The organism is Streptomyces sp. RFCAC02 (genome assembly GCF_004193175.1).
Lineage (GTDB): Bacteria > Actinomycetota > Actinomycetes > Streptomycetales > Streptomycetaceae > Streptomyces.
The window spans coordinates 5885559-5943229 of the sequence record NZ_SAUH01000001.1 but is presented as its reverse complement, the minus strand read 5'-3'; the positions used below and the strand labels follow the sequence as shown (position 1 = coordinate 5943229).

46 protein-coding genes and 1 pseudogene (2 of these 47 cut by a window edge) are annotated in these 57671 nt (G+C 73.1%); 20 read left to right on the top strand and 27 right to left on the bottom strand.

Annotation, left to right across the window (positions count from 1 at the left end):
- Together EMA09_RS27295 and EMA09_RS27290 are read left to right on the top strand one after the other, a co-directional pair.
- Positions 1–6672, top strand: partial view of a polymorphic toxin-type HINT domain-containing protein gene (locus EMA09_RS27295; RefSeq protein WP_129843618.1) — the 3' portion only. Its footprint begins 45 nt before the window's first position; the window shows 6672 of its 6717 coding nt (coding positions 46–6717); its start codon lies beyond the left edge, outside the window; it ends in the stop codon at positions 6670–6672.
- A complete protein-coding gene (locus tag EMA09_RS27290) occupies positions 6665–7153 on the top strand; it encodes a hypothetical protein (RefSeq protein WP_129843617.1) in 489 nt (162 codons plus the stop codon). The genes EMA09_RS27295 and EMA09_RS27290 overlap by 8 nt, the downstream gene beginning before the upstream one ends.
- An 82-nt stretch (positions 7154–7235) precedes the next feature.
- Here the strand turns inward: EMA09_RS27290 and EMA09_RS29375 are convergent, their stop codons facing one another.
- Positions 7236–7370, bottom strand: a complete 135-nt coding sequence (locus EMA09_RS29375) for a hypothetical protein (protein ID WP_276324209.1) — start codon at positions 7368–7370, stop codon at positions 7236–7238.
- Positions 7371–7969: 599 nt separating this feature from the next.
- Between EMA09_RS29375 and EMA09_RS27285 the strand changes: the two genes are divergently transcribed.
- Positions 7970–8548: a hypothetical protein gene (locus EMA09_RS27285; RefSeq protein WP_129843616.1), complete on the top strand. Its 579-nt coding sequence runs from the start codon at positions 7970–7972 to the stop codon at positions 8546–8548.
- Positions 8549–9047: 499 nt separating this feature from the next.
- On the opposite strand, the gene EMA09_RS27280 is transcribed toward EMA09_RS27285, so the two are convergent.
- The 4 genes and pseudogenes from EMA09_RS27280 to EMA09_RS27265 all read right to left on the bottom strand — a co-directional run bounded on the left by EMA09_RS27280 (position 9048) and on the right by EMA09_RS27265 (position 11511).
- The gene (locus EMA09_RS27280; RefSeq protein ID WP_129843615.1) at positions 9048–9635 is read right to left on the bottom strand and encodes a DNA starvation/stationary phase protection protein; all 588 of its coding nucleotides are present in this window, start codon (positions 9633–9635) and stop codon (positions 9048–9050) included.
- 149 nt (positions 9636–9784) lie between these two features.
- Positions 9785–10303 (bottom strand): annotated as a pseudogene (locus tag EMA09_RS27275) (GNAT family N-acetyltransferase); the annotation flags it as partial.
- A complete protein-coding gene (locus EMA09_RS27270) occupies positions 10300–10563 on the bottom strand; it encodes a GlsB/YeaQ/YmgE family stress response membrane protein (RefSeq protein ID WP_129844336.1) in 264 nt (87 codons plus the stop codon). The gene EMA09_RS27270 and the pseudogene EMA09_RS27275, both read right to left, overlap by 4 nt.
- A 78-nt stretch (positions 10564–10641) precedes the next feature.
- Positions 10642–11511 carry an MOSC N-terminal beta barrel domain-containing protein gene (locus tag EMA09_RS27265; protein WP_129843613.1) on the bottom strand — a complete coding sequence of 290 codons (870 nt, stop codon included), beginning with the start codon at positions 11509–11511 and terminating at the stop codon, positions 10642–10644.
- 40 nt (positions 11512–11551) lie between these two features.
- On the opposite strand from EMA09_RS27265, the gene EMA09_RS27260 reads away from it, so the two are divergent.
- The 5 genes from EMA09_RS27260 (at position 11552) to EMA09_RS27240 (ending at position 16081) form a co-directional block, all read left to right on the top strand.
- The gene (locus EMA09_RS27260; protein WP_129843612.1) at positions 11552–12328 is read left to right on the top strand and encodes an SGNH/GDSL hydrolase family protein; all 777 of its coding nucleotides are present in this window, start codon (positions 11552–11554) and stop codon (positions 12326–12328) included.
- Between the two features lie 18 nt (positions 12329–12346).
- Positions 12347–13777, top strand: coding sequence for an adenylosuccinate lyase (gene purB / locus EMA09_RS27255; RefSeq protein ID WP_129843611.1), 1431 nt, complete (start codon positions 12347–12349; stop codon positions 13775–13777).
- An 83-nt stretch (positions 13778–13860) separates the two neighbouring features.
- Positions 13861–14319, top strand: coding sequence for a TIGR03618 family F420-dependent PPOX class oxidoreductase (locus tag EMA09_RS27250; RefSeq protein WP_129843610.1), 459 nt, complete (start codon positions 13861–13863; stop codon positions 14317–14319).
- Positions 14320–14413: 94 nt separating this feature from the next.
- Positions 14414–15190: an SDR family oxidoreductase gene (locus EMA09_RS27245; protein WP_129843609.1), complete on the top strand. Its 777-nt coding sequence runs from the start codon at positions 14414–14416 to the stop codon at positions 15188–15190.
- 90 nt (positions 15191–15280) lie between these two features.
- Entirely contained in the window at positions 15281–16081 is an 801-nt protein-coding gene (locus tag EMA09_RS27240) for an alpha/beta hydrolase (protein ID WP_129843608.1), read from the top strand.
- Between the two features lie 60 nt (positions 16082–16141).
- On the opposite strand, the gene sigJ is transcribed toward EMA09_RS27240, so the two are convergent.
- Positions 16142–17080, bottom strand: a complete 939-nt coding sequence (sigJ, locus tag EMA09_RS27235; protein ID WP_129843607.1) for an RNA polymerase sigma factor SigJ — start codon at positions 17078–17080, stop codon at positions 16142–16144.
- Positions 17081–17217: 137 nt separating this feature from the next.
- Between sigJ and EMA09_RS27230 the strand changes: the two genes are divergently transcribed.
- Positions 17218–17853, top strand: coding sequence for a GNAT family N-acetyltransferase (locus EMA09_RS27230; protein ID WP_129843606.1), 636 nt, complete (start codon positions 17218–17220; stop codon positions 17851–17853).
- A gap of 59 nt (positions 17854–17912) precedes the next feature.
- Positions 17913–19601 (top strand): DUF885 domain-containing protein, encoded by a 1689-nt coding sequence (locus EMA09_RS27225; RefSeq protein ID WP_129843605.1) that lies wholly within the window; start codon positions 17913–17915, stop codon positions 19599–19601.
- 45 nt (positions 19602–19646) lie between these two features.
- On the opposite strand, the gene EMA09_RS27220 is transcribed toward EMA09_RS27225, so the two are convergent.
- The 6 genes from EMA09_RS27220 to EMA09_RS27195 all read right to left on the bottom strand — a co-directional run bounded on the left by EMA09_RS27220 (position 19647) and on the right by EMA09_RS27195 (position 28602).
- Positions 19647–20492 (bottom strand): SDR family oxidoreductase, encoded by an 846-nt coding sequence (locus EMA09_RS27220; RefSeq protein WP_129843604.1) that lies wholly within the window; start codon positions 20490–20492, stop codon positions 19647–19649.
- A gap of 46 nt (positions 20493–20538) precedes the next feature.
- The gene (locus EMA09_RS27215) at positions 20539–23550 is read right to left on the bottom strand and encodes an SMC family ATPase (RefSeq protein ID WP_129843603.1); all 3012 of its coding nucleotides are present in this window, start codon (positions 23548–23550) and stop codon (positions 20539–20541) included.
- Entirely contained in the window at positions 23547–24701 is a 1155-nt protein-coding gene (locus tag EMA09_RS27210; protein ID WP_129843602.1) for an exonuclease SbcCD subunit D, read from the bottom strand. The genes EMA09_RS27215 and EMA09_RS27210 overlap by 4 nt, the downstream gene beginning before the upstream one ends.
- A gap of 145 nt (positions 24702–24846) precedes the next feature.
- Entirely contained in the window at positions 24847–26688 is a 1842-nt protein-coding gene (locus EMA09_RS28740; RefSeq protein WP_240796595.1) for a serine/threonine-protein kinase, read from the bottom strand.
- Between the two features lie 129 nt (positions 26689–26817).
- The gene (locus EMA09_RS27200; protein ID WP_129843601.1) at positions 26818–27291 is read right to left on the bottom strand and encodes a hemerythrin domain-containing protein; all 474 of its coding nucleotides are present in this window, start codon (positions 27289–27291) and stop codon (positions 26818–26820) included.
- A 51-nt stretch (positions 27292–27342) separates the two neighbouring features.
- Positions 27343–28602 (bottom strand): MFS transporter, encoded by a 1260-nt coding sequence (locus EMA09_RS27195; protein ID WP_129843600.1) that lies wholly within the window; start codon positions 28600–28602, stop codon positions 27343–27345.
- A 264-nt stretch (positions 28603–28866) separates the two neighbouring features.
- Here EMA09_RS27195 and EMA09_RS27190 point away from each other — a divergent pair, with 264 nt between their 5' ends.
- Entirely contained in the window at positions 28867–29289 is a 423-nt protein-coding gene (locus EMA09_RS27190) for a pyridoxamine 5'-phosphate oxidase family protein (RefSeq protein WP_129843599.1), read from the top strand.
- A 10-nt stretch (positions 29290–29299) separates the two neighbouring features.
- Here EMA09_RS27190 and EMA09_RS27185 read toward each other — a convergent pair whose 3' ends face one another.
- The 4 genes from EMA09_RS27185 to EMA09_RS27170 are packed head-to-tail and all read right to left on the bottom strand — an operon-like array spanning position 29300 to position 34626.
- On the bottom strand, positions 29300–30265 hold the full coding sequence (locus tag EMA09_RS27185) for a hypothetical protein (protein WP_129843598.1): 966 nt from the start codon (positions 30263–30265) through the stop codon (positions 29300–29302).
- 49 nt (positions 30266–30314) lie between these two features.
- Positions 30315–30761 carry a hypothetical protein gene (locus EMA09_RS27180; RefSeq protein WP_129843597.1) on the bottom strand — a complete coding sequence of 149 codons (447 nt, stop codon included), beginning with the start codon at positions 30759–30761 and terminating at the stop codon, positions 30315–30317.
- A complete protein-coding gene (locus EMA09_RS27175; protein ID WP_206306015.1) occupies positions 30761–33388 on the bottom strand; it encodes a multicopper oxidase domain-containing protein in 2628 nt (875 codons plus the stop codon). The genes EMA09_RS27180 and EMA09_RS27175 overlap by 1 nt, the downstream gene beginning before the upstream one ends.
- Positions 33385–34626: a TIGR04053 family radical SAM/SPASM domain-containing protein gene (locus EMA09_RS27170; protein ID WP_240796594.1), complete on the bottom strand. Its 1242-nt coding sequence runs from the start codon at positions 34624–34626 to the stop codon at positions 33385–33387. The genes EMA09_RS27175 and EMA09_RS27170 overlap by 4 nt, the downstream gene beginning before the upstream one ends.
- A 319-nt stretch (positions 34627–34945) precedes the next feature.
- Here EMA09_RS27170 and EMA09_RS27165 point away from each other — a divergent pair, with 319 nt between their 5' ends.
- Genes EMA09_RS27165 through EMA09_RS27145 form a run of 5 tightly spaced genes read left to right on the top strand, consistent with a single transcriptional unit; the run spans position 34946 to position 42329 of the window.
- Positions 34946–38644, top strand: a complete 3699-nt coding sequence (locus tag EMA09_RS27165; protein ID WP_129843596.1) for a nitrate reductase subunit alpha — start codon at positions 34946–34948, stop codon at positions 38642–38644.
- Between the two features lies 1 nt (position 38645).
- Positions 38646–40187, top strand: a complete 1542-nt coding sequence (narH, locus tag EMA09_RS27160) for a nitrate reductase subunit beta (protein ID WP_129843595.1) — start codon at positions 38646–38648, stop codon at positions 40185–40187.
- Positions 40184–40969 carry a nitrate reductase molybdenum cofactor assembly chaperone gene (gene narJ, locus EMA09_RS27155; protein WP_129843594.1) on the top strand — a complete coding sequence of 262 codons (786 nt, stop codon included), beginning with the start codon at positions 40184–40186 and terminating at the stop codon, positions 40967–40969. Before narH ends, narJ begins: the two co-directional genes overlap by 4 nt.
- A complete protein-coding gene (gene narI, locus EMA09_RS27150; RefSeq protein ID WP_129843593.1) occupies positions 40966–41727 on the top strand; it encodes a respiratory nitrate reductase subunit gamma in 762 nt (253 codons plus the stop codon). The genes narJ and narI overlap by 4 nt, the downstream gene beginning before the upstream one ends.
- Positions 41724–42329: a vitamin K epoxide reductase family protein gene (locus tag EMA09_RS27145; RefSeq protein WP_240796593.1), complete on the top strand. Its 606-nt coding sequence runs from the start codon at positions 41724–41726 to the stop codon at positions 42327–42329. The genes narI and EMA09_RS27145 overlap by 4 nt, the downstream gene beginning before the upstream one ends.
- Positions 42330–42425: 96 nt before the next feature.
- On the opposite strand, the gene EMA09_RS27140 is transcribed toward EMA09_RS27145, so the two are convergent.
- From EMA09_RS27140 to EMA09_RS27120, 5 genes are all read right to left on the bottom strand, one after another.
- Entirely contained in the window at positions 42426–43631 is a 1206-nt protein-coding gene (locus EMA09_RS27140; RefSeq protein ID WP_129843592.1) for a globin domain-containing protein, read from the bottom strand.
- A gap of 243 nt (positions 43632–43874) precedes the next feature.
- Positions 43875–45599, bottom strand: coding sequence for a GAF domain-containing protein (locus EMA09_RS27135; protein ID WP_129843591.1), 1725 nt, complete (start codon positions 45597–45599; stop codon positions 43875–43877).
- Between the two features lie 104 nt (positions 45600–45703).
- Positions 45704–46396, bottom strand: coding sequence for a response regulator transcription factor (locus tag EMA09_RS27130; protein ID WP_129843590.1), 693 nt, complete (start codon positions 46394–46396; stop codon positions 45704–45706).
- Between the two features lie 95 nt (positions 46397–46491).
- The gene (locus tag EMA09_RS27125) at positions 46492–46995 is read right to left on the bottom strand and encodes a hypothetical protein (protein ID WP_129843589.1); all 504 of its coding nucleotides are present in this window, start codon (positions 46993–46995) and stop codon (positions 46492–46494) included.
- Between the two features lie 18 nt (positions 46996–47013).
- On the bottom strand, positions 47014–47808 hold the full coding sequence (locus tag EMA09_RS27120; RefSeq protein ID WP_129843588.1) for a DUF2249 domain-containing protein: 795 nt from the start codon (positions 47806–47808) through the stop codon (positions 47014–47016).
- 515 nt (positions 47809–48323) lie between these two features.
- Between EMA09_RS27120 and EMA09_RS27115 the strand changes: the two genes are divergently transcribed.
- The gene (locus EMA09_RS27115; protein ID WP_129843587.1) at positions 48324–49436 is read left to right on the top strand and encodes an LLM class flavin-dependent oxidoreductase; all 1113 of its coding nucleotides are present in this window, start codon (positions 48324–48326) and stop codon (positions 49434–49436) included.
- Positions 49433–50095 carry an FMN reductase gene (locus tag EMA09_RS27110; protein ID WP_129843586.1) on the top strand — a complete coding sequence of 221 codons (663 nt, stop codon included), beginning with the start codon at positions 49433–49435 and terminating at the stop codon, positions 50093–50095. Before EMA09_RS27115 ends, EMA09_RS27110 begins: the two co-directional genes overlap by 4 nt.
- Before the next feature lie 6 nt (positions 50096–50101).
- On the opposite strand, the gene EMA09_RS27105 is transcribed toward EMA09_RS27110, so the two are convergent.
- Positions 50102–50731 (bottom strand): YigZ family protein, encoded by a 630-nt coding sequence (locus EMA09_RS27105; RefSeq protein ID WP_129843585.1) that lies wholly within the window; start codon positions 50729–50731, stop codon positions 50102–50104.
- 68 nt (positions 50732–50799) lie between these two features.
- Between EMA09_RS27105 and EMA09_RS27100 the strand changes: the two genes are divergently transcribed.
- Both EMA09_RS27100 and EMA09_RS27095 read left to right on the top strand, forming a co-directional pair.
- Complete coding sequence (locus EMA09_RS27100; RefSeq protein WP_129844329.1) at positions 50800–51213, top strand: CoA-binding protein; 414 nt, start codon at positions 50800–50802, stop codon at positions 51211–51213.
- A gap of 78 nt (positions 51214–51291) precedes the next feature.
- Positions 51292–51939 carry a TetR/AcrR family transcriptional regulator gene (locus EMA09_RS27095; protein WP_129843584.1) on the top strand — a complete coding sequence of 216 codons (648 nt, stop codon included), beginning with the start codon at positions 51292–51294 and terminating at the stop codon, positions 51937–51939.
- A gap of 25 nt (positions 51940–51964) precedes the next feature.
- Here EMA09_RS27095 and EMA09_RS27090 read toward each other — a convergent pair whose 3' ends face one another.
- The 5 genes from EMA09_RS27090 to EMA09_RS27070 all read right to left on the bottom strand — a co-directional run.
- Entirely contained in the window at positions 51965–52873 is a 909-nt protein-coding gene (locus EMA09_RS27090) for an alpha/beta hydrolase (protein WP_168220819.1), read from the bottom strand.
- Between the two features lie 128 nt (positions 52874–53001).
- Positions 53002–54807 carry an ABC transporter ATP-binding protein gene (locus tag EMA09_RS27085; RefSeq protein WP_129844327.1) on the bottom strand — a complete coding sequence of 602 codons (1806 nt, stop codon included), beginning with the start codon at positions 54805–54807 and terminating at the stop codon, positions 53002–53004.
- A gap of 90 nt (positions 54808–54897) precedes the next feature.
- Positions 54898–55500 carry a DUF1349 domain-containing protein gene (locus EMA09_RS27080; RefSeq protein WP_129843582.1) on the bottom strand — a complete coding sequence of 201 codons (603 nt, stop codon included), beginning with the start codon at positions 55498–55500 and terminating at the stop codon, positions 54898–54900.
- 273 nt (positions 55501–55773) lie between these two features.
- The gene (locus EMA09_RS27075; RefSeq protein ID WP_129843581.1) at positions 55774–56370 is read right to left on the bottom strand and encodes a DoxX family membrane protein; all 597 of its coding nucleotides are present in this window, start codon (positions 56368–56370) and stop codon (positions 55774–55776) included.
- A gap of 30 nt (positions 56371–56400) precedes the next feature.
- Positions 56401–57671, bottom strand: partial view of a glycoside hydrolase family 9 protein gene (locus EMA09_RS27070; RefSeq protein ID WP_129843580.1) — the 3' portion only. 769 nt of this gene lie beyond the right edge of the window; 1271 of the gene's 2040 nt are visible here — the last part of the coding sequence; its start codon lies off the right edge, out of view — the gene reads right to left on this strand; its stop codon occupies positions 56401–56403.

Here is a 57671-nt window from a genome sequence, read left to right as displayed (position 1 = left end):
TTCGGGCGGCGCCCGTGGCCCCCGCTCATCCACGGGGTGTCCATCGCGCTCCTGCTCGGTCTGCTGCCGTCCACCGTCGCTGTCGCGGTCGCCGCGGAAGCGGCGGCGTCCGGGCGGCCCGACCTGCCGTCCTCCGAGACCCCGATCGACGGGGAGACCGCGTCCGTCAGGCCGCGTCCGACGGACCCGGCAGCCGAAGAGGCAACGCCGGTACCGACCGCCGAGTGGCCGGCGGCGACCACCACGACCATCCCCATCGGGGGCGGCACTCGACTGTTGACCGCGACGGAGACGGACGTACCCGTACGCCTGACACGTCCGACGAGCGTCGCCCGTTCGGCCGCCGATCAGAGCGTCCCCGAAACCGCGCACCTGGAGATCATGGACCGCGAGACCGGCGAAAACGCCGGCGTGAACGGCCTGCTCTTCACGCTCACCGGAACCGGCACCGGTGATGACGCCACGGCACGCGTCGCGGATGCCGGCGCCGAAGTGGGAGTGGAACTCGACTACGCCGCCTTCGCCCAGTCCTATGGCGGCTCCTACGGCGCTCGGCTCCGTCTCGTTCAGCTCCCGGCCTGTGCAGTGACCACGCCCGAACAGCCGGCATGCCGTGTCCGGACCGACCTCGCATCCGTCAATGACACGGCCGGCCAGACACTCAGCGCAGCCGAGCCTGTATCCCTCAATGCCCAGCCCGTGGTCCTGGCCGCAGTGGCGGACGACAGCGGCGAGACCGGCGACTACCAGGCAACCGAGCTCTCCGCGTCGGCCACTTGGGCGGTCGGCCTCAACTCCGGCGACTTCACCTGGTCTTACGACATGCCGGTACCGGACGTCCCCGGCGGTCTCACCCCGTCCGTCACGGTGAACTACTCATCAGGGGCGATCGACGGCCGCACCTCAGCCACGAACAACCAGTCGTCGTGGGTGGGTGACGGGTTCGACCTGTGGCCCGGCTACATCGAGCGCTCCTACCACAGCTGCGCCGACGAAGGGCTGAAACGCAGCGGCGTGGAAGTCCCCGACCTGTGCTGGGCGTACGACAACGCGACGCTCAGCCTCGGCGGGACGGCCGGCGACCTGGTGCCGACGGGCGACAACGAGTGGCGGCTCCGTTCCGACGACGGCACACGCGTACAGCGACTGGAGAACGCGGAACGGGCCAATGGCGACAACAACAACGAGTACTGGAAGGTGACGACGCCCGACGGCACCCAGTACTTCTTCGGCTACAACCGCCTGCCCGGCTGGACCACGGGACAGCCCGAGACCGAGTCGACGTGGAACGTCCCCGTCTACGGCAACAACGCCAACGAGCCCTGTCGAGCCGCCACCTTCGTCACTTCCTGGTGTCAGCAGGCGTGGCGCTGGAACCTCGACTACGTCATCGACCCGCACGGCAACGCCATCACCTACTTCTACGACCGTGAGATGAACTCCTACGGCCGATACCTCGAGGCCGGGGACGACACCCCGTACGCGCGTGGCGGTGTCATCAAGCACATCGACTACGGCCTGCGGTCCGACGCACTCTTCGCCGACCCGCTCGCCCGCGTGGTGTTCGAAACCGGCGAGCGCTGTCTGCCCGCCTCCGGCATCTCCTGCGCGCCGGAGGACATCGGCGACACCCCCTCGGCCTGGTACGACACCCCGTGGGACCTGAACTGTACGGCGGGCACCGACTGCGACGAGGGCCGCAGCGCGCCGACCTTCTGGTCGCGCCTGCGTCTCGTCTCCGTCACCACGCAGACGCTCGACGAGTCGGGCGAACTCGCGCCCATCGACACCTGGGAGCTGAGCCATCGCTGGGCGACGGCCGACATCGACTGGACCCTGCTGCCCACCGCGATCCAGCGCACAGGCCGATCAGCCACCCCTGAGATCGAGCTGCCGAGCACCGAGTTCATCTACGAGCAGGGCGCGAACCGGCTCGACGCCGAGGGCGACGGCTCCGCGCCGTTCATCAAGCACCGGCTGTCGACGATCACCGACGAGTTCGGCGGCCAGATCGACGTCACCTATTCGGCCACCGCGTGCGATGCCGGAAATCTGCCCGACCCCGAAAGCAACACCACGCGCTGCTTCCCCCAGTACTGGACGCCATCGGGGGCGGCCGAGCCCCAACAGGAATGGTTCAACAAGTACGTCGTCACCCGGGTGGTGGCCAGTGACCGCACCGGCGGCGCGCCGGACATGTACACGGACTACAGCTATCACGGTGGCGCCGCCTGGCATTACGACGACGATGACGGGCTGTCCGAGCCGGAGCACAAGACCTGGTCCCAGTGGCGCGGGTACGGCGAGGTCCGCGTCCTCGCCGGCGGGCCGGAGGGAATGACCACCCGTACCGACAACTGGTTCCTGCGCGGTATGGACGGCGATCGGGCCGGCCCCGCCGGCGGCACCCGTGACGTCACCGTGCCGGACGGCGAGGGCGGCACCATCACCGACCACGACGCCTACGCCGGTTTCCCATACCGCACAGCGACCTACTCGGCCCCCGACGGCGTCGTCCTGGCGAAAACGCTCGACATCCCCTGGCACCACGAGACGGCGTCACGCACTCGCGACTGGGGCACCGTCACGGCCAACTTCACCGGCGTCTCATCGGAGCGGACCTTCACCTCACTGGACAACGGGGCCGGCGAGGAGTGGCAGGAAGCACGCACCGACACCACGTACGACACCGTCGCCGGACGAGTCGTCCGCGTTGCCGACCTCGGTGACGTCTCCGACCCGGATGACGACCGCTGCGCCACCACGGCCTATGCCGACAACACGGATGACAACATCCTGAGTCTCCCCGCTCGCGAACGTTCCTGGACCGGTTCCTGTTCATCGGAGCCGACGACGGCTGAGCGCGTCATATCGGACGTCCGTACCGCTTACGACGGTCTCGCTTACGGGGCCGCGCCCATACGCGGCGACGCGACCACCGTCCAGAGCATCGACGACATCACTGATGGCACGCCCGGATACCGGACCAGTACGGCAACGTTCGACGACTACGGCCGTCCCCTGACAACGACCGACCATGCGGGACGGACAACCACGACCTCCTACTCCCCCGCCCTGGGGCGTCCGACGAGAATCACCGTCACAACGCCTCCCGCCGACAGTGCATCGGCAAGCACGGCACAGGTGACATCCACCAGCTACGACCTGGCCCGCGGACTCCCGCTGCGAAGCATCGATACGAACACTCGTGTCACCACCCAGGAGTACGACGCGCTGGGCCGACTGACCGAGGTATGGCTCCCGAACAGGAATACGACGGGCACCGCAACGTACAAGTACAGCTACCGGATCGCCGAGGACGCGATCACGGCTGTCGGTGTCACCACGCTCAAGGGGACAGGAACCAAGACGGACTGGACTCTGTTCGACGGGCTGCTCCGGCCGCGTCAGACGCAGTCTCTCGGCCCCGACGGCGGCCGACTGGTGACCGACACGCTGTATGACAATCGTGGGCTCACGGAACGCACGTACGCCGCGTACTACACGCCGGAGGCACCGAGCGCGGACCTGTTCGCTCCCGATCAGCCCGGCGCGATCGAGAGCCAGATCGCCTACACATACGACGGGCTCGGGCGCGTCCTCACCGAACGCCAGATCCACGGCAATGGTGACGGCACGACCACCGAGTGGGCGCGGGCGACTTACACGTATGGCGGCGACCGCGTCAGCATCGACCCGGTTGACGGTGGCACCGCGACCACCACGGTCACCGATGTCCGTGGCCAGACGACCGAGCTGTGGCAGTACCAGGGAAACACTCCCGAAGGCGAGCACGACGTCACGCGGTACGAGTACACCCCCCGCGGTGAACTGTCCCGCGCGGAGGACCCGGCCGGAAACGAATGGTCGTGGACGTACGACATTCTCGGCCGCCTCACCGAGACCACCGATCCGGATGCCGGCACCACCAAACGGACCTACAACGACCGCGACGAGTTGGTGACGACCACCGATGCACGTGGCGAAACCGTGCACCACAGCTACGACGACCTCGGCCGTGAGACCGCCCGCCGCGCGGACTCCGCTTCAGGACCGCTCCTGGCCTCGTGGACGTGGGACACACTCGCCGAAGGCCAGCTCACCAGTTCCACTCGCTACGACGACAACGGTGCCGAGTACATCAGCCGGGTCGACCTCTACGACACGCTTTACCGTGCCCGGTCAACTTCCGTCGTCATCCCGGAAGTAGAGGGCGAGGAGGAACTAGCAGGTACCTACACCAGCGGTACGGAGTACAACGCCGACGGCACGGTGCAGTCCATCGGCTATCCGAGAGCCGGCGATCTCAGTGGCGAAATCCTCGTCCCCACTTATGACGACATTCTGCGGCTTACCGCTCTGACCGGCACGGGCAACGTGACTTATGTCAGTGATGTCAGCTACAGCTACACGGGGAAACCCCTGCAGTACGGCCTCTCCGGTGGTGGCTCGGCGCTGACGTGGGTCACCAGCTCGTACGAGTGGGGCACACAGCGCTTGCACGACTCGCGCGTGGACCGCGAGGACGTCACCGGCGTGGACCGCTCCGTCATCTACGCCTACGACGACGCGGGCAACGTCCTGTCCATGGCCGACGTCTCGGCCGCCGGGACGGACAACCAGTGCTTCACCTACGACTACCTGCGGCGCATGACCGAGGCGTGGACCGAGGGCGATGCCGCCTGTTCTGACGCACCCACCACGGAGACCGTGGGCGGCATCGCTCCGTACTGGACCAGCTATGCCTTCGACAGCGTCGGCAACCGGACCCAGCAGACCGAGCACGCCCTGACCGCCGAAGGCCAGGACACGGTCACCACCTACGACTACCCGGAGCCGGGCGATGCCCAGCCGCACACCCTCACCGCCGCCACGGCCGAGGGAGCGGACGGGACCTACCTGTCCACCTACGAATACGACGCGGCCGGCAACACCACGACGCGCCAGATCGGCGGCGACGACCAGACACTGACGTGGGATGCCGAGGGCCACGTTTCGACCATCACCGGCCCGGAAGGCACGACCTCGTTCCTCTACGACGCAGACGGCAACCGCCTGCTGCGCCGTACCGCCGACGAGACGGTGCTCTACCTCGCCGGCACCGAGGTCGTCCTCGACAAGACCGACAATTCCATCGAGGCTCGACGCTTCTACGACCTGGGCGGAGGCAATACCGCCGTCCGCGACAACGACGGCACCGTCTACCTGCAGTTGGCCGACCACCACGGCACCGCAGAGCTCAGCGTCGACACCAGCACAGGCGCTCTCACCCAGCGCCGCACAACGCCCTACGGCGAATCACGCGGCGACCAGCCCACCTCTTGGCCGGACGAACGCTCCTTCGTCGGCGGCACAGCAGACCCAACCGGCCTCATTCACCTGGGCGCCCGCCTCTACGACCCAACCCTCGGCCGCTTCATCAGCGTGGACCCGGTCCTCGACCTGACCGACCCACAACAAATCAACGGCTACGCATACTCCAACAACAACCCCACGACCTACAGCGACCCCACGGGCCTCCGATCCACCCCGAAAGAAAGAGAAATTCTCAAAAAGAAGCTGCAATTCAAGCGTCACAGCATCACATCCGCCAAGCGTCGCACCAATTCCGGTCAGTGGATCAGCGATACGTCACGCCCAACCATCGGTCAAGCGGTGAACGGAGGAACGAACGACGTCTCGCCCGTACGTGCCATCCCTATCCCTGTTGAACCCGGCTCCCTCTCACTGCGAGACCGCCTCCTCCCTAACCTTCCAGAAACTAACCCGAACGATTCCGGACCCTGCCATGAGGGAGAGCTGCTTTACTGCATAGATGCTATACCCGCATTCCACCCATACATAGGAGCCGCTCAACTTCTAAACTTCGCGGCCCGCGAAGCGGGATATACAAGCATCAAGACGCTTGAATGGTTCTGCGAAGTCCCCAACAGCTTCATTGCCGGCACTAACATCCTGATGGCTGACGGCACCATGGAAAAAATCGAAGATGTCGAAGTCGGCGACGAAGTACTAGCGACCGATCCGGATACAGGCGAAACAGATGCCAAGACGGTGATAGCAGAGATACACCGGACTGGAAGAAAAAGTCTCGTAACTCTAAAACTCGACACCGGTTCGGGTCATTCTGTCACGATCACAGCCACGACCAATCACCCATTTTGGAACGAAGAAACTGCATCCTGGACAGAAGCAGGAGACCTTGAGGTCGGCCAGCATCTCCGAACAGCCGAAGGCCCTCTCGCACGCGTAACCAGCATCCGCCTTCACCAGTTGCTCCCGGCAACGGTCCACAACCTGGTGATCGAAGACCTGCATACGTACTATGCAGGTCTAAGACCAGTCCTAGTCCACAACTGCAATCCAATGGATTTGAACTTCAAACAAATCCGCGAACGCATCGTAAAACACGTGTTGGTTAATCACGGCGATACCGATATCGACGGAACGAAATTCGACTCCGGCCTCACGCGGGACGATCTGTTTGAAGGGCTCGTCAATAGACTCGACGAAAGGAACGCCACCGGCACTATTGACGAATCCGGCAATCACGAACATATTCTGTTCTGGTCCGACGCCGGGGCAAACGGAGAAGATTTCGTCCGAGTCTGGCTAACTCCGAACGGCGAACTCGGCAGCATGTGGCCCATAAGATGGAGTGCAAATGATTGACCTGGATTTCACCATCACCGGATATCCCGGATCCGGCAGAAGGATCGAGGAGGTCGAAGACTTGTCTCAAGTGAGTCGCCCGGACCTCATCCAGGGAGCCTTCATGGGGGACGCAATCTTCAAAATTGACTCGGTGGACCTTGGCACCAATTTTGGATGGGTGACACTACTTGATTGGTGCATACGCCTCAGCGTCTCTCTCGAAGATCTAGCCGTTAAGAAGTCGAGAAGTTTCACATTCTCAGAATCGGATGATTTCGTCTCATTTGAGCGCCACGGCGAGGAAGTGCTCATCACAAACAGCTACTCTTCCGCAAGCGCAATCACAAATTACGACGATCTGTGCTCTGCCGTGCGGGCTTTTGTCGATGAACGCCTCAAGTGGATCGAGCGAGAGTTTCCTGCGGCTATGCGCAACCGAGAGATGCCAGAAGTCTTCTCTCGCCTGAATCGACCTTTCCCTCCTTTGCCGCACGCCTGATGGGAGTCAGGACGGAATTAGGGATTCCGTTGCATCAGATCCACTTCTGGACCATGAGGATGTCGTTGTGAAAGCACGGGCATCAGTCGTCGCGAGAGTGATCTGCTTGATCGTGCTGGCGCTTGGCACTCTGGACTTGATATCCCAGCTGGTTCCCCGGCAGGTCGGTGTTGATGAGCTGGTGGCTGACCTGCGCGCGGGTGATCCGACGATCCATGTCTTCACTTACTCCGAACCAGCCGAGTTGCGGGTCCGCTGGACCGCTGGGTTTCTGGCCACACGGGAGATCATCGAGCCGCTGCCCGGACTGTCCGGCGAGGAAGCGCGGACGGAATTCCTATTGCAGGTGCAGGAGGATTTGGGGCAGAACGGCCGAGAGATGCGAAGCGATGATGTCGACCCGCTCAGAAATCTGCAGGGACTGAGCTTCCTGGTGCCGTTGGCTTACCTTCGCTTCCTCTCCAGCGCATTCCTCACCTGGGCGGTTCTCCTATGCTGCGCCGGACTGCTGGTCACGATGGCTGTGCGTGAGGATTCCGGGCACCGCTCCTCGAGTGCTGGTTATTGGATCGGGCTCTGCCTCCTGACCGGGATCGGATTCCTGGCCTACACATGGTCCGAACCCCGCCCCCTCCTCCGCCGGCGCGGGTCCCCTGGCGCACTGGGAGGGGGAGGACTTCTCGCATCTGTTGCCCTTTTGACGGCTTCGGTCGAGGCGTCATCGGGATTCTCGTCCTCGCCCGTCGGTGACTCGGCGCTGAGACCGAACGCAGTCGGGGCACTCTGTGGGCAAACCAGTGGGAGGAAGAGGGAGACATGGAGATTGCTGACAGGGTGGCTGGGGCGCTTGAGCAGTTGGGGGATTCTGATCTGCCGACGCGGATCGAGGCATTGGAGGCGCTCGCGCAGTGTGTTCAAGAGATCGTCGAACGTGCCGTTATGCGACTTGCCGAGGAGTCGGAGGTGCCCTATTTGGTTTTTGAAAGAATTGGCCAGTTCGGCTCCCTGATCATCGATCCCCTGGAGCGCGTCCACCAAAAAGCGACCAACGACAGGGTAAAGGGGCTCGCAGCGGCAGCGCTGCTCCACTCGGGAAGCCACGCTGGCATGGAAACGCTCCTCACCACACTAGAGCAGGCGGAGAACCCGAACCTTTTCGTTGCAGTGCAAGCTCTCTCCAAGAATGGAGTTTTGGCCGCCACTGAACCAATTGAGAACCTGATTCTCAGGTGGCCCCTGTCCGACTTCACTCCGTTGATGACCCTCGTTATGGCTTTGGAGGAACTGAATCACCCTTTCTCCAAGGCGGTTTGCGAGTACCTGGCCCGAGTGGAACCGGAGTGGCAGCGTGAGGGGTTCATGCGGGCGATCCGCAGGTCAACCGGAACATCTTGAGCAGGCGCAGGGATGTCACAGATACCCAGAGGACAGACCTGGCCTCGACCGACGATGCCGCGCAGCGAATGGACATCGATGAAAGATATTGGAATGCCTCCCCACTCGAATAAATCACGCATCGATGAACAAGAAATCAACCATTTCGAGATCGTCGCAATCTCCAACACGCCCAACACGTCAGCCCTTGGAATCACCGGGGCTCGCGGTGTAGTTCTCGGCCTGCCCGGATACGACAGCGCAGAACTGTACACTGTCCTAATTGATGGCGAAGTATACATGGTTCAGAAGGCGGATTTCACGCAGACGGGCGAGCATAGCGATCCTCGATCCGTCTACCCGGGAGACACGGAAAGCGTGCCCCCTCAGAATTACCGAGGCGAGCAGTAAGTGGCTTGCCTATGGGCTTCAGGCATTGAGGTCCGGGACTGTGCGAGGCATGGTTGAAGGCAGGACCGCCGGGAAGGGGCCGGTGGTCCTGCCTTGTGAGTGGTTGGTGTCAGGCGCGGACGAGCGGGGTGTCGACCAGGTGTTCCGCCAGGAACCAGGCTTCCAGTTCGCCTGTTCTGATCACCTCGGACACCAGCAGGTCGTTCGTGCCGTCGTCGCCCATCTCGTCCGCCCGGCTCGCGGCGTCGTGGCAGTCGGTCAGGATCAGGTTGTGCGCCTCCAGGAGGCGCGACAGCATCGCCGGGACCTCCTCCGCGCCGTCCGGCGGGCGGGGGACCTTCGTGATCTCCGCCGCGTGGCGCGGGTCGCCGACCGCCACGCCGCCGAGGGTCTGCACCCGTTCCGCGATCGTGTCCACCAGTTCCAACTGCTCGCCTGCGTGCTTGTCGAGGAGCAGGTGGAGCGAGTAGAACGTCGGGCCGCGCATCAGCCAGTGATGCTTCTTGTACAGGTGGTAGAGCATCTGGGTGTCGCAGAGGATCTGGTTCAGCCGCTGGCAGGAGTACATCCGCGTGTCGTACGTCAGCCCCACCGGCAGTTGCCGCACGGTGCCGAACTCCTGGATGACCTCGCCCTGCTGGTGCAGCCACGGCTGGCTGCTGCCGGCCTCGTTCTTTACGGACTTGAGCCTGGCCATGTACCGCCTCCTGTGTCTCCCCCCGTGTGCGCCGCGGACTCCCCTGCCACTGTAGGAACGGCTCCGGCCGTCGGCATCCGCGCAGCCGCCGGGCGGGTGGCGGGGGCGGGGTCAGGACGCCGGACGCGCGGGGGCACCAGCCGTGCCGCCCACCGGACCTCGCCGTCCTGCCGGTGCTCGGTCGGTGCCAGACCGATGGCACGCGCGACGGCCGCCGACGCCGTGTGGTCGGGGTGCACGTGCGCGATGACGCGGCGCACCGACCGTTGCGCGAGCCAGCCGACGAGCCCGCGCGCCGCCTCCGTCGCCAGGCCGCGGCACTGCCACGGCACGCCGACGACCCATGCCAGTTCGGCGACGGCACCGGGAGCGCCGGGCGGTGCGGTGACGGTCGCCTGCACGGTCCCGGCGAGGCACGCCTCGTCACGCAGCGCGAGGACCCAGTTGCACCAGGACACGGCCGGGTCGGGCGAGCCGGCGGCCAGGCGTTCGTAGCGCGCGCGGAGCGCCCCGGCCGTGGCCGGGGCGCCGCCCGTGAACCGGTGGAGCCCGGGATCAGCGAGCACGTCCGCCATCTCGGACGCGTGCTCGGGCCGCAGCGGCACCAGGATGAGGCGTTCGGTGCCGATCGGCGCGGCGTCGAGCGGGCCGGGCGCGGGAGCGCTCAGCGCCGTCCCTTCGCCCGGGAGACGAGCGAGACACCCACGGCGGCGAGCACGATCTGGATCAGCCATTCGATCCAGTCCACACCGTTCGTGTCGTCGACGTCCAGTCCCTCCGCGATGGCCGAACCGATCAGGGCCGCGATGATGCCGACCACGATCGTCCAGATGATGCCGATGCCCTGCCGCCCGGGCAGGATGAGGCGGCCCAGCAGACCGATCACCAGACCGATGATGATCGCGGAAATAATGCCTGAGATCTCCATCATCACACCTTTTGAGCTAGACGTATCCTCCGTGTGCCCAGCTCTTCCCGGCTCACTCCCCGGGTGATCACCCGGGGGTCACACGGTGCCCGCCGCCGTCACGGTGCGCCCCGGATCCCCGGTACCCTCGGATGCCCACCTGATGACCTCGATCTCGTCACCGACCGCGATCGCGCCGGGCGTCATGACGGAGAACTTCGCGCCGAACAGCACGCCCCCGCCCGTGGCCGCCCGCCGGTAGTGGGCGAGTGTGCGCAGCGGCTCCGGGCCGCAGCGCAGGCCCTTCGCCTGGTCGACGAGGGTGACGACGCAGCGTCCGGCGGCCTTGGTCCAGCCGAGGCGGACGCCCCCGATCACGGCTTCCAGGATGCGGTCCTCGGTGCCGGGTTCCGGCCAGCCGGTGATGACGATGTTGGGGCGGAAGCGGTCCATCGGCAGCGGCGCGCCCCCGCCGTCGGCGATGCGGGTGTTCAGCTCGTGCAGGGACGGCTCGGACAGCAGGTGGACGGCGGAGCTGTCGGCGTACCCGGACGTGCCGGGCGTCAGACCGTCCGTCTCGCGCGCGTGGTCCGGCGGGACACGGACCAGGCGGCGCGGGGCGCCCAGCGCCTCCGACACCCAGGCGGCGGCCTCGTCGCCCTGGTCGACGCCGCCGAACGGTTTGCCGAAGAGGGTGACGCCGCGGACCGGCCCGGTGCGGACGACCGGGATGTCGAGGGGTTCGAGACCGGGTGCCTCGACGGTGAGCCGGGCGCCGTCGGCGGCGACCGCGGGGCGCAGCAGCGCCAGCTCCGGGTGGTGGCGCTGGTTGCGGAACGCGCCTTCGCCGTCGACGACCATGAACACGCGGTCGTTCTCGGCGCCGGCGGGCACGAAATGCATGACCGGGGCGGTCACCCCGGCGCAGCCTTTGATCGGGTAGGTCGTCAGAGATGCGACACGGGGCATACGGCGGAGCCTACATGGGCCTGGCTACCATGATGCGGTCATGGACAGCGCACCGGATTTCCGCAGTTTTGTCGCACTCGGTGACTCCTTCACCGAAGGCATGTCGGACCTCATGCCGGACGGCACGTACCGGGGCTGGGCCGATCTGCTGGCGCATCGGTTCGCCCGGCACAGGGCCGGCTTCATGTACGCCAACCTGGCGGTGCGCGGCAAGCTGATGCACCAGATCGCCGAGGAGCAGGTGCCGGCCGCCGCCGCGATGGGCGCCGACCTCGTGACGCTGGTCGGCGGCCTGAACGACGTCCTGCGGCCCCGGTGCGACATGGACCGCGTGTGCGGCCTGCTGGAGCGGTCGGTGGCGACCCTGGCGCCGGCCTGCAAGCACCTGGTCCTGATGCGCAGCCCCGCGCGGCGCGGCCCGGTCCTGGAGCGGTACCGGGGGCGCCTCGACCAGCTCTTCGCGTTCATCGACGACCTGGCGGCCCGGCACGGCGCGACCGTCGTCGACCTCTACGCGTCGGTGCCGCTCGGGGATCCGAGGCTGTGGGCCGACGACCGCCTGCACCTCACGGCGGAGGGGCACCGGCGCGTGGCCGAGGCCGTGTGGCAGCGGCTCGGGTACGAGGTCGGCTTCGCGTGGGACGAGGCGCTGCCGGTGACCGCCCCGCCCGGCTGGTACGCGCGCCGCGGCGCGGACGTACGGTTCGCGCGGCAGCACCTGCTGCCGTGGATCGGGCGCCGGCTGACCGGCAGGTCGTCGGGCGACGGACGGCCGCCCAAGCGTCCCGACCTCGCCCCGCCGGTGGCCGAGGAGTAGGCCGTAGAATCCGGTGGCGTGACTGACAAGCCGCGCATTCCGAACGTTCTGGCCGCCCGCTACGCCTCGCCGTCCCTGGCCGAGCTGTGGTCCCCCGAGTACAAGGTGGTGCTGGAGCGCCGGCTGTGGCTCGCGGTCCTCCGCGCGCTGGACGAGCTGGGTGTGGCCGTTCCCGAGGGTGCGGTCGCGGACTACGAGCGGGTCCTCGAACAGGTGGACCTGGCCTCGATCGCGGAGCGCGAGCGGGTCACGCGGCACGATGTGAAGGCGCGCATCGAGGAGTTCAACGCGCTCGCCGGGCACGAGCAGATCCACAAGGGGATGACGTCCCGCGACCTCACGGAGAACGTGGAGCAGCTCCAGATCCGGCTGTCGCTGGAGCTGGTCCGGGACCGCGTGGTGGCGGTGCTGGCGTGCCTCGGGCAGCTCGCGGGCGAGTACGGCGAGCTGGTGATGACGGGCCGTTCCCACAACGTTCCGGCGCAGGCCACGACGCTGGGGAAGCGTTTCGCCACCGCGGCCGACGAACTGCTGGTCGCCTTCGGGCGGCTGGAGGAGCTGCTCACCCGCTACCCGCTGCGCGGCGTGAAGGGTCCGGTCGGCACGAGCCAGGACATGCTGGACCTGCTCGGCGGTGACGAGCGGAAGCTGGCGGAGCTGGAGGGCCGGGTCGCCGGGCACCTGGGCTTCGGGCAGGTGCTCACGTCGGTGGGGCAGGTGTACCCGCGGTCGCTGGACTTCGAGGTCACGACGGCGCTGGTGCAGCTCGCGGCGGCACCCTCGTCGCTGGCGAAGACCATCCGGCTGATGGCCGGCCAGGACCTGGTGACGGAGGGCTTCCAGCCGGGGCAGGTCGGCTCGTCCGCGATGCCGCACAAGATGAACACGCGGTCCTGCGAGCGCGTCAACGGCCTGGCCGTCATCCTGCGCGGCTACGCCTCGATGACGGGCGAGCTGGCCGGCGACCAGTGGAACGAGGGCGACGTCTCGTGCTCCGTGGTGCGGCGGGTGGCACTGCCGGACGCGTTCTTCGCGTTCGACGGGCTGGTCGAGACGCTGCTGACGGTGCTGGACGAGTTCGGCGCGTTCCGGCCCGTCGTGGCGCGGGAGCTGGACCGCTACCTGCCGTTCCTCGCGACGACGAAGGTGCTGATGGCGGCGGTGCGCGCCGGGGTCGGCCGGGAGACGGCGCACGAGGCGATCAAGGAGCACGCGGTGGCGTCCGCGCTCGCGCTGCGCGAGGGGGCCGAGCGGAACGAGCTGCTTGACCGGCTCGCCGCCGACGAGCGGATCCCGCTCGACCGGGCCGGTCTCGACGCGCTGATGGCGGACCGGCTGTCGTTCACGGGCGCGGCGGCCGGACAGGTGGCGGCGGTCGTGGCGCGCGTGGAGGACGTCGTCAAGCGTCACCCGGCGGCGGCGTCCTACCGGCCGGGCGCGATCCTCTGACCGGCCGGCCACCGGGGCGCCGCCTGTGACACAGGTCTCAGTGGCCGCGGAACAACGGGGCGGGCAAGGGAGTTGACCGCGGTATGACGCAAGGACCCGCGCCCCGCCCCCTGTCCGACGACGCTCTCTCCGTCCTCCTCGGGAAGCAGCAGTTCGGCACCCTCGCCACCGTGAAGCGCAGTGGCCACCCGCACCTGACCACGATGCTGTACAGCTGGGACCCCGAGGCCCGCGTCGTGCGGCTCTCCACGACGGCCGACCGCGTGAAGGTCGTGCACCTGCGGCGGGAGCCGCGTGCCGCGCTGCACGTCCAGGGCGGCGACGTGTGGTCGTTCGCGGTCGCCGAGGGCGAGGCGGAGGTCTCCGGGGTCACGACGGTCCCCGGCGACGCGGTCGGCCGGGAACTGCTCGGCATGGTGCCGGAGGCGGCGAAGCCGGAGGACGAGACCGCGTTCCTCGAACAGCTCGTGGCGGAGCGCCGGGTGGTCATCCGGCTCAAGGTCGACCGCCTGTACGGGACGGCACTCGACATCAACGGCTGAGCGTCGGCGGCCCCCGGTCCATGAAGGTGGCCGATCGGATGGGCCGCTCGCCACGGTCGTTCCGTGCCCGCCCGGCGGGCCGTAGGGTGCCGGTGTGCACACGGAGACGGGAACCACGGGAACGGCCGGCCGCGGTGTCGTGGTCGTGACCGGCGGCGGGCGCGGCATCGGCGCGGCCACCGCGCTGCGACTCGGCGCCGCGGGACACGCCCTGGTGCTGGGCTACGAGCGGGACGCCGCCGCGGCTGACGAGGTGGCCGCCAGGGTCCGCACGGCCGGCGGCGCGGCCGTCACCGCACGGGTGGACGTGGCCGACGAGGAGGACGTACGGCGTCTGTTCGCGACGGCGGCGGACGCCGGCCCGCTCACCGGCCTCGTGAACAACGCGGGGATCACCGGGCCGCTCGGCCCGTTCGCCGAGACGTCCCCCGCCGTCATGCGGCGCGTCGTCGAGGTCGATGTCCTCGGCGCGCTGCTGTGCGCCCGGGAGGCGGCCCGGGCCATGTCCACGCGGTACGGCGGCGCGGGCGGCGCGATCGTCAACGTCTCGTCCGGCGCCGCCACGCTCGGCAGCCCCGGCGAGTACGTCCATTACGCGGCCGCCAAGGCGGCACTCGACACACTGACGATCGGCCTCGCGAAGGAACTCGGCCCGGAGGGCGTCCGCGTGAACTCCGTGCAGCCCGGCCTGATCTCCACCGGCATCCACGCCGCGATGGGCGATCCCGGCCGGCCCGCGCGGATGGCGCCGGAGATCCCGCTGCGCCGGGCCGGCGAGCCGGACGAGGTCGCGGCGGCGATCGCCTGGCTGCTGTCGGACGAGGCGTCGTACACGACGGGCGCCGTCCTGCGCGTGGCCGGAGGACGCTGAGCCGCGGCACCGATGAGTCCGGCGGTGCCGCGCGGTCTCTCCCATGGGGGCATTGCCGGCCCCGACGTGGTCACCGACGGAGGAGGGCTTATGGAGAAGGCGGTATCCCGCGACGGCACCACCATCGCCTACGAACGGGTGGGGCGGGGTCCGGCGCTGGTCCTGGTCAGCGGCGCCCTGTGCACCCATGCCACGGAGGCGCCGCTAGCCGGGGAGCTGGCGGACCGCCACACGGTGTACGTCTACGACCGCCGCGGTCGCGGGGAGAGCGGCGACACCGCCCCCTGCGCGGTCGCCCGGGAGGTCGAGGACCTGGCGGCGGTGATCGAGGCGGCGGGCGGCGAAGCGGGGGTCCACGGCATGTCGTCCGGCGGCGCGCTGGCCCTCGAAGCGGCCGCCAGTGGTCTGCCGATCACCCGCGTCGCGGTGTACGAGGTGCCGTACTCGACCGCCCCGGCGATGCGCGCCGACGCCGGGGCGTACACCGCGCGGCTCGGCGCGCTGCTGGCCGCCGGCGACCGCGCGGGGGCCGTCGAGCTCTTCATGGGCCGCGTCGGTGTCCCGCCGCAGGCCGTCGCCGGGATGCGGCAGTCGCCCGCGTGGGCGGGGCTCGAAGCCGTCGCACCGACCCTCGCGTACGACGACGCCGTCATGGGCGACGGGCGGGTGCCCGCGGCCCGGCTGGCGCGCATCGACCGGCCCGTGCTGGTGCTGTGCGGCGACGCGGGGCCGCAGTGGTTCCGTGACACCGGCCGGGCCGTGGCGGAGGCGGTGCCGAGCGGACGGTACGGGACGCTCGGGGGTCAGGACCACCAGGTGGCACCGGCGGCACTGGCGCCCGTGCTCAAGGAGTTCTTCGCGGGGGGACACATGGGCGGCACCGCGCGCTGACGGTCGCGACGTCGCCTGCCCTGCGGTCCGACTCACAGCACACCCGGGCCGGGCCGGTGCTCACACGGCGCCGAGGTGTGTCAGTTTCTCCGGGTTGCTGAGGAGCTGGATCCGCCGGATGAGGCCGCCCGCCGTGTCGAGCAGGAAGACGCTGTACGGCCGGCCGTCGAGCGTCGCCAGGAGGGCGGAGCCGCCGTTGCAGGCCAGTTCGCCGACCGCGACGCCGGCCGGCGGGCGGCCCGCGATGCCGGTGATGAAGCGTGCGACCGGGTCGGCGCCCGCGATGACCCGCACCGGCCCCTTCCCGAGGCGGCCCCGGTCGGTGACGAGATCGGCGTCGGGCGCGAGCAGGGCCAGCAGGCCCGCCAGGTCGCCCTCGACGGCCGCGGCGAGGAACCGCCGCGTGAGGTCGCGCTGTTCCGCCGGGTCGACGGTGTAGCGGGGGCGGCGCTCCGCCATGTGGCGGCGCGCGCGGGTGGCGAGCTGCCGCACCGCCGCCTCGTCACGGCCGAGCGCCTCGGCGATCTCGGCGTGCGGCAGGCCGAACGCCTCGCGCAGCACGAACACGGCGCGCTCCAGCGGCGACAGCGACTCCATCACGACGAGCACCGCGTAGGAGACGGTCTCGGCGGCCATGGCGCGGTCCGCGCCGTCCGGCGCCTCCGCCGGGAAACGGGCGCGGTCGGCGGGCAGCGGCTCGGGGAGCCAGGAGCCGACGTACGTCTCGCGCAGGGCGGCGATCCGGCGGAGCCGGTCGAGGGCCAGCCGGCTGACGACGCGTACGAGGAAGGCGCGCGGTTCGCGTATCCGTGCGTGGTCGGCGGCGGCCCAGCGCGGCCAGCACTCCTGCACGACGTCCTCGGCGTCGCCGACACGGCCGAGCATCCGGTAGGCGACGGCGAACAGCAGCCCGCGCTCGGCCTCGAACACGGCCAGCGGATCCCGGGTCGCCACGCCCGCGTCCGCCGCCCCGCCCGCGCTCTTCCGTCCGTCCACCATCCCGTCATCCCATCCGACGGGCCGCACGGCTGTCCAGCGCGGCCCGTCGGGACGGCGCTTTTGCACCGTAAGCCGCCTTTACCCGCCGGTCACAGGGCGTTCGTGATCACGCAACAAGGGACGGCGAGAGTGCTGCCATGGCAGACCGCGACACACCGCACGGCTCGATCCGCCTTCCGCGCCGCCCCGCACACCCCGCGGGGGACGGCTACCGGTCGGGTCGGCCCTGTGCCCCGGGGGACGGGGGCGGCACCGCGCGGCGGATCACCGACAGCACGGGGACTCCGCTGCTGCTGCGCCCCGCGGGCCCCGGCGACATCGACGCGGCACGCGCGCTGCACACCCGCTGCTCGTCCGCCACCCTGACCCGGCGGTACCCGGGTCCCGCCGACGGCGCCGACGGCTACCTGCGCCACCTCCTCAGCCCGCGCCACGGCCTCAGCATGGCGGTCGAGTCGGCGCCCGGGCATCTGGTGGCCCTCGGTCACCTGCTGTGGGACGACGACGAGGCGGAGGTCGCGCTCCTCGTCGAGGACGCCTGGCAGTGGCGCGGTGTCGGCGGGGAACTGCTGCGGTCCCTCCTGGCGCTCGCCGTACGGGCGGGCCGCGGGACCGTGTACGCGGTGACGTGCCCGGCCGGCGCGGAGATGTCGGCCGTGCTGGGCGGCGCCGGCGTCGTCCCGGAGCGGGACCGCCGGGACGGTGTGACGGTGGTCAGCGCGGACATCGGCGCGCTCCCCGCGGCCGCGCTGTCGGCGCCCGCCGGGGGCTGACGGTACGCGTGGGGCGAACCCCCGTGACGAACCGCGCTCCCGGTACCAGGATGAGCACCATGTCAGACGATCTCACCATGCCACTCCCCCGCCGCCTCGCGGACGCCTATGTCGACTCCCTCGTCGAACTCGACCCGATCACGGGCACCTACCTCGGTGTCGCCGAATCCGCCGGCTCCCTGCCGGACTACTCCCCCGCCGGGCAGGAAGCGCTCGCGGCGCTCGCGCGGCGCACGCTGGAGCGGCTGGACGAGGCGGAGAAGCTGCCGGGCGCCGACGACAAGGCGGAACGGCGCTGCGCCCGCCTGCTGCGGGAGCGCCTCACGGCCGAACTCGCCGTGCACGAAGCCGGTGAGCCCCTGCGCGCCGTCAGCAACATCGAGTCGCCCCTGCACTCCATCCGCACGGTGTTCACGCTCATGGCGACGGACACCGAGGACGACTGGTCGGTGCTGGCGCGGCGGCTGCGCGCCGTCCCCGCGTCGGTCGAGGGCTACCGCGCGTCCCTCCAGGAGGGCCTCGCCAGGTCGCTGCACGGCGGGCCGCGGCAGGTCGTGACGGTCATCGGGCAGCTCGACGAGTGGTGCGGCGGCGCGGACGGCCCGAGCTGGTTCGCGGGCCTCGTCGCCGACGGCCCCGAGGCGCTGCGCGCCGAACTGACGGGCGCGGCGGCCGAGGCGACGGGCGCGATCGCCGCGCTGCGGGACTGGCTGCGGGACGTGTACGCGCCCGCGGTCGAGGGCAGCCCCGACGTCGTCGGCCGCGAGCGGTACGCGCTGTGGTCGCGGTACTGGAACGGTGCCGACCTCGACCTGGAGGAGGCGTACGCGTACGGCTGGTCGGAGTTCCACCGGCTCCTCGCCGAGATGACGGCCGAGGCGGCGAAGATCCTGCCGGGCGCCACGCCGTGGGAGGCGCTGAAGCACCTGGACACGGCGGGTGAGGCCGTGGAGGGCGTGGACGAGGTCCGCGCCTGGCTCCAGGCGCTGATGGACGAGGCGATCGACGCGCTGGACGGCACGCACTTCGAGCTGGCCGAGCCGGTGCGGCGCGTCGAGTCGATGATCGCTCCGGCCGGCAGCGCGGCGGCGCCGTACTACACGGGCCCCTCGCTGGACTTCTCCCGGCCGGGCCGCACCTGGCTGCCGACGATGGGCGAGACGCGGTTCCCCGTCTACGACCTCGTGTCGACGTGGTACCACGAGGGCGTGCCGGGGCACCACCTCCAGCTCGCGCAGTGGGCGTACGTGGCGGACCGTCTCTCGCACTACCAGACGACGGTGGGCGGGGTCAGCGCCAACATGGAGGGCTGGGCGCTGTACGCCGAGCGTCTCATGGACGAGCTGGGGTTCCTCAAGAACGCCGAGCAGCGTCTCGGGTACCTGGACTGTCAGATGATGCGGGCGCTGCGGGTGATCGTGGACATCGGCATGCACCTGGAGCTGCGCATCCCGGACGACTCGCCGTTCCACCCCGGGGAGACGTGGACCCCGGAGCTGGCGCAGGAGTTCTTCGATCTGCACTGCGGGCGGCCCGCCGAGTTCGTGGAGAGCGAGCTGGTGCGGTACCTGGGCATGCCCGGGCAGGCGATCGGCTACAAGCTGGGCGAGCGCGCGTGGCTGGCGGGCCGTGCGGCCGCGCGCGAGCGGCACGGCGCCGCGTTCGACCCGAAGAAGTGGCACATGGCGGCGCTGTCGCAGGGATCGCTCGGTCTCGACGACCTGGTGGCCGAACTGTCGGCGCTGTGAGGCGACCGGGCGGGCGGCCGTGCGGGGCCGCCCGCCCCTTCCGGGTCAGCGGGCGAAGCCGCCCTCGGAGTTGATGACCTCGCCGGTGATCCAGGCGGCCTCGTCGGTGGCGAGCCAGGAGATGAGCCGCGCGGGGTCGTCCGTGGTGCCCCAGGTGCCGCCGGGGAAGAGGCCCGCGACGAGGGCGCGGGACTCCTCGTCGGCGTAACCGGTGTCGACCGGGCCGGGGTTGACGGCGTTGACGGTGACACCGGCGGGCGCGAGGGCCGTCGCGAGGGAGCGGACCGACGAGGCGAGCGCCCCCTTGGAGAGGCTGTACGCGATCTCGTGCGGCATGCCGCCGCGCAGGTCCTGGCCGGATGTCATGAGGACGACGCGTCCGCCGGGGATGCCGGTGCCCGCGGCGGCGCGCAGGCGTGCGTAGGCCTGGACGAGCAGGATGGTGGAGCGGGTGTTGGTCTGCCAGTGCGCGTCGAGCATGCCGGCGTCGATGGCGTCGAGGGAGCCGTCCCGCCCGTTCAGCGCGTGGTTGGCGACGAGGATGTCGAGCCGGCCGCCGAGGGCCTGCGCGGCCTCGTCGACGAGCCGGGCCGGTGCCTCGGGGGCGGTGAGGTCGGCCGGGCCGTGGGTGACGCGTGCCCCGTCCGCGAGGAGGCCGCGCAGGTCCGCGGCGAGGGCGTCGGGGCCGTCGGGATCGGCGCCGTAGGTCTGGCGCGCGTCGTGCGGGACGTGGTGGTGGAGGTGGACGCTCGCCCCGAGGGCGACGAGGCGGCGGGCGGTGGCGTAGCCGATGCCCGCGCGGCGGCTGGCCCCGGTGACCAGGGCGGTGCGGCCGAGCAGCGGCAGGGGGTCGCGCCGGTAGGCGGAGAGGTCTTCGTGCACGGCGGGCATGCTCGCACCGTTTTGACGCCGGGTCAGCCGATTATCGGCGCGTCGGTCAGGGGTGGAGCGGTGCCATGCGGTGGCGCACGGCCGACCCGGTGCGAGTCCTCACCACTTCCAGGCGGGCGGGGACGCGTGCCCGCAGGTCCGGTACGTGGCTCACGATGCCGACCGTCCTGTCGTGCTCGCGCAGCCCGTCCAGGACGTCGAGCACGTCGTCGAGGGCCTGTTCGTCGAGGCTGCCGAACCCCTCGTCGATGAAGAGCGTCGACAGCCGCAGGCCGCCCGCCTCGGCCGTCACCACGTCGGCGAGCCCGAGGGCCAGGGCGAGGGAGACGATGAAGGACTCGCCGCCGGAGAGCGTCGCGGTGTCGCGGGCGCGGCCCGTCCAGGCGTCCATGACGTGCAGGCCGAGACCGGAACGCGCGCGGTGCGCGGCGCGGGCGTCGGAGTGGACGAGGGTGTAGCGGCCGGCGGACATGCGGTGCAGGCGTGCGCCGGCGACGGCGGCGACCTGTTCGAGGCGGGCGGCCAGGACATAGGTCTCCAGCCGCATCCGGTAGGCGTTGTCCGGCGAGGTGCCGGCGGCGAGTCCGGCGAGGCGGGCGAGGCGGCCGGCGCGGTTCCGCAGGGGGGCGGCGGCGGCCGTCTCGGCTGCGGCTCGGGCGGACAGGGCGTCCAGTTCGGCGGCGCGGGTGCGGGCGGCCTCCTCGGCGGCCGCGGCCTGCCGCAGCCGGCGGGTGGCGGCCGCGAGGGCGGCCCCGGCGGCTGCGGGGTCGGCGGCCGGCAGGCCGGCCGCTGCCTCGGCCGCCGGGTCGGTGAGGACGGCGGCGACGGCGGACTCCTCGGCGTGCCGGGCGTCGATGCGCTGCTGGAGGTCGCGCTGCCGCTGCGGTGCCAGGCGGGCGCCGGCGGCGGCGTCGGGGGTGCCGAAGCCGGCGCGGTAGGCGGCGTCGGCGACGCGGGCGTCGGCGGCCTTGAGACGGTCGGCGGTCTCCGCGCCCGCGCGCGCCGCGGCGGCAGCGCCGGCGAGCGCGTCGGCGAGGGCGGTGAGCCGTGCGGCGCGGGCGGCGACGGAGGGGGCGTCGGCCCGGGCGCGGGCAACCTCGTCCCGCAGGGCGTCGCGCTCGGCCGTGAGCGCGGCGCGGCGGGAGCGGCGGGCGGCGGCGCGGCGTCCGGTCTCCTCGGCCCGGTCGCGGAGCGCGGTGTGCTCCCGCTCGGCGTCGGCGAGGGCGATGCGGGCGGCGGGAGCCTCGTCGGCGAGGGCGCGGACGGCCTCCAGGTCGGCGTTCAGGGCGGTGACGGTCCGGTCGAGCGCGTCGTACGGCTCGGTCCCCGCCTCGGCCGCGGCGCTCGCGTGCGCCTCGCGCAGTGCGGCGAGGTGGCCTGCGGCGTCGGTGCGGCGTTCCTCCGCGGCCCGGTGGGCGGTTTCGGCGGCCTCTTCCTCGGCGCGGTCCACCTGGTCGGCCGCGGCGCGGGCCGGTGCCGGGTGGTCGGGGGAGCCGCAGACGGCGCAGGGCGCGCCGGGGGTCAGGGCGGCGGCCAGTTCGGCGGCGATGCCGCGCAGGCGGCGTTCGCGGAGGTCGAGCCAGTGGGCGTGCGCGGTGGTGGCGTCCTCGCGGGCGGCCAGCAGCCCGGTCTCCGCGGCGGCGATCCGGCCGGTCAGTTCGTCGCGGCGGTGCGCGGCGGCGAGGCGGCGGCGCGCGGCGGGGAGGCGTTCGGCGACGGCCTCGGCACGGGCGGCTGCGTCCCTGGCCTCGTCGGCGCGGCGGCGCAGCGCCTCCTCGGTGGCGGGCCAGGCGTCGAGGCGGGCGCGCAGACCGTCGAGGAGGCGTCCTTCCGCGCTGTCCTCCTCATCGAGGAGGGCGATGTCGGCGGTGATGCGGTCGGCGCGGTCCTCGGCGTTCCGGGCGGCGGTGAGGGTGCCGACGAGTGCGCGGGTGGCGCGTTCCCGCTCGGCGAGCCGGTCGGCCGGGGCGTCGGCCAGGTCCCGGGGCAGGGCGGCGCGTGCCCGGCGTTCGCCATCGGCGGCCGCGCGGTGCTCGGCGGCTGCGCTCTCGCGCAGGTCGAGGGCGGGGGCCACGGTGTCGGCGGCGCGGGCGCGCTCCAGCGCGCGGCGGTCCGCGTCGTACTCGGGGCGGCGGGCGGCGAGGGCGTCGGCACGGCGGCGGGCGTCGGCGTGGCGGGCCTGGCGGCCTGCGAGGTCGAGGATCGCGGTGTGGTGGCGGCCGGCCTCCTCGTGCGCGGTCTCGGCGGCGGCGAGGGCGAGGCGTGCGACGGTGTGGTGCTCGCGGGCGGCGCAGCGGGCCTGGGCGGCCCAGCCGAGCAGACCGGCGGCGAGGCCGGGGGCGCCGCTGTCGTCGACCGGCACGGCGGGCAGGCCGGTGAGCGGTGCGGCGGCCTGCCCCATGCGGTGGGCGATGGCGAGGAGACGGTCGTCCGCCGCGCGGACCCGGCGGCCGGCGTCCGCGCGGAGATCGGCGAGGTGGGCCTCGGCCGCGGCGAACCTGCGGGTGTCGAACAGGCGGCCGAGGAGGGTGGCGCGGTCCTCGGCGCCGGCGCGCAGGAACCGCGCGAAGTCCCCCTGCGGCAGGAGGACCACCTGGCAGAACTGGTCGCGGTTCATGCCGAGGAGGCCGCCGAGTTCCGCCGCGATCTCCTGGTGCGAGCTGCTGAGTGCCCGCCAGGTGCCGGTGGCGGGGTCGTGCTCCCGCAGGAGGGTGCGGGCGCGGTCGCGGGTGGTGCCCGCGCCGCGCCGTTTGGGGCGCTCCTGCTCGGGGCGCCGCGTGATCTCCAGCCTGCGGTCGCCGAGGGTGAGGTCGAGCACGACCTCGGTGGGCGTGGCGGGGTCCGCGTGGTCGCTGCGCAGGGTGACGGTGCTGCTCTGGCGGGCGCCGGGGACCGAGCCGTACAGGGCGAAGCACACCGCGTCCAGGAGGGACGTCTTGCCGGCGCCGGTGGGTCCGTGGAGGAGGAAGAGGCCGGCGGCGGACAGGCGGTCGAAGTCGACGCGCTGCGTGGTGCCGAACGGTCCGAACGCGGTGACGGTCAGGTGGTGGAGCCTCACCGGGCGGCTCCGCCGGTACGGGCGGCGGCCAGCGCGGCGCGGAGGTCGGCGCGCTCCTCGGCATCCGGCCCGTGGCCGCCCCGGACATGGGCGACGAAGTCCTCGGCGATCCGCTGGTCGTCGCGGCCGCTGACGCGCTCGGCGTAGGAGACGGGTGCGGCCGGGTCGGTGCGCTCGGGGGCGATCACGAGATGCAGGACGTGCGGGAAGCGCGCCGCGAGACGGGCCATCGGCTCGTCCGGGAGGAGCGGGTCGGTCAGGGTGGCCTCGACCCAGGCGTCCTCGTGCGGGGCGAGCCCGGGGTCGGTGAGCAGGGTGTCCAGCCGGCCCCTGATCCGGGCGAGGGGGCGCGGCACGGGGCAGGGGACGCGTTCGGCGTGGACGCGGCCCGTGGCGTCCAGATCGACCAGCCACAGGGACTTGCGGTGGGCGGCCTCCGAGAAGGAGTAGGCGAGCGGCGAGCCCGAGTAGCGCAGGCGGTCGGTGATGACCTGGCAGCCGTGGAGGTGGCCGAGCGCGGTGTAGTCGACGCCGTCGAACACGGCGGCGGGCACGGCCGCCACCCCGCCGACGGCGATGTCGCGTTCGCTGTCCGACGGCTGCCCGCCGGTGACGAAGGCGTGGGCGACGACGACGGACCGCGTCCCCGCGGGGCGTGCGGCGAGGTCGGCCCGCACCCGGTCCATCGCGGCACCGAGGACGGCCGCGTGCGTGCCAGCGGTGACGCCGAACGTGTCGCGCACGAGGGCCGGTTCGAGGTAGGGCAGGCCGTAGAACGCGACGTCGCCGTGCCGGTCGCCGAGGACGACGGGCGTCGCGCAGTGCGCGGGGTCGGTCCTCAGGTGGATCCCGGCGCGCTCCATGAGGCGGGCGCCGACGCCGAGGCGCAGCGGCGAGTCGTGGTTGCCCGCGGTCATGACGGCCGGCACGCCGAGGGCGGCGAGCCGGTGCAGCGTGTCGTCGAAGAGGCGGACGGCCGGCAGCGGCGGGACCGCGCGGTCGTACAGGTCACCCGCGACGACGACGGCGTCGGCCCGCTCGGCGCGGGCCGTCTCGACCAGGTGGTCGAGGAACGCCTCCTGCGCGTCGAGGAGTCCGACACGGTGGAAGCTGCGTCCGAGGTGCCAGTCGGAGGTGTGCAGCAGTCTCACGGTTGGGCTCCCACCTGCGGGTCTTCCTCTTCTCCGCCCCGGAAACCAGCACCACACCGGCACGGGACCTGACGATCGCCACCGTGCACGTTAGTCCCTCCGGCCGACACCCCCGATCCCGGCCGTCATGTGGTCGGCCGCGCGTTCAGAGGACCACGGCGCACAGCAGCACCCTGCCGCCGTCCGGGCTCCACCACTGGTACTGGGTCTGGTCCTGCGCCGATTGCCGGCACTCCGCGCCGGTCGGGTCGGCCGGGGCGGAGTACACGGCCGTGACGTTGTACAGCAGGCTGTACGGCGCGGGGACGCCCTGGTAGCAGTCCGCCCAGCTCATCAGGTTGGCGCTGCCGTCCGCCATGCCGAGGAAGCACTGCCCGACCTCGAAGAGGCGGGTGACGCACAGGGCCACGGTCTCGCCGCCGGAGGAGTACGTGAGGTAGGACCGGCCCGCGTCGACGGGGCAGTCGCCGGCGTCGTCCGTGGTCAGGGTGACCCAGACCGCGACGCCCTCCGCGTCGCAGGACACCGTCTCGGGCACGTCGCTGGACCACGCGGTGTCCGAGACCATCCAGTTGTGGAGGCATTCGCCGGCGCCGACGCTCCGGTACGCCTCCAGCGTCGGGTCGGGCGGCGCGGCCTCCTCGGGTGCCGGGGATTCGGGGGCGGGGGACTCCGTCTCGGGCTCGGGGGTCGGCTCCTCGTCCTCCGCGGGCGCGTCGTCCTCCCAGGATCCGTCGTCCCAGGACTCGTCGTACCCGTCGTCGGTCGCGTCGTCCGTCGTCGGCAGGTCGGTGGCCGGCCGGTCGAACGCCGAGTCCGTCGCGGCCGGGCCGCCGTCGTCGGTGATGGCCTCGCTGATCGCCACGGCGCCGAGGACGAGCGCGGTGGCGGCCAGGACCGCCAGCACGACGCGCTTGCCTCGGACGCCGGACCCGGCACCGGGGCCGCCCGGACCGCGTCCGGGCCCCCGGACCACGGTGAGGGGATCGGGCTCGGGTGCGGACAGGATGTGCGGCGGGACGAGCGGTGGCATCGGCGGCGCGGGCGGCGCTCCGGGACCGGCGGTGTCCTGGTGCGACAGGGGGACGCGCCCGCGGATCTCGGCGCGCTGCCGCTCGGTCAGCCGGTGGACCTCGGCGGGCCAGGGCCGGTCGGTGTCGGCCACGGGGCCGACGAGCTCCAGGAGACGGGCCGGGGCGGGCCGCTCGGCCGGCTCCTTGGCCAGGCACGGTTCGATCAGGGCACGGAGCCGCTCGGGGACGGCGTCGAGGTCGGGGGTCAGGTGCACCACATTGTACAGGGTCTGCGGGATGCCCCGCCCCTCGAAGGGGTTGGTGCCGGTGGAGGCCAGCAGCAGCATGGTGCCGAGGGAGAACATGTCGGTGGCGGAGGTGAGCTTGCGCCCCTCGGCCTGCTCGGGCGACATGAACGCGGGCGTGCCGATGACCATGCCGGTGTGGGTGACCGTCGTGGTGACCTGCATCCGGCTCGTCGCCCTGCCCTCGACGGCGCGGACGATGCCGAAGTCGAGCACCCGCGGGCCGTCGTCGGCGAGCAGCACGTTCGACGGCGACAGATCGCGGTGCGCCAGGCCGGCCGCGTGGATGTCGCGCAGCGCCGCCGCGAGCCCGGCGGCGAGGCGCAGCACCGTTTCCTCGGGGAGGGAGCCGACCTCGTCGAGCGCCTCGTGCAGCGACGGCCCGTGGACGAACTCGGAGGCCAGCCACGGGACGGCCGTCTCGGTGTCGGCGCCCACCACGGCGGCGGTGCGGGCACTGACGACCCTGCGGGAGGCCGCCACCTCGCGGCGGAAACGCCTGCGGAAGTCGTCGTCCGCCGCGAGGTGGTCGTGCACCCGCTTGATGGCGACCAGCCGGCCGTGCGCGCCGGTGGCCAGCAGCACCCGTCCCATGCCGCCCTCGCCGAGCACGGCACGCGGCCGGTAGGGTCCCAGCTCGCGCGGATCGGAATCCCGCAGATCTTCCACGACCATCCCCTTCCCGGCCGGGCCGCCGTTCGCCCGGGGCGCTCAACGCCCCATTGTCCTCGGGAGGTTGAGGACGCGTGACAGCCGGGTTCGGTTGCACCCCGGCGCATGCCCCGCCCGGGGCCGCGGTCAGGCGGGCGGGCGGTGCGCACCCGGGGTGACCCGGGCGCGCACCGCCTCGACGGCCTCCCACTGTTCGGTGGTGAGGGTCGCCAGGGCGGCGGGGAAGACCCCGTCCTGTTCCTTGAGGATGTGCTCGCGGAGCAGGGCGAGCACCTCGATCAGCCGTCCCGGCCACGCCGGATCCGCGGGAACGCCGTCGCCCGCCGCGCCCAGCACGGCCTCCACCACGCGGTGCTCCTCTTCGAGCGCCGCGATCTTCTCGGGGAAGTCGTCGGCGAGGGCGGGGAACAGGCCGCCCTCCTCCACCCGCGTGTGCGGGCCGAGGACGGCGGCGATCTCCCTGGCCAGCGCGGCCATGCGGGGCACGTCCCCGGCCCCGTGGGCGTCCCGCACGAGGCGGATCGTGTTGACCACCGTCTCGTGCTCCCTGGTCAGCTCGTCGATCGAACTCAGGGCCTGGCAGCCGCAGTACTCACACATCGTCCCTCTCCTCGCTCCCGACGGTCCCCGTCCCGATCCTGTCCCGGCCCGTCACGGTCGGCGCGGCCGGGGCCGCGCGAGCCGGCCGGGACCGCCGACGGCGCTGCGGACCCCCGTCCCCGTGAACGCGAGTGCCGTGAGGGACACGAGCCCCAGCAGCACGAGGCCGAACGCGTACGACCCGTAGGCGCCGTACAGCGAGCCCATCACCAGCGGCGGGACGAATCCGCCGAGGCCGCCGGCCGCGCCGACGATGCCGGTGACCGAGCCCACCTGGTCGGCCGGCGCCAGCAGCGCCACCAGCGCGAAGACCGCCCCGCTGCCGGCGCCGAGCGCGGCGGCCAGGGCGAGGAAGGCGACCGTGCCGGTCGGGGCCAGCGACGGCGTCAGGGACTGGGCGAACGCACCGACGACCGTGACGCCCAGCGAAGCGGTGAGCACGCGCACCGGGCCGATCCGGTCCGAGAGCCAGCCGCCGACGGGACGCATCGCCACCGCCAGGATCACGAACCCGGCCATCCGGTTCGCCGCGTCCGCCTGGGTCAGTCCGTACCCGGTCTTCAGGTAGGTGGGCAGGTAGACGGAGAACGCCACGTAGCCGCCGAAGGCCACCGCGTACAGGCCGGACGCCTGCCAGGTGACGCGGAGCCGGCACGTCCGCGCGAGGCGGCGGGCCAGCGGTTCGGCCGGTACGGCGCGGCCGGGGGCGTCCCGCAGGACGAGGAGGGCGGTGATCGCGTACGCGGCGAGGGCGGCCGACGTGAGCAGGAACGGGGTCGCCATGCCGCCGGCGTCGACGAGGTGGACGGTCGTCAGCGCGCTGATCGCGGTGCCGCCCATGCCCATGCCGAAGACCCCGATGGCCAGGCCGCGCCGCCGCGGCGGGAACCAGGCGTTCACGAACGGCACGCCGACGGCGAAGGCCGTTCCGCCGATGCCCAGGAAGAAGCCGCCCACCAGCAGGGCGGTGAACGACGTGTGCCCGGCCAGGCCCACGTACAGCACCGGCACGACGGTCGCCGCCGAGACCAGCGGGAACATCACGCGCCCGCCGAACCGGTCGGTCAGCGCCCCGGCGGGGATCCGGCCGACGGACCCGACCACCACCGGCACCGCCACCAGCAGGGACTGCTGGAACGAGGACAGCCCGAGGTCGTCCTCGAAGCGCGGGCCGAGCGGGCTGAGCAGCGCCCACGCCCAGAAGTTCACGGCGAATCCGGCCGTGGCCAGCGCCAGCATCAGCCACGCGCGCCCGGACACGGGCGGGGTGTCCGCCGCTGTGTCCTTCTTCTTCCCCGACGGCTGCAGCATGCCGCCTGTCCTTTCGTTCGGGCAGAGGTACGGTCCCGGGATCCCGCCCGGGACGCGGGCGCCGGGCCGGTGACCCGGGCAGCCCGGTTGTCACTGTCCGCGCGCACCCGCGCGCCGCAGGAGGGGCCGAGGGTCCCCCAGCCCGTGTCCGCGGGTCCCCGGCCGGGGGCCGCCGGTCCCGGATGCGGGCGGGGCGGCCGATCGCCGGGAGATGGGGCCGTCCGGCCCTGCTGGTCGGACGGGCGAGGCGAGGAGGATGGGGGAATGGTGCACAACGACGGCTTTCGCTCGCTGGACCGGCAGGAGTGCCTGCGGCTGCTCGCCGAGGTGCCGGTCGGCCGGGTCGTGTACACGCGGCAGGCGCTGCCCGCGGTACTGCCGGTGAACTTCACCCTGGACACCGACGAGGCGGTGCTGCTGCGCACGTCGGCGGGCTCCGACCTCGCGCGGGCCGTCCACGGCGCCGTCGTCGCCTTCGAGGCGGACGAGTTCGACGCCGCGCGCCGGTCCGGCTGGAGCGTGGTGGTCACCGGCCGGGCGACCCTGGTGGCCGACCCGGCCGAGCGCGAACGCCTGCTGCGCACCGGCCCGACCTCCTGGATGCCGGTGCAGGGCGACGTCTTCGTCCGGATCGAGGCGGAGATGGTGACGGGGCGCGAGCTGACGGACGCGCGCGTCGCCGGCTGAGCCCCGCGTCTCAGCCGGTCTCCGGGACGGCGCGCGCACGGGGGGTGCACCCGCCGTCCGGGCCGTAGCCGAAGCGGATCAGCAGTTGCGGGAAGCAGCGGCGGCGTGTTCCCGCGACCGCCTCCCGCAGGTCGTGCCACTCCATCGCCTGGTGCATCGGCGACGTGCGCACACCGTGCCGTGTGGCCACCAGCAGCACCCGTTCGAGCGCCTGGCCCGCGAGCAGCCAGTCCGTCCGCCGGTCCTCCCTCGTCCACAGCAGGGCGACCTGTGGGTGCCGCTCGAAGGGCAGGGCGGGCGGACGGAAGCCACGCACCGGCCCGGTGAAGTCCCGCGTCGGGATCCGTCCGGCCCGGTCGCGGGGGCCGATGGAGGCGAGCGGGACGCCGTAGGGCGCCCGCGGTGCGGCGACCCAGCCGCGGGTCTCGGCGACACGGCGCGGGTGGGCGGTGTTGCGTGCCTCGGCCAGCGCCGTGAGCCGCAGGAGCAGCCGGGTCCCCGCGATGCCGGGGACGTCGAGCCGCGCGCCCTCGGCCCTGGCGGCAGCCGTCATCGCGGACACGATGTGCTCGGGGACCGGCCGGCCGGTGAACGGCATCCGGCTGGTGTGCCGGCGAGCGACGGCCCCGTACAGTCCGCCCAGGGGCGCCCGGCCCTCCGCCGCCGGTGCGAGCCGCACGGTGGCCAGCAGGTCGGGGTCGTCCGCGTCGGGCAGCAGACGGACGAGGGGGTCCCATCCCAGGTGCGCCGCGGCCACGCGGAGGTTGAGGACGGCTGCGCCGACGGAGACGTGCTGGGCGCGCAGATGGGGGTCGGCGAGCGGCAGGTGCCGCGTACGGTCGACGCGTACGTGGACCGTACGGGTGGGGGCGTCCAGGCCGAAGCGCCAGGGCTGGGTGTTGTGGATCGACGGGGCGGCGACGGCCGCGCGCAGCAGGGTCTCCACGGCGCGCGCGTCGGTCTCCGGCGTCTGCATGACGGCTCCTCCTCGGACTGTCGGTGTCGGCCCCGCCCGTGGCCGCCGGTCAGGTGGCCGGGAGCGCCGTGGCGAGGAGCACGACGCCCAGGGAACCCACCAGTGACGCCACGGCCAGGGCGCGGGCGAGTTCACGGCGGCCCCCGGCGGCCGCCCAGCCGTGGGCCGCCGCCAGGAGCATCACGACCGCGAACAGGCCGAGCTTGGCGAACAGGGTGCGTCCGTAGCCGGGTTCGGTGAGCGACGCCCAGGTGACGCCCTTGTGCCGGGCGATGGCCCAGCCCGTGCCGAGCTGGACCGGCAGGAACAGCGCTCCCGTGAGGACGGCGAAGCGCCGCCCGACGTCGCGGGCGAACCGGTCGCGGGTCCCCTCGGCGAGCATGCGGCGGGACAGCGGGAGGACCACGGCGGACAGGGCCAGTTGGCCGCCGACCCACAGCACGGCACCGGTGACGTGCAGGAACCGCACCACCTGCCAGATCCCGATCCCGTCCATCAGCGCACCTCCACCGTGCCGTGCGCGCCCGATCCGGCGTGCCGCAGCGCGTGGTCGACGAAGGAGTAGTGGCCGGCCTCCGGGAACACCGTCTCGACGAAGCCGCCCTGGGCGGGTGCCAGGTCGAGCGACTGGGAGCCGCCCGGGTCCTGGGGCCGCAGCAGATGAGCGCCTTCCTTGTAGACGGTGTCGAACACGGCGCCGACGATGTGGAAGGAGACGCCGTCGTCCGGTCCGGCGGCGATGACCCAGAAGCGGACGCGTTCCCCGGCGCGGGCGTCGAGCGGCGCGTGCGCGTACTGGGCCGCGACGCCGTTGAACGTCCAGGCGTCCGGCGTGCCGGCCGTCATACGGGCGACCTGGTCCTCGCTGCCCGGGGTGCCGAGGTACAGCTCGGACGCGACCAGGACGTACTCGCGGTCCACCTCGGCGAGGTCGGGCGGGTCGATGATCAGGGCGCCGTGCATGCCGTTGGCGATGTGCTGGAGCATGGGCGCGGTGCTGCAGTGGTACAGCCAGGCCCCGGCCCGGTCGGCGCGGAAGCGGTACACGAGCCGCTCCCCCGGCTCCAGGGTGCGCATCGGCCCGTCCGGGGCGAGGGCGCCGGCGTGGAAGTCGATGCCGTGGCCCATCTCCGGGTCGTCGTTGACCAGCGTGACCTCGAAGGTGTCGCCGACCCTGCCGCGCAGCGTGGGGCCGGGAGCGGTGCCGCCGAACGTCCACATCTCCTGTTCCACGCCCGGGGCGACCTCCACCGTCTGGCGGACGGCGTGGAGTTCGACGCGGTGCACGTCCGTGCCGGGTGCCGCAGGCAGTTCGGCGGGGCGCGGCTCCCAGTCCGCCGAGAAGTCGGCGGCGAGGTCGAGGTCCGGGTCGCCCGCGGCGGTGGCGGTGTGGCCGGCGTGGTCCCGCGCGGTGTCGCCGACGACGATGTCCAGGGTCATTCCGGCGGCGCGGTGGCCGGGCACCGTGCACCAGGCCGTGCGGTCGGCGCTGACCGTGCCGATGTCGAGGGTGGCCGACTCGCCGGCGGCGAGCAGCGAGGTGGCGGGGCCGTCCTCGACCTTCAGATCGTGCCGCTGCGCGTCGTCGTTGGTGACGTCGAGGAGCAGGCGGGTGCCCCGGGCGACCTCGACACGGTCCGGTGTGACGCGCATGTTCCCGAGGGACACGGCCACCGTGCGGGTGGTCGTGGCGGCTCCTCCCGCCGTGCCGGCGGCGCTGTCGGCGGTCCCGCCGGTCCCACCGCTCCCGGCCACGAGCACGGCGAGGACCGTCACGACCGCACCCGTGGCGGTGCCGAGCAGCGCCGGCGTGCGCGAGGGCGCGTCCGGCCGGCCGCGGCGCGCCAGCACGGTCACGACGAGGCCGAGGAACGCCGTCGTGGCGACCGCCGCCAGAACCGTCCCGGCGGTGGTGACGGGTCCCGGCAGGGGCAGGGCGAGCAGGACGGCGGCCAGGTTCAGCGCCGCCAGCCGGGGTGCCCAGGCCCGTTCCAGCACGGCCCGCAGCTCGGTCCGCTCGCGCGGGCCGCCGGACAGGACGATCGGCAGCAGGTACGTCAGCGCGCCGACGAGCACCTGCCCGACGAAGCCGATGAGGAACGCCGGAACCAGCCCGTCGGCACCGGGCCGCGCGGCGTCCGGGGTGTGCGTGGCGAGGTGGACGAGGTCGGCCGCGACCGCGGTCACCAGCCAGGCCGTGGACGCGGCCAGCGACCAGGCCGCCGCGGCCGACACGGGCCGGCTGCCGCGCCGCACGGTGACGGCGAGGAGACGTACGGCCGGGCCGGTGCCGGCCGCGTACGCGGTCAGCCCGGCGACGACGGCGGCGCGCTGGGGGCCGCCGGTGCCGGAGGCGAGGCCGGCCACCGCGACCGCGAGGCCGCCGCCGGTCAGGGCCAGGGTCCTGCGGGCCTCCCGCGCCGTGCCGGGGTGCATGCGGACGCCGAGGACGGTGGGCCAGAGCATGAACAGCGTGCCGATGACGGGCAGCGCGATCCAGCCGAGGAGGGCGACGTGGATGTGGGCGAGCCGGAGCCCGGTGTGCAGGCGCGCGGGGGCGGTGCCGGTGGCGATGAGCGTGCCGAGGACCGTGGCCACGACGAGGGCCGCGGCCGCGGCGCGGTAGAACGCGGCGATGGGGGCCAGCCGGCCGCCCAGCGCCCCACGGCCCAGCCGCACCAGCACGGCCAGGTGGGCGGTGGCGGCGGCGACCAGTCCCGCGGCGCCGACACCGGTCAGCACCGGCAGGTCGGCCCACACGCCGATGACGACCCCCGCGACGGCCAGGTTGGCGCCGTGGAGGCGTACGGCGCTCCACCGCCGGCCGGGCAGCCCGGCGCGCAGCATCGCCACGGCGAAGTGCTCGCTCCACACGAGGATGGCGGTGGTGGCGGCGCCCAGCAGGAAGAGGTGGACGGCGAGCCAGCGCGCGACCGGCAGTGTGGCGTGTCCGGTGGCCGCGAGCAGGGCGAGCCCGGCCCAGACGGCGATCAGGACGTGGGCCTGCAGGTGGCGTGCCCGCAGGGCGGACCGTTTGAACCGGCTGGGCGCGGCATCGGCGCCACCGCCCGGCCGGACGGTCCTGAGCTGCCCGCGTCCGTCCGCGCGGGGTTCGTCGCTCACGATGCTCCTCGCCGCGCCGCCCGGTGGCCGGCCAGCAGTCCGGCCAGCTCGCGCCTGTGGGGGAAGGACCCGGGTACGTAGCCGCACCAGGGTTCCTCGGCGTACGGGTCGCCGGTCAGGCCGAAGGCGCGGGACCGGGAGCCGCCGCAGACCCGGCGGAACTCGCAGGCGCCGCACCGGCCGCCCAGCCGGTCGGGGTCCCGCAGCCCGGTGAACAGCCCGGAGGTGCGGTAGATCTCGGTGAGGGGCCGCTCGCGCACGCTGCCGGCGCCGAGCGGGAGGAAGCCGCTCGGGTGCACGGTCCCGGTGTGCGAGACGAAGACGAAGCCGCGGCCCGCGTTGACGTCCAGGGGCGGGCGGCGTGCGCGGCGGGCGCCGTCGGTCAGGCCGAGCGCGGCCGCCCGGTCGCGCAACGCGCGGTACAGCGGGCCGAGTCCGAGGACGGCGACGTGGTCGTCCCCGCGGTCGGCGAGGATGCGGCGCTGCAGGGCGACGCGGCGGAAGTGGTGGGCCTCCGTCGTCTTCGCCGGCACGGTCAGGCCGATGTCGTGGACGAAGTTCAGGACGTCCTCGGTCTCCCCGGCCGTGAGCGCGCCGAGGGCGCTGCCCCGGCCGGTCGGCACGAGGAGGAAGGCGCTCCACAGCATGGCGCCGTGGTCGCGCACCAGGCGGACGATGTCCGGGAGGTCATGCAGATTGTGCCGGGTGACCGTGGTGTTGATCTGCGTCTTCATGCCGAGGGCGCGGGCGGCGTCCCAGGCGTCGAGGGTCCAGCGGTAGACGCCGGGTACACCGCGGAAACCGTCGTGCAGCCCGGGAGTCGATCCGTCGAGGCTGAGCGAGAGGCCGACGGCGCCCGCCCCGTGCACCGCGCGCAACCGCTCGGGGGTGAGGGTCGGTGTGCCGGACGGCGAGACGGCGACGCGCACGCCCGTCCGCGCGCCGTACGCGATCAGCTCCAGCAGGTCGGGGCGCTGGAACGGGTCGCCGCCGGTGATCACGAAGAGGGGTGCCGGGTGTCCGAAGGCGGCGACCTGCCGTATCAGGTCCTCGGCCGCCCGGGTGTCCAGCTCGCGCGGGTCACGGTCGGGGACGGCCTCGGCGCGGCAGTGCAGGCACGCGAGCGGGCAGGCCCGGGTGGCCTCCCAGATCACGATGAACGGCCGCTCCCCCGCGTCCTGCCGCTGCCGCCGCACCACGGGCGCGGCGGGGCCGGCACCGGACCGCCCGCCGTTCACCGGTGTCCCCGGTGGACGCGGACGGACGGGGCGGTCCGGGCGGGACCGGACCGGAGGGCGGCGCGCGGCGTACGCCCGGCCGGCCACGGCCCGGGGCGGGGGAGTGGGTCGGGCCGACACCCGCGGCGGTCGTCCATGCGCAGCCTCCGATTCGATCAGCGCCAGCATGCACTGCGGGGCGGTGGCCGACGGGGCGCCGAGCGGCCCCGCTCCGGGGCCGATGGTCCCCGAACACGGGTGCGCGCCGGAGTCGTTGGGCGCCCGGCTGGGGGCGTTCGGCCCAACGATCGCGCGGGGCGGGCCGCCTAGGTTTCCCGGCATGGAGAACGACGACAACGCACGGCGGCGGGAGCGGCGCGCCGGGCAGGGCTGGCCGCTGGCGGCCCGCCGGCTGCTGACCCGCAGCGCGGTGTCAGCCGACGGACGCGCCGTGTTCGGACAGCACGACGGCAAGTGGGAGGGGTTCTACCGGGACCGCTGGGCGCACGACAAGGTGGTGCGCTCCACCCACGGCGTCAACTGCACCGGTTCCTGCTCGTGGATGGTGTACGTCAAGGACGGCATCATCACGTGGGAGCACCAGGCCACCGACTACCCGTCGATCGGCGCGGACTGCCCCGAGTACGAGCCGCGCGGCTGCCCGCGCGGTGCCTCGTTCTCCTGGTACACCTACTCCCCCAGCCGGGTCAGGTACCCGTATGTGCGGGGCACGCTGCTGACGATGTGGCGCGAGGCCAGGCGCAGGCTCGGCGACCCGGTGGCGGCGTGGGCGGAGATCACGGGCGACCCGGCGAAGGCGCGGGCGTACAAGCGTGCCCGCGGCAAGGGCGGTCTGGTGCGCGCGGACTGGGACGAGGTCGCCGAACTGGTGGCGGCCGCCCATGTGCACACCATCAAGGCGTACGGCCCGGACCGGGTGGCCGGCTTCTCGCCGATCCCGGCGATGTCGATGGCGTCGTTCGCGGCGGGCAGCCGGTTCATGTCGCTGATCGGCGGCACCCTGCTGTCGTTCTACGACTGGTACGCGGACCTGCCGGTCGCCTCCCCGCAGGTCTTCGGCGACCAGACGGACGTCCCGGAGGCCGCGGACTGGTGGAACGCGGGCTACCTGGTGATGTGGGGCTCCAACATCCCCGTCACCCGCACTCCCGACGCGCACTTCCTGACCGAGGCCCGCTACAACGGGACCAAGGTCGTCGCGGTCAGCCCCGACTACGCGGACAACGTGAAGTTCGCCGACGAGTGGCTGGCCCCGCACCCGGGCACCGACGGGGCGCTCGCCATGGCCATGGGGCATGTGATCCTGCGCGAGTTCCTCGTCGACCGGGAGGTGCCGTACTTCCGCGACTACCTGCGGACGTACACGGACGCGCCGTTCCTGGTGACCCTGCGGGAGAGCGGGCACGGGCTCGTGCCCGGCGGTTTCCTCACCGCGGCCGACCTCGGCGGCGACGAGGAGAACGCAGGGGCGAAGACGGTGCTGCTCGACCGGGCGACGGGCGAGCCCGTGGTCCCGAACGGATCGCTGGGCTTCCGCTGGGGGACGACCGGGCAGGGCCGCTGGAATCTGGACCTGGACGGCGTCGAACCCGAGCTGAGCCTCCTCGGTTCGGCCGAGGACACGGTCGAGGTGGCGCTGCCCCGGTTCGACGAGGGGGCCACCGAGGGCGGCTCGGTGATGGTGCGCGGCGTGCCCGTGCGGCGGATCGGCGGCCGGCTCGTCACGACCGTCTTCGATCTGCTGCTCGCCCAGTACGGGGTGGGCCGCCCGGGGCTGCCGGGCCGCTGGCCCGCGGACTACGAGGACGCGGCCGAGCCGTGCACCCCGGCGTGGCAGGAGACGCTCACCTCGGTGCCGGCCGCGCAGGCGGCCCGGATCGCCCGTGAGTTCGCCCGGAACGCGGAGCGGACGCGGGGCCGCTCGATGATCGCGATGGGCGCCGGCACCAACCACTGGTTCCACTCCGACACGATCTACCGGGCGTTCCTCGCGCTGACCACGATGACCGGCTGCCAGGGCGTGAACGGCGGCGGCTGGGCGCACTACGTGGGCCAGGAGAAGGTGCGTCCGCTGACCGGTTTCCAGCACCTCGCGTTCGCCTTCGACTGGCAGCGGCCGACACGCCACATGGCCGGCACGTCCTACTGGTACCTGAACACGGACCAGTGGCGCTACGAGGCGTTCGGTCCCGACGAGCTGGCGTCCCCGCTCGGGAGGGGCCGGTTCAGGGGCAGGGCGTTCGCCGACTGCCTGGCGCAGGCCGTGCGCCTCGGCTGGACGCCGGGCCACCCCGCCTTCGACCGCAACCCGCTGGACCTGGCGGACGAGGCGGCGGCCCGCGGGCGCCCCGTCGCCGAGCACATCGTCGACGAACTGAAGGCCGGCCGGCTGCGGTTCGCCGCCGAGGACCCGGACGCCCCGGCCAACTTCCCGCGGGTGCTGACCGTGTGGCGGGCGAACCTCCTCGGCTCGTCCGGCAAGGGCAACGAGTACTTCCTGCGTCACCTGCTGGGCACGGACGCGGCCGTCCGCTCGGCCGAGACGCCCGAGGACGAGCGGCCCGCCGAGGTCGTGTGGCACGACGAGGCCCCCGAGGGGAAGCTCGACCTGCTGGTGTCACTCGACTTCAGGATGACCTCGACCGGCCTGCTGTCCGACGTGGTCCTGCCGGCCGCGACCTGGTACGAGAAGGACGACCTGTCCAGCACGGACATGCACCCCTTCGTGCACGCCTTCACACCGGCCATCGCACCGCCCTGGCAGGCCCGCACCGACTACGACACCTTCCTCGCGATCGCCGACCGGTTCAGCGAGCTGGCCGCCGGCCACCTGGGGAGGCGGACCGACGTGCTCGCCGTGCCGCTCGCGCACGACACGCCGGACGAGCTGGCCCAGCCCGGCGGGGTCGTGCGCGACTGGAAGGCCGGCGAGTGCGAGCCGGTCCCGGGCCGCACGATGCCGAAGCTGGTCGTCGTGGAACGGGACTACGCGGCCGTCGCGCAGAAGATGCGGGCCGTCGGCCCGCTGCTCGACACGCTCGGCACGACGACGAAGGGCGTCACCGTCCACCCGGACCGCGAGATCGGGGAACTGGGGCGGCGGCTCGGCACCGTGCGCGACGGCGTCGGGGCGGGGCGTCCGTCCCTGGCCACCGCGAGCGACATGTGCGAGGCGATCCTCGCGCTGTCCGGCACCACCAACGGGCGGCTCGCGACCGAGGGGTTCCGCGAACTGGAGCGGCAGACGGGCAGCGCGGGCCTCGTGGAGCTCGCGTCGGAGCGCGAGGCCGAGCGGATCACCTTCGCCGACACCCGTACCCAGCCGCGCCCGGTGATGACGTCGTACGAGTGGTCCGGCTCGGAGACCGGCGGCCGCCGCTACTCGCCGTTCGTGATCAACGTCGAGCACCGCAAGCCCTGGCACACCCTCACCGGCCGGCAGCACTTCTTCATGGAGCACGACTGGATGGCCGAGCTCGGCGAGCAGCTCCCGGTGTACCGGCCGCCGTTGAACGCGCTGCGGCACTACGGCGACGAGCACCTGCACGAGACGGGCCGCGCCGAGGTGACCGTGCGCTATCTGACGCCGCACTCCAAGTGGTCCATCCACTCGGAATACCAGGACAACGCCTACATGCTGGCGCTGTCCCGGGGCGGCCCGGTGATCTGGATGTCCACCGCGGACGCCGAGCGGATCGGCGTCCGGGACAACGAGTGGATCGAGGCGTACAACCGCAACGGCGTGGTGGCGGCGCGGGCGGTGGTCACCCACCGGATGCCCGAGGGAACCGTGTACATGTACCACGCCAAGGACCGCACGGTGAACGTGCCGCGGACCGAGGTCAGCGGCAGGCGCGGCGGCATCCACAACTCGCTGACCCGGCTGCTGCTGAAGCCCACCCATCTGGCCGGCGGTTACGCCCAGTTCACCTACGCCTTCAACTACTACGGCCCGACCGGCAACCAGCGTGACGAGGTCACCGTCATACGCCGCCGCAGCCAGCAAGTGGAGTACTGACATGCGCGTGATGGCACAGATCGCCATGGTGATGAACCTCGACAAGTGCATCGGCTGCCACACCTGTTCGGTCACCTGCAAGCAGACGTGGACGAACCGGACCGGAGTCGAGTACGCCTGGTTCAACAACGTGGAGACCAAGCCGGGCGTCGGCTACCCGCGCCGCTACGAGGACCAGGAGCAGTGGAAGGGCGGCTGGACGCTGGACCGCAGGGGCCGGCTGGTGCTGCGCTCCGGCGGCAGGGTCAGGCGGCTCCTGTCGTTGTTCTCCAACCCGGACCTGCCCGGCGTCGAGGACTACTACGAGCCGGTGACGTACGACTACGACAACCTGGTGAGCGCCCCCGCCGGCCCGGACATGCCGGTGGCCCGCCCCCGTTCCGTCCTCACCGGCAGGCCGGCGTCCATCACCTGGGGCGCCAACTGGGAGGACGGCCTCGGCGGTGCGCCCGAGCACGCGGGCGGCGACCCGAACCTGGGCGGCGCGTGGGCCGAGAAGGTCAGGTTCGAGTTCGAGCAGACCTTCCTCTTCCACCTGCCGAGGCTCTGCGAGCACTGTCTGAACCCGGCCTGCATGTCGGCCTGCCCCTCCGGCGCGATGTACAAGCGCGTCGAGGACGGCATCGTCCTGGTCGACCAGGACCGCTGCCGCGGCTGGCGGATGTGTGTGACGGCCTGCCCGTACAAGAAGGTGTACGTCAACCACGCGACCGGCAAGGCCGAGAAGTGCACCTTCTGCTTCCCGCGCATCGAGGCCGGGCAGCCCACGGTCTGCTCGGAGACGTGCGTCGGCCGGCTCCGGTACCTCGGCCTGGTGCTGTACGACGCCGACAGGGTGGGCGAGGCCGCGGCGACCCCGGACGAGCGCGACCTGCTGGACGCCCAGCGCGACGTCTTCCTCGACCCGCACGACCCGCGGGTGATCGCGGCCGCGCGGGAGGCCGGCATCCCGGAGGACTGGCTGGACGCCGCGCGCCGCTCCCCGGTGTACGCGCTCGTGTCGACGTACAGGGTCGCGCTGCCGCTGCACCCGGAGTACCGCACCCTGCCCATGGTCTGGTACGTGCCGCCGCTCTCCCCCGTCCTGGACGCGGTGAGTGCGGCGGGCGGCGACCAGGACGACCCCGACCACGTGTTCGCCGCCGTCACCCGGCTGCGCATCCCGCTGGAGTACCTGGCGGAGCTGTTCACCGCCGGGGACACCGACGTCGTCGGCGGGGTGCTGATGAAGCTGACCGCGCTGCGCTCTTACATGCGGGAGCGGACCCTGGAGGCGGCCGGCGACGAGACCGCGCTGAAGGCCGTGGGACTGACCGCCCGGGAGGCGGAGGACCTGCACCGCCTGCTGGCGGTGGCGAAGTACCGGGACCGGTACGTCGTCCCGGCGGCGCACCGGGAGGACGCCGCCGCCCTCAGCGCCCTGGAGAACCGCTGCCCGGTGGAGTCCGCCGGTACCGGTGACGGGGCCGGGCGGAAGGTCATGCTCGGCATCCCCGCCCTCCGCCGCCGCACCGCCGGGACCCCGACCGGAGGCCACCTGTGAGCGCCGTCCCCGCCATCGGCGTCACCCCGACCGTCCGCACCCGCCTGCGGGCCGCCGTACGGCGCAGGCCGCGGCTCACGCACGCGGAGCTGCTGGACCGGGAGCTGCTGCTCCGGCTGCTGTCGCTGCTGCTGCAGTACCCGGACGCCGAGCTGACCGCCGCACGGCCCACCCTGATCGCGGCCCCCCGCGCGCTGCGGCCCACGGCTGCCGCCACGGAGCTGGCCGCGTTCACGGACTGGTTCGCCGGCCAGGAGCCGCAGGCCCTGGAGCGGCACTACGTCGAGACGTTCGACCTCCGCCGCAGGAGCAGCCTCTACCTCACGTACTACCTGCACGGGGACACGCGCCGCCGCGGCATGGCTCTCCTCGCGCTCGCGCAGCGCTACCGGGCGGCGGGCTGGGAGATCGGCGGCGGGGAGTTGCCGGACCACCTACCGGTGGTCCTGGAGTTCGCGGCCGTGTCGGGTCCCGGGCCCGGCGAGGCGCCGCTGCGCCAGCACCGGCGCGGCCTCGAACTCATCCACCGCGCGCTGGCCGACGCGGGGTCGCCCTACCGGCACCTGCTGGCCGCGCTGCTCACCCTGCTGCCGCCCGCCACCGCCGCGGACCTGGCGGCCGTGGCCGCACTCGCCGCCGGTGGGCCGCCGGACGAGGCCGTCGGCCCGGCCCCGTACGCCGACGGCGGCCCCGTGCCACCGGGCGCCTTCACTCCCCCGGAGCGCGCCCCGCTCGCGCCCGTTCCCCCGCTCCTCCCACCGACCTCGGACGGTCCTCGATGAACGCTTCAGGAACCGACCTGCTGCTCTGGGTCGCCTGTCCCTACGCCTGCCTGGCCGTGTTCGCCGCCGGACACGTCTGGCGCTACCGGCACGACCAGTTCGGCTGGACGTCGCGCACCAGCCAGCTCCTGGAGCACCGCTGGCTGCGCTGGGGCAGCCCGCTGTTCCACCTGGGCACGTTCATGGTGATCGGGGGGCACGTCGTGGGCCTGGCCGTCCCCGACAGCTGGACGGAGGCCGCCGGCATCAGCGAGCACGCGTACCACACCACGGCCGTGTGGGCGGGTTCTGTCGCGGGCGTGGCCATGATCGCCGGGCTCGGCATGCTGTGCGCCCGCCGGCTGCTGAGCCGCCGGATCCGGCTGGGCACCGACCGCAGCGACAAGGTGCTCTTCCCGCTGCTGTCCGCCACGGTGGTGCTCGGCATCACCGCCACGGCCGCGCACAACGTGTTCGGCGGGGGCTACGACTACCGGGAGACCGTCTCGGTGTGGTTCCGCGGCGTCTTCACGTTCCAGCCGCAGCCCGAGGCGGTCTCCGGGGCGCCGCTGCTGTTCCAGCTCCACGCCCTGACGGCCTGTCTGCTCTTCGCGGCCTGGCCGTTCACCCGTCTCGTGCACGTGTGGAGCGCGCCGGTCGGCTATCTCGTCCGGCCGTACCTCGTCTACCGGCGCCGCGTGTCCGCGCCGCGGCGGTCCGCGGCGGCTGCCGGGCGGGGGCGCCCGGCGCACGGTCCGCGCTCCGGCAGCGCCGCGTGACGGCGGCGGGCGGCGGGGCGCCGGGCCGGCGGACGGGCCTGCTGCTGACGGTGACAGGGCTCGTCGGCTGGCTCGCGTCGTTCCTGCTGGCGGTCGAGGACCGGCGGGTGCTGAACGACCCGGCGCACCGGCCGTCGTGCGACATCGGACCGGTGGTCGGCTGCGGCAGCACCATGGCCGGCGAGCAGGGCAACCTGCTCGGCATCCCCACCATGCTGCTCGGCATCGGCGCCTTCGCCGCCGTCGCCGCCCTCGGTGTCGCCGTCCTCGCCGGTGCCCGCCTGCACCGGCTGGTGTGGCTGGCCCTGCAGGCCGGGGCGTTCGCGGGCGTCGTCCTCGTGCACTGGCTGATCCCGCAGTCGCTGTACGTCCTCGACCGGATCTGTCCCTACTGCGTCGTCGTGTGGATCGTCACGATCGCGCTGTTCTGGTACGTGACCCTGCGGAACCTCGGGCACGGGGTGATCCGGCTGCCCACCGCCGCGCGGCCCGTCCTCGGCCTCGTGCTGGACACGCACTGGATCGTGCTCGCCGCGTGGTACGGCGTCATCGCCGTGCTCGTCCTCACCCGGTTCTGGACGTACTGGAGCGGCCTGGTGTGACCGGCCCGGCGACCGGTCCCCGCACGGAAGAACCCCGGCAGCGCTGTCCTGCTGCCGGGGTTCTCCGCGCGCCCGCGGGAGCGGGCGCCGCTGTGGTCAGCCCTCCGCGTGGGCGAGCCACAGGTCGGGGCCGAAGACCTCGTAGCGGATGCGGCGGGCGGGTACGCCGGCCGCGAGGAGCTGGGTGCGGACGGCGCGCATGAACGGCAGCGAGCCGCACAGGTACACGTCGGCGCCGGCCGGCAGCGCGAGGCCCGTCAGATCCATCCGGCCCGCGTGGACGCCGGGTCCCGAGCCGCCGTCCCGCTCGTACCAGAACTCGGTCCTGGCGTCCGGCAGCTCGCCGGCCAGGCGGAGTGTGTCGGCCCGCAGCGCGTGGTCGGCCGGCGAGCCGTCGGCGTGCAGGACCACGACGGTACGGCCGGAGCCGGAGGCGGCGAGGTGCTCCAGGATGCCCGCCATGGGCGTGCAGCCGATGCCGGCGGAGACGAGCAGCAGCGGCGCGTCGGACGCGTCGAGGACCACGTCGCCGAACGGGGCGGACAGGGTCAGCTCGTCGCCGGCGCGCACGGTGCGGTGCAGGTGGTTCGAGACCTCGCCCTCCGGGGCGTCGGCGAGGCCCGCGACCCGCTTGACGGTGATGCGGCGCAGCGCGCCGCCGGGGGCGTTCGAGAGGCTGTACTGGCGGAGCTGGTGGGTGCCGTCGGGCAGGAGCGCGCGGACGCTGACGTACTGGCCCGCCTTCGCCGCGGGCAGGGGTCCGCCGTCGGCCGGGCGGAGCAGGAAGGACACCACGTCGGCGGTCTCCTCGCGGCGCTCGGCGACCGTCCACTGCCGCCAGGGGCTGCGCGGGTCGACGCCGGCGTCCCGGTAGAGACACGCCTCCCGGGCGATGAGCGCGCCCGCCATCAGCCAGTAGACCTCGTCCCAGGCGGCGGCCACCTCGGGCGTGACCGCGTCGCCGAGGACGTCGCCGATGGCGCGGAAGAGGTACTTGTGCACGACCGTGTACTGGTCCTCCGTGACGCCGAGGGCCGCGTGCTTGTGCGCGATGCGGGACAGCAGCGCGTCGGGGCGGGCGTCGGGGTCGGCGACCAGCGCCTGCGCGAAGGCGGCGATGGAGCCGGCCAGTGCCTTGCGCTGCTCGCCGTTGGCCTGGTTGGCGCGGTTGAACAGGCCGTCGAGCAGGGCCGGGTGCTCGTCGAACATCGTGTCGTAGAAGCGGGCGGTGATCGCGTCGAGAGCGCCCCCCACGGCGGGGAGGGAGGCGCGTATGACGGCGGCGGACTCGTCGGAGAGCATGGGTCACCTCAAGAACAAGGATGGTGGGGTCCGCCTTTCGGGCGGCGCTCATCTCTCGTCTACCAGGCGTTTCGCGCCCCGTGGGGGCGCGCGGGCGGATCGGGGCCGGGCGGCCGCGCAGGTCGGGACGGTCGGGCCGGGGCGCGCGGCGGGACCGGGGCCGTACGGCCCCGTCCACCGGCCCCTTGGTCCCGCCCCCCGGCGGGCCCGCTGCCGGGCGCGGTCAGGGGTGCGGCTCGGCCGTCACCGGTCGCGGACGGGCACCTGCCACACCAGCCGTGTCCCGCCGCCCTCCGGGGTCGACCGCTCCAGGTCGCCGCCGAGCTTCCGTGCCCGCTCCGCCATGTTCGCGAGGCCGCTGCGGCGGCCCCCCGGCGGGATGCCCACACCGTCGTCGGCGACGGTGAGGCGCACGGTCCTGCCGTCCGTCTCCAGCACGACGTCCGCGTGACCGGCCCGGGCGTGCCGCGCGATGTTGGTCAGCGACTCGGACAGGACGGCCACGACGTGGTCGGCGGTCTCCCGCGGCACGTGGGTGTCGAGGAGCCCCTCCATGCGGAGTCCGGGGGCGAGGCCGAGGACCGGCGCCGCCTCGCCGACGACGCGGACGACCCGCGCCCGCAGGCCCGGGGACGCGTCGTCGTCACGGGCGCGCAGGCCGAAGATCGTCGTACGGATGATCTTGATGGTCTCGTCCAGGTCGTCCACGGCCCGCAGCACGCGCTCCTTGGCCCCTGCGTGGTCGATGAACCGGCCCGCGCTCTGGAGGGTCATGCCGGTGGCGAACAGCCGCTGGATCGCGAGGTCGTGCAGATCGCGGGCGATGCGGTCGCGGTCCTCGAGCAGCGCGATCTGCTCGGCGTCCTGCCGCCGCTCGGCCAGTTCCATGGCGACGGCGGCCTGCGCGGCGAAGCCGAGCAGCGGACCGGTCTCCTCCTCGGTGAACGGGCTGCGGCCGGCCGTACGCACCAGCAGCACGACACCCCGTACGCCGTCGCCGCTGCCGATGGGCACGGCAACGGCCGGACCGAGGCCGGAGAAACGGGGCGGGCCGGCCGAGACCCGTCCGTCGCGGGAGATGTCCGGGCTCGTGACGGGGGCGGCGGTGGAGAAGGCGAGGCCGATCAGGCTGTCGTCCACGGGCAGCACGAGACCGCGGTGCGCGTCGGCCTCCTGCCCGATGGCCAGCTCGACGGTGAGCGCGTCGGTCCCCGCCATCGGGACGGCCACCACCGCGAGGGCGGCGCCGGTGATCTCCCGCGACCGCTCGGCGATCGTCCCGAGCACCTCGCCCCGCTCGCTGCCGGACATCAGACTGTGCGTGATCTCCGCGCTCGTGCGCAGCCAGCGCTCGCGCAGCCGGGACTCCTCGTACAGGCGGGCGTTGTCGATCGCCACGCCGGCGGCCACGGCGAGCGTGGACAGGATGGCCTCGTCCTCCTCGTCGAACTCGGCACCGCCCCGCTTCTCGGTCAGGTAGAGGTTCCCGAACACCTGGTCGCGCACCCGGATCGGCACCCCGAGGAAGGTGTGCATCGGCGGGTGGTGGGCGGGGATGCCGAACGACGCCGGGTGCTCGGAGAGCTTGCGCAGCCGCAGGGGCTCCGGGTGCCGGATCAGCTCGCCGAGGATGCCGTGGCCCTCGGGGAACGGCCCGATGCGGGCGATCTCCTCGTCGCTGACACCGACGGTGAGGAAGTCCGACAGGCGCCTGCCGTCCGGGCCGATCACGCCGAGGGCCGCGTACTCGGCGTCGACCAGGGCCGCGGCGGCGTCGAGGATGCGGCGCAGCGCCTGCTCCAGGTCGAGTTCCCGGCCGACGGTGAGCACCGCCTCCAGCAGACTGTGCACCCGGTCGCGGGTGCCGCGTGCCGCGTCGACGCGGGCCTGCAGCTCCTCCAGCAGCTCGTCCAGGCGCAGTTGCGGCAGCCGCACCCTGGCCTCTCCCGACTCCTCGGAGCGTCCCACGGCCGATTCCTCCACGTCTCCCGGCGCCCCGACGGCGGACCGCCTGTCCTCCGCAACGGTAGCGGCACGGGTCGCGGCGGCCCGGGCGCGGTGGCCGGGGGGCGTCAGCGCGCGTCGCCGCGCAGCCGGTCGCGGGCCTCGGTGGCGATGACGGCGGCCTGGATGCGCCGCTGCACACCGAGCTTGGCGAGCAGCCGGGAGATGTGGTTCTTCACCGTCTTCTCCGCCAGGTAGAGGCGCTGGCCGATCTGCCGGTTGGTCAGCCCCTCGCCGATGAGCAGCAGGATCTCCCGCTCCCGTTCGGTCAGGCCGGGCAGCGTGTCCGGCTCCGCCTCCTGCTCCGTGCCGCCCCGCAGCCGCGCCATCAGCCGGGTGGTGGCGCTGGGGTCGAGGAGCGACTGGCCGCGGGCCACGGTGCGTACGGCGGAGACGAGGTCGGACCCCTGGATCTGCTTCAGGACGTAGCCGGCCGCGCCCGCCATGATCGAGTCGAGCAGCGCCTCCTCGTCGTCGAACGAGGTCAGCATGAGGCAGGCCACCTCCGGCAGGCGTGACCGCAGTTCCCGGCAGACGCTCACACCGTCGCCGTCGGACAGGCGGACGTCGAGCACGGCGACGTCGGGGCGCAGGGCGGGGACGCGCACGAGTGCCTGCTCGGCGGTGGCGGCCTCGCCGACCACCTCGATGTCCGGCTCGTCGTTCAGGAGGTCGTGGACCCCGCGCCGCACCACCTCGTGGTCGTCGAGGAGGAAGACCCGGATCGGGGTGTCGGGGCCGGCCTGCTCGCGGTCCGCCATCGGTCGCTCCTTGCGGTGTGTGCTGTGTCCACCGCAATGATGTCGCGGGGCCGGGCCGGTCGGCCAGGGCCGACCGGCCCTGTTCCCCCGGACCGTCACCCCCGTCCTGTGCCGTCCGACACCAGCAGTTTCCCGGTCACGAGCAGGGCCGCTCCCGTGCCGGCCAGCAGGGAGCCGAGGCCCATGGCGAGCGTCGTCACGTGCCATGCCTGGTAGGCGGACATCAGCGAGGCACGCAGCGATTCCCCCATGAACGCGGTCTGGCGCAGCCTGGTCAGGCTCTCGTCGTCTCCTCCGCCGGCCTGGAGTTCGTCGGTGATCTCCGCGTAGGAGCGGCCGTCGGTGATGTGGATGAGGTGGTCCTTGATCAGTTCGGCGTAGGCGTGGGCCTCCGGTCCCGTCGCGACCCGCCGGCCGGCGTGCCCGGCGAGGCCGGGGGGCAGGTCGCGGACGGGGAACGTGATCCGCTGGGCGGCCAGCTCGCCGCGGATCTCCCGCCGGCCGCCGCGCCCCCGCCACAGCATGACGGGGCCGGCCACGGACAGGGCCGCTCCGACGAGGCCCACGAGGGTGCCGGCCGTGCGATGCGCACCGCGCATGGTGTGTCTTCCTTCCGGTCAGTGGCGGCTGAACCGCAGCCGCCAGTCCTGCGGGCCGCGCTCCAGGCGGGCGACGGTGAACCGGCCGGGGCTGCGCCGCTCGATATGCGCGAGCAGGGCCAGCGGGTCGTGCGGGGCGATCAGTTCCAGGGCGCCGCCGGGGCGCACCGTGTCGAGCGCGCCGATGACCGTGGCGTGCCGCTTGGCGCGCGGGACCGTGCGGACGTCCAGTTCGGGTACGGGCTCGTCCCGGGCGCCGCAGGTGCACGCTCCGCAGCACGCCTCGTCCTCCTCCGGGCTCCCGTCGTCCTCCGGCCGGGCGGAGCCGTAGCCGGGCAGTGCTCTGCGCAGCTCGGCGACGAGCCCGGCCAGGGAGACGTCGGGCGCGGCGGCGAGCAGCGGCAGGACGAGGTCGTTCTCCTTCTCGGTGTGCGCGTCGAGGAGCACCTGCAGCGCGCGGGCCTCCGCCGCGGCGCGGGCCGGGGTCGCGGCGTCGCGCAGGGAGCCGACGAGTCCGGTGAGGCGGTGGCGCTCGGCGACCAGGCCCTCGACGAGCAGCCGGGCGCCCGCCCGGCCGCGGGCGGCGGCGTGGAGCGTGACCTCCTCGGCGGCGGTGTGCGGCAGGAGTACGCGCTCGCAGAAGTCCACGAGGCCGGCGTGCATGTCCGGTACGGCGCCGGGGGCGCGGTCGGCCGCGGTGATCAGCAGCGCGACGCGTCCGGCGAGTTCGCCGGCCAGCCGGGTGCGGTAGGTCCTGGCGGCGTCCAGTGCCGCCGCCTCGCCCGGGTCCGTGGCGAGGGTGAGGGAGTTCATGGCGGTGTCTCCGGGGGTTCGGGCGGCGCGGGGGCGGTGACCGGCCGGGGGGACGCGCACCGGCCCGCCGTTCCCCGGTGCGAGAAGACGTGGGAGGCGGGCCGCATGTGCCGCGTCTCCCGGTCGGTCACCACCGACGAGTCTCGTGGCGGCGCCGCCGGCCGCGCGCGGGCCGGGCGGGCCGTTCACCGTGCCCGCAGGTCCCGGTGGCGGAGCGTGGGCCGGGGCCGCACGGCCGCCGGTGGATGCCCTCCCGGGGGTGCCCCCGGCCGGCCGCCGCCCGGACCGCGCGCACCCGGTGACCCTTCGGTGACGGAATGATGACGCGCCGGGTTGCGGCGCGCCCGCGCGGCCGCCACGGTGGATGGAGCGCCCGGTACGCGCGCGGTGGTGCGCCGCACCCCGGGGCGGCGGGTCCGGGCGGGGGCCGGGGAGGTAGGAATAGGCGGGAGGAGCACCCTGTTGTCCGGGTAGTTCATTCTTCAACAACTTCGGAGCGCGACACCATGACCGGCATGCAGTTCGGCATCTTCACCGTGGGCGACGTCACCCCCGACCCCACCACCGGCCGCACCCCGACCGAGCGCGAGCGCATCAAGGCCATGACGGCCATCGCCCTGAAGGCCGAGGAGGTCGGCCTCGACGTCTTCGCGACCGGCGAGCACCACAACCCGCCGTTCGTCCCCTCCTCCCCCACCACCATGCTCGGCTGGATCGCCGCGCGCACCGAACGGCTCCTGCTGTCCACCGCGACCACCCTCATCACCACGAGCGACCCGGTGAAGATCGCCGAGGACTTCGCGATGCTCCAGCACCTGGCGGACGGCCGCACGGACGTCATGCTCGGCCGCGGCAACACCGGCCCCGTCTACCCCTGGTTCGGTCAGGACATCCGCCAGGGCATCCCGCTCGCCATCGAGAACTACGCGCTGCTGCACAAGCTGTGGCGCGAGGACGTCGTCGACTGGGAGGGCCGCTTCCGCACCCCCCTCCAGGGCTTCACGTCCACGCCCCGCCCGATGGACGACGTGCCCCCGTTCGTCTGGCACGGCTCCATCCGCTCCCCCGAGATCGCCGAGCAGGCGGCGTACTACGGGGACGGCTTCTTCTCGAACCACATCTTCTGGCCCAAGGAGCACACGCAGCGGATGATCGCGCTCTACCGGCGCCGCTTCGCCCACTACGGCCACGGGACCGAGGAGCAGGCCATCGTCGGCCTCGGCGGCCAGGTCTTCATGCGCCGCAACTCGCAGGACGCGGTGCGGGAGTTCCGCCCCTACTTCGACAACGCCCCCGTCTACGGCCACGGCCCGTCGCTGGAGGAGTTCACCGCCCAGACGCCGCTCACCGTCGGCAGCCCGCAGCAGGTCGTCGAACGCACCCTGGGCTTCCGCGAGTACGTCGGCGACTACCAGCGGCAGCTCTTCCTCATGGACCACGCCGGCCTGCCGCTGAAGACGGTCCTGGAGCAGCTCGACATCCTCGGCGAGGAGGTGGTCCCGGTGCTGCGCAAGGAGTTCGCGATCGGCCGGCCCGACACGGTGCCGGACGCGCCCACGCACGCCGCCCGCGTCGCCGCGCGGACCGCGGGCGAGGACACGGCGCGTGAGGGGCGGGCCGCGGAATGAGACTCGCCGTCGTCACCGCAGGGCTGAGCGTCCCCTCGTCATCCCGGCTGCTCGCCGACCGGCTCGCCACGGCCACGGCCGAGCGCACCGGCGCGGAGGTGACCGTCGTGGAGCTGCGCGAGCTGGCGGGCAGCATCGCCCACAACCTGACCGCGCACTTCCCCGACCCGCGGCTGGCCGCCGTCATCGACGAGGTCACCGGCGCCGACGGCCTGATCGCCGTGACACCGGTGTTCTCGGCCTCCTACAGCGGCCTGTTCAAGTCGTTCTTCGACGTCCTGGAGCCCGACGCGCTCACCGGCAAGCCCGTACTGATGGGCGCCACCGGCGGCACCCCGCGCCACTCCCTCGTGCTGGAGCACGCCATGCGTCCCCTGTTCTCCTACCTGCGGGCCGTCACCGTCCCGACCGGCGTCTACGCCGCCTCGCAGGACTGGGGCACGGCGGGCGACGGCGGCGGGAGGGAACTGCACGCCCGCGTCGAGCGCGCGGCCGGTGAACTGGCGGCGCTGATGACCGGCCCGGCGGGCAGGGCCGTCGCGCCCGTCACCGAGCCGGAGGAGGAACGGGTGGCGGACGCCGAGGAGCCGCTCGTGCCGTTCGCGCAGCAGCTCGCGCAGCTCGGCATCGAACCGCCGCCCGGACACCGGGAGGGGTGACACGCGTCAGGCCGGCGCCGTCCACGTCTCGCCGCCCAGGTCGAGACGCGCGGCGCCGGCCGTCGCGCCGGCGAGCCAGGCGCGGAACGCCTCGGTCCGGTCGGCCGGCAGCGCCACGCCGATGGTGACCTCGGCGCCGTAGTCCACGCCGCGTACGGCGTACCCGCCCGCGCGCAGCTCGTTCTCCAGGCGGCCGGCCCGCTCGTGGCCGACCGTGACGGACGCGAGCCTGAGCCGGTGGCGGGTGACCGTGCCGGCCGCGTCCAGGGCCGCGCCGACGGCGCCGCCGTACGCCCGGATCAGGCCGCCCGCCCCGAGCTTGGTGCCGCCGAACCACCGGGTGACCACCGCGATCGTGAACCGCACCTCCCGGCGCAGCAGCATCTGCAGCATCGGCAGCCCCGCCGTGCCGCCCGGTTCGCCGTCGTCGCTGCTGCGCTGCACGGACGCGTCGGCGCCGAGGACGTACGCCCAGCAGGTGTGGGACGCGGTCGGGTGGGCGGCGCGTGCCCGGGCGACGAAGGCGCCGGCGGCCTCCTCGTCGCCGACCGGCGCGAGGGCGCACAGGAACCGCGAGCGGTTCACCTCCGTCTCGTGGAAGCTCTCACCCGCCACCGTCCTGTACCCGTCCGCCACCCGCCCAGCCTATGCGGGGCGGAGGCGGGCAGGGGAACACCGGGGCCACCGTGCTCGTTGTGCAGGGCGTGTATGGGGACAACGAAACCGTCCGCCGCATCCTCACCGAGGCGGGCGACACCTGGGCCGTCGTGGGCCTGTCGGACAATCCGGCGCGGGCCGCGCACGGCGTCGCCGCCGTGCTGCAGCGTTTCGGCAAACGGATCGTGCCGGTGCACCCGAAGGCGGAGACGGTGCACGGGGAGCGGGGGTACGCGTCCCTCGCCGACATCCCGTTCCCGGTCGACGTGGTCGACGTCTTCGTGAACAGCGCCCTGGCCGGCGCAGTCGCTGACGAGGCCGTCGCCGCGGGGGCGAAGGCCGTGTGGTTCCAGCTCGGCGTGGTCGACGAGACCGCCTACGCACGCACCCGGGCCGCCGGCCTCGACATGGTGATGGACCGCTGCCTGGCGATCGAGATCAGGAGCCTCGGGCTGGTCTGACCCCGTCGCGGCACACGGGCGTCCGCGGCGTCCGCCGTACGATGGGTCCCCGGCCGGACGGCGGAGGGAAGCGGGATCATGACGGGCGCTGCGCGGACCGACGGGCGGCTGGAGCGCGGACGGGCCACCCGCCGCCTCGTCCTCGGCCGCACCATGGCGATCGCGTCCGTCGAAGGACTCGACGGGCTGTCGATCGGCCGGGTCGCCGGTGAGCTCGGCATGAGCAAGAGCGGCGTCTTCGCGCTCTTCGGCTCCAAGGAGGAGCTGCAGCTCGCGACGATCAGGGCCGCGCGGGCCGTGTTCGTCCAGCACGTCGCGCTGCCGGCGCAGGAGACGCCGGCCGGGCTGGCGCGCGTGTGGCGGCTGTGCCGCGCCTACCTGGACTACTCGAAGGCGCGTGTCTTCCCCGGCGGCTGCTTCTTCGCGGCGGCCGCGGCCGAGTTCGGCGCCCGCGGCGGACCGGTGCGGGACGCCGTCGCCGACGCCCGCGCCGAGTGGGTGGGTCACGTGCGGGAGCTGCTGGAGGAGGCGTGCCGGCTGGACGAGTCCCTGCCCGGCACGGACGTCCCGCAGGTCGCCTTCGAGCTGATGGCCCTCCTGGAGCTGGCCAACGCCGACTCGGCGCTCCACGGGGACGACAGCGGGTACGGGCGCGCGGCGGCCGCGGTGCTGGCGCGGCTGCGGTCCGTGGCACGCGACCCGGCGGTGCTCGACGGCGCGGTCTGATGCCCGCCGGCCGCGGGCGGGCCGTTCAGGCGGTGAGGCCGTGCGCCGTGCCGCCGTCCCCGTGGCACGCGGCGTCGTCGGCGGCCGCGAAGGCGACGACGGCGGCTGTCACGTCCGGGTCGGTGAGGATGCGGCGGTGTCCGAGACCCCGGGTGGTGAGCAGGTCCGCGTGGTCGCCGTGGGCGGCGGCGAGACGCTCGGCGGCCGCGTAGGGCACCATGTCGTCGTCCCGGTCGTGGACGATCAGCACGGGCGGGGTGATCGCCGCGGGGTCGTGCACGGGTGAACAGTGGTTCCACACGTCGGGCTCGCCCGCGAACAGCCCCTCCTCCAGGCGGCGGCGCAGGACGGGCCTGACGCGCTCGCCGAGGCCGGCCAGCGCGCAGAAGCTGTCGAACACGTCGCCGAGGCGTGCCGGGGCGGCGATGGTGGCCAGCCGCCGGGTCGTCAGGACGTCCCGGACGGCGAGATACGCGCCGAGGCCGCCGACCGAGTGTCCGACGACGGCGGTGAACCGGCCGTGGCGCCGCTGGAGTTCCGCCGCCATCTCCCGGTACTCCAGGGCCGACGTACCCCGTCCCGCCGCCTCGCCGTGGCCGGGCGCGTCGAAGGCGACCGGGCTCAGACCGCGCTCGATCAGGGCGCCCGCGAGGACGTGGAAGCGGGAGGCGCGCGAGCGCCAGCCGTGCATGAGCAGCACGGGCCGCTCGCCGTCGCCCCAGTGGTAGGCGACGGCGGTCTTCCCGCGCACCGGCAGCGGTGTGCGGATGGCGCGGCGCATGAGCGGCTCCTCGTCCGGGCGCAGGGAGCTGCGCGCGGTCGGGTCGCTGAAGCGGGGGGCCGCGAGCCGCGCGGCCACGGCCGGTGAGAGGTGCCCGGTGAGGGCGAGGGCGGAGCGGGCGAGACGTTCGGCGAGACGGTCGGCACGAGGCATGGCACGGTCTCCTTCGTTCGGCGGGGGCGCACAGCGGGGCATGCTCCGGACGCAATATATCAGCACGATCGTTCGTACAGTTTCATGGGCGGTGCCCGGCCCCGGCCGGCGGGCCCGGGCGTGGGGTGTCAGGGGGTGACGCGGTCCTCGGCGTCGCGGCGGACGAGGGCGGCGTACCGGCCGCCGAGGGCGAGCAGTTCGTCGTGCGTGCCCCGCTCGGCGATCCGTCCGCCGTCGAGGACCACGATCTGGTCGGCGTCCCGCACCGTGGAGAGGCGGTGGGCGATCGTGAGCGTCGTGCGCCCGGCGGAGAGGGCGTCGATGGCGTGCTGGACGGCCAGTTCCGTACGGGTGTCCAGTGCGCTGGTCGCCTCGTCCAGGACCAGGACGGGCGGGTCCCGCAGGATCGTCCGCGCGAGGGCGAGGCGCTGCTTCTCACCGCCGGAGAACCGGTAGCCCCGCTCGCCGACGACCGTGTCGTACCCGTCGGGGAGGGAGGCGATGTGGTCGTGGATCTGCGCGGCGCGGGCGGCCGCCTCGATCTCGGCGTCGCTCGCGTCGGGGCGGGCGAAGCGGAGGTTCTCGGCGACGGTGGCGTGGAAGAGGTAGGTCTCCTGCGAGACGACACCCACCGCGCGGGCCACCGAGGCGAAATCGAGGTCGCGCACGTCGACGCCGTCGAGGGTGACCCGGCCCGCCGTCACGTCGTACAGCCGCGGCACCAGGTAGCCGAGGGTGCTCTTGCCCGCGCCCGTGGCACCGACGACGGCGAGCGACGAGCCCGCCGGGACGGTGAGCCGGATGTCCCGCAGCGTGGCCGGACCGGCCGGGGCGTAGGCGAACGACACGTCCTCGAACCGGATCTCCCCGCGCACCCGGCGCAGCCGCACCGGATCGGGGCGCTCGGTGATGTCCACCGGCAGGTCGAGGTACTCGAAGATCCGCTGGAACAGCGCCAGCGACGCCTGGATGTCCACCCCGGTCGACAGGAGCGAGACGGCGGGCCGCAGCAGCCCCTGCTGGAGCCCCACGAAGGCGACGAGCGTGCCGATCGACGGCGGGGTGCCGCCCAGTTCGAGGAGGGCACCGGCTGACCAGTACAGCAGTGCGGGGATGGCCGCCATGATCATGCCGATTGTGGCCATCCGCCAGCGGCCCGCCATGCTGGCGCGCACCTCCAGGCGCACGAGCCGCTCCGACTCGCCGGAGAACTCACTGGTCAGCGCGTCGGCGCGGCCCATCGTGCGGCCGAGCAGGATGCCGCTCACGGACAGCGACTCGGTCACCATCGCCGCCATGACCGCCATCTGCTTCTGGCGCTGCGTCGTGATGCGTTTGCGCTCCCGGCCGACGCGGCGGGCGATCCAGACGAAGAACGGCAGCAGCGCCAGGGACAGGAGGGTCAGCCGCCAGTCCAGCGCCAGCATCGCGACGACGGTCGCGACGACGGAGGTGAGGTTCGAGACGAGGGAGGTCGCGGTCGACGTCACCGTGGCCTGCATGCCACCGATGTCGTTCGCGATGCGCGACTGCACCTCGCCGGTCCGGGTGCGGGTGAAGAACGCCAGCGGCATCTGCTGGAGTTTCCCGTATACGGCGGTCCGCAGGTCGTGCATGACCTGCTGGCCGACGGTGGTCGAGACCAGGGTCTGGAGGACGCCGAAGACGCTGCTGGTGACGGCGGCGGCGATCATGCCGAGCGCGAGGAGCCCCAGCAGACCGGTGCGGCGCTCCGGCAGGGCGGTGTCGATGATCTCGCGGAGCAGGAACGGCGAGGCGACGGCGACCAGGGACGAGGCCGCGACCAGGGCGGCGACGGTGGCGAGACGGCCGCGGTAGGGACGGAAGAGGGCGAGGATGCGGCGGACCTCGTGCGGCCGGTCGGGCCGGGACGGCCGGGCCGGTCCGCCCTCGGCGGGGGCTGGCCGGGTCATGGTGTCGTGCGGCAATGGGCTCCTTCGTTCACGGAGACGGCGCTTCGGCGCCGACAGCCCTCCAGCCTACGACGCCGGGCACCCCGCCGGTCAGGAGCCGTCGCGCGGATCGGTGAGCGTGCGCGGGGCGTACGCGATGTCCTCGAAGCGCACGGACAGCCCCTCACCGGTGGGCGACTGGGCGAGGAAACCGACGTGTGCGGGCTCCGCGCCCAGGGAGAAGTAGCGCACCAGGTGCCAGAAGGCCCCGTCGGTGGAGGCGTGGAAGGCGTACGCGGTGCCGATCCGCGAGACGCGCAGCCAGGCGTCGCCGCTCTCGACGGGGAAGGCGTTGGCGTCGTCGGAGACGCCGCGCGTGACGACGGTGACGACCGTGGGCCGGCCCTGCGGGGACAGTTCGAGGCAGAGCTTCGCCCAGGAGTCCGGACCCGCGTGCAGGAGGAGGGCACCGGCGTCGTACGTGGTGGACAGGCCGGCGCGGACGCGTGCGGCGAGCGTGAAGTCGCCCTCCAGGGCGGTGAGGAGCGCGGGCGCGTTCGCGAACCGGTCGGGGCCGCCGGGGTCGGCGAACAGGTCGGTGCGCGGCCCGGCCGCCACGGTGATGGCGTCCTCGGCCGTCACCTGCACCTCGGCCGGGCGGCCGAAGCGGCTGAGCGGCGCGGGGAGGCCCGGCAGGGCCAGCGGTGCGTCCATGGGGCGGTGTCCCTTCCCGTTCGGCCCGGGCGGGGCCGGGGTGGCTGATGGATCGGACCTTAGCGGGCGGGCGATCGCGGCCGGAAGGGGGGACGCCGTGGTCGGCGCGGGCCGCGCCGAGGCCGGCCCGGTGGGAGAGGGCGTCGCTCCCGGGCCGGGCCGGCCGCCGTCACTCACGTGACGGTTGAGGGCGGGTGCGCGAGGAGGCCGTAGCCCGCTCCCCGCGCACCCGCTGTCCTGACGACCGGCGCGCATGGGCGTGCGCGCCGGTGCTCAGCGCAGCCAGGGGTAGCGCTGAACGACGGGCAGGCGCGCCCAGGCGCCGCCGAGACCCCATACACGGCCGGCGGAGCAGACGCCGACGACGACCATGACGGTGGCGTAGACGACGTGCTGGTCGATCAGGGGATTGGTCGACATGCTGGGTGTGCCGTCCGAGAGGTGCTGTGCCGGCGGGAACTCGCCGAGCCACAGGAAGAGCATCATCAGCGGTCCCGCGACGGCCGTGACGCGCAGGCCGATGCCGGCGACGAGGGCGAGGCCGACGCCGAGGAGACCGCCCATGTAGAGCAGGTCGATCAGGGTGTTGCCGGCCCAGCCGTGGTACGTCGACTCCATCGGGCCGACCGACACGTGCGAGAGGTACCCGCTCGCGGGCGACGCCCCCTCCAGCCAGGACCGCTCGGTCGGGGTCGAGTAGCTGAGGCCGAACAGCTTGTCGAGGAAGGCCCACACGAAGATCGCGCCGGTGACGATGCGCAGCGCCGCGAGCGTCTTCAGGCCCGCGGTGCTCAGCGTGTGCCCGGACGGGGCCGGTGCCGGAGCCGCCCTGGTGGTGCCGGCGACGGTGGGATGGTGCTGGACTGCCATGGTTTCCGCTCCTTCGGTCGTGGGGGGTTCTCACCGCTGGGCAGAGGGGGCGGGCTCAGTGCCCCAGACCAGTTCACCGCCGTCGTAGAGCGTGATGTACCCGGCGCGGGCGGGGGTCTGGCCGATGCCCTGGTAGGACCAGTCGTCGGCGGGGTCCCAGCCGGGGCCGCCGTCGATGCGGAACTGGACCTCGGCGCGGTGCTGCGACTGGCCACCGGGGTAGATGAGCTTCCCGGAGCAGTCGAGTTCGGCGTAGTACAGGTCGCCGCCGGCGTGGTGGATGCCCGCCACCGGGTCGGGGCACTCGCTGTAGTGCGAGACCACGGTCAGGTCGGCGGGGTCGGTGCCCTCGTCGAGGGTGAACCAGTAGCGGAACGTCGCGTCCGTCAGGGCACGGGCGGGGAACGCCGACTGGTTGCGCACGGTCGCCTTGATCTCGGTGAACGTGCTGCCCGTCGCGTTGAGCGAGCCCTCCACGTACATCTCGGCGTCGTCGGGCTCCTCGACCGGCGGGAAGTCGGCGAGCGCGGTGCCGCCGTACCGCGCGGCCATGACGGCCAGCGCTCCGGAGAAGCCCGCGTTGTAGTCGGTGGCGACCTCGTTGGACACGTAGTCCTGGCGGCTGTCGGTGTACTGGTCGTTCGCCGACGAGGGTCCGCCGACGAGCGCGCCGTACAGGACGTGGCGTGTCTCGACCGGGTTGGTGAGCTGGTCGGTCCACGAGCCGTGGGCGGTGCGGTGGTGCGGGTTCTGCGGGGGGTTCTCGCCGAAGCCCACCACGTAGCTGGAGCCGCGCGGGTTGTCACCGAGGGCGTAGTCGATCTGGTCCTCGCCGAATGCGCGGTAGCGGGCGGCCCGGGTGCTGTCCGTGGCGTCGAGCCAGTCGGAGTACACCAGCGCGACGAACGCCGTGTTGGCCGCGTAGCGGAGAGATCCCCAGGTGTCCAGGAACGCCTGGCCCCCGGGTGAGTACCGCACGCTCTGGCCGTTCACGCCCGTGGTCCAGAAGTCGAGCCAGCGGTTCGCGTCCTCGATGTAGCGCGCGTCGCCGGTCTCCATCGCGAGCAGGGCGTAGGCGCCATAGGCCTTGTTGTCCCAGGCGATGGTCCAGCGGTAGCTGCGGGTGGTGGACTGCGGCTCGTTCGCCAGCAGGTCGTACTCGGATTCGGCCTTGTCGAGGTAGGCGGGGTCGCCGGTGGCCTTGTAGAGCCAGTACGCGCCCCACACCAGTTCGTCCTGGTAGCCGGACCACGAGCGGTAGAAGTTGCCTGCCGGGACGCAGTCGGAGTAGACGCCGCGGT

Coding starts and splice junctions, on each gene's coding strand:
- EMA09_RS27290 (WP_129843617.1), top strand. CDS start 6,665: ATGATTGACCTGGATTTCACCATCACCGGATATCCCGGATCCGGCAGA.
- EMA09_RS29375 (WP_276324209.1), bottom strand. CDS start 7,370: ATGGATCGTCGGATCACCCGCGCGCAGGTCAGCCACCAGCTCATCAAC.
- EMA09_RS27285 (WP_129843616.1), top strand. CDS start 7,970: ATGGAGATTGCTGACAGGGTGGCTGGGGCGCTTGAGCAGTTGGGGGAT.
- EMA09_RS27280 (WP_129843615.1), bottom strand. CDS start 9,635: ATGGCCAGGCTCAAGTCCGTAAAGAACGAGGCCGGCAGCAGCCAGCCG.
- EMA09_RS27270 (WP_129844336.1), bottom strand. CDS start 10,563: ATGGAGATCTCAGGCATTATTTCCGCGATCATCATCGGTCTGGTGATC.
- EMA09_RS27265 (WP_129843613.1), bottom strand. CDS start 11,511: ATGCCCCGTGTCGCATCTCTGACGACCTACCCGATCAAAGGCTGCGCC.
- EMA09_RS27260 (WP_129843612.1), top strand. CDS start 11,552: ATGGACAGCGCACCGGATTTCCGCAGTTTTGTCGCACTCGGTGACTCC.
- EMA09_RS27250 (WP_129843610.1), top strand. CDS start 13,861: ATGACGCAAGGACCCGCGCCCCGCCCCCTGTCCGACGACGCTCTCTCC.
- EMA09_RS27240 (WP_129843608.1), top strand. CDS start 15,281: ATGGAGAAGGCGGTATCCCGCGACGGCACCACCATCGCCTACGAACGG.
- sigJ (WP_129843607.1), bottom strand. CDS start 17,080: ATGGTGGACGGACGGAAGAGCGCGGGCGGGGCGGCGGACGCGGGCGTG.
- EMA09_RS27230 (WP_129843606.1), top strand. CDS start 17,218: ATGGCAGACCGCGACACACCGCACGGCTCGATCCGCCTTCCGCGCCGC.
- EMA09_RS27225 (WP_129843605.1), top strand. CDS start 17,913: ATGTCAGACGATCTCACCATGCCACTCCCCCGCCGCCTCGCGGACGCC.
- EMA09_RS27220 (WP_129843604.1), bottom strand. CDS start 20,492: ATGCCCGCCGTGCACGAAGACCTCTCCGCCTACCGGCGCGACCCCCTG.
- EMA09_RS27200 (WP_129843601.1), bottom strand. CDS start 27,291: ATGTGTGAGTACTGCGGCTGCCAGGCCCTGAGTTCGATCGACGAGCTG.
- EMA09_RS27195 (WP_129843600.1), bottom strand. CDS start 28,602: ATGCTGCAGCCGTCGGGGAAGAAGAAGGACACAGCGGCGGACACCCCG.
- EMA09_RS27190 (WP_129843599.1), top strand. CDS start 28,867: ATGGTGCACAACGACGGCTTTCGCTCGCTGGACCGGCAGGAGTGCCTG.
- EMA09_RS27185 (WP_129843598.1), bottom strand. CDS start 30,265: ATGCAGACGCCGGAGACCGACGCGCGCGCCGTGGAGACCCTGCTGCGC.
- EMA09_RS27180 (WP_129843597.1), bottom strand. CDS start 30,761: ATGGACGGGATCGGGATCTGGCAGGTGGTGCGGTTCCTGCACGTCACC.
- EMA09_RS27165 (WP_129843596.1), top strand. CDS start 34,946: ATGGAGAACGACGACAACGCACGGCGGCGGGAGCGGCGCGCCGGGCAG.
- narH (WP_129843595.1), top strand. CDS start 38,646: ATGCGCGTGATGGCACAGATCGCCATGGTGATGAACCTCGACAAGTGC.
- narI (WP_129843593.1), top strand. CDS start 40,966: ATGAACGCTTCAGGAACCGACCTGCTGCTCTGGGTCGCCTGTCCCTAC.
- EMA09_RS27140 (WP_129843592.1), bottom strand. CDS start 43,631: ATGCTCTCCGACGAGTCCGCCGCCGTCATACGCGCCTCCCTCCCCGCC.
- EMA09_RS27130 (WP_129843590.1), bottom strand. CDS start 46,396: ATGGCGGACCGCGAGCAGGCCGGCCCCGACACCCCGATCCGGGTCTTC.
- EMA09_RS27125 (WP_129843589.1), bottom strand. CDS start 46,995: ATGCGCGGTGCGCATCGCACGGCCGGCACCCTCGTGGGCCTCGTCGGA.
- EMA09_RS27120 (WP_129843588.1), bottom strand. CDS start 47,808: ATGAACTCCCTCACCCTCGCCACGGACCCGGGCGAGGCGGCGGCACTG.
- EMA09_RS27115 (WP_129843587.1), top strand. CDS start 48,324: ATGCAGTTCGGCATCTTCACCGTGGGCGACGTCACCCCCGACCCCACC.
- EMA09_RS27110 (WP_129843586.1), top strand. CDS start 49,433: ATGAGACTCGCCGTCGTCACCGCAGGGCTGAGCGTCCCCTCGTCATCC.
- EMA09_RS27095 (WP_129843584.1), top strand. CDS start 51,292: ATGACGGGCGCTGCGCGGACCGACGGGCGGCTGGAGCGCGGACGGGCC.
- EMA09_RS27090 (WP_168220819.1), bottom strand. CDS start 52,873: ATGCCTCGTGCCGACCGTCTCGCCGAACGTCTCGCCCGCTCCGCCCTC.
- EMA09_RS27085 (WP_129844327.1), bottom strand. CDS start 54,807: ATGACCCGGCCAGCCCCCGCCGAGGGCGGACCGGCCCGGCCGTCCCGG.
- EMA09_RS27080 (WP_129843582.1), bottom strand. CDS start 55,500: ATGGACGCACCGCTGGCCCTGCCGGGCCTCCCCGCGCCGCTCAGCCGC.
- EMA09_RS27075 (WP_129843581.1), bottom strand. CDS start 56,370: ATGGCAGTCCAGCACCATCCCACCGTCGCCGGCACCACCAGGGCGGCT.